This window comes from Streptomyces sp. Root1310 (assembly GCF_001426425.1).
Classification (GTDB): Bacteria; Actinomycetota; Actinomycetes; order Streptomycetales; family Streptomycetaceae; genus Streptomyces.
In genome coordinates this window covers 1-57,358 of record NZ_LMEQ01000004.1, presented here as the reverse complement: position 1 = coordinate 57,358, position 57,358 = coordinate 1, and the positions used below count along the sequence as shown (strand labels likewise).

48 protein-coding genes, 1 tRNA gene and 4 pseudogenes (1 of these 53 cut by a window edge) are annotated in these 57,358 nt (G+C 71.6%); 18 read left to right on the top strand and 35 right to left on the bottom strand.

Features of this window, described 5'->3' with window-relative positions; all coding sequences use genetic code 11:
- Nucleotides 1–494, bottom strand: partial view of an FAD-binding oxidoreductase gene (locus tag ASD48_RS12830; protein ID WP_057601691.1) — the 5' end (the start) only. Its footprint begins 652 nt before the window's first position; 494 of the gene's 1,146 nt are visible here — the first part of the coding sequence; its start codon is at nt 492–494; its stop codon lies beyond the left edge, outside the window.
- Nucleotides 495–603: 109 nt separating this feature from the next.
- Nucleotides 604–1,263 (bottom strand): GTP cyclohydrolase II, encoded by a 660-nt coding sequence (ribA, locus tag ASD48_RS12825; RefSeq protein WP_057601690.1) that lies wholly within the window; start codon nt 1,261–1,263, stop codon nt 604–606.
- A gap of 38 nt (nt 1,264–1,301) precedes the next feature.
- Here ribA and ASD48_RS41785 point away from each other — a divergent pair, with 38 nt between their 5' ends.
- Entirely contained in the window at nt 1,302–2,147 is an 846-nt protein-coding gene (locus ASD48_RS41785; RefSeq protein ID WP_348983213.1) for a creatininase family protein, read from the top strand.
- Between the two features lie 95 nt (nt 2,148–2,242).
- Here ASD48_RS41785 and ASD48_RS12815 read toward each other — a convergent pair.
- The 5 genes and pseudogenes from ASD48_RS12815 to ASD48_RS12795 form a co-directional block, all read right to left on the bottom strand.
- Nucleotides 2,243–3,304, bottom strand: a pseudogene (locus ASD48_RS12815) (lysylphosphatidylglycerol synthase transmembrane domain-containing protein); the annotation flags it as partial.
- The gene (locus tag ASD48_RS12810; protein WP_057601689.1) at nt 3,304–4,341 is read right to left on the bottom strand and encodes a hypothetical protein; all 1,038 of its coding nucleotides are present in this window, start codon (nt 4,339–4,341) and stop codon (nt 3,304–3,306) included. The pseudogene ASD48_RS12815 and the gene ASD48_RS12810, both read right to left, overlap by 1 nt.
- Nucleotides 4,338–5,534 (bottom strand): glycosyltransferase family 4 protein, encoded by a 1,197-nt coding sequence (locus ASD48_RS12805; protein ID WP_057601688.1) that lies wholly within the window; start codon nt 5,532–5,534, stop codon nt 4,338–4,340. The genes ASD48_RS12810 and ASD48_RS12805 overlap by 4 nt, the downstream gene beginning before the upstream one ends.
- Nucleotides 5,531–5,929, bottom strand: a complete 399-nt coding sequence (locus ASD48_RS12800) for a 6-carboxytetrahydropterin synthase (protein ID WP_020125703.1) — start codon at nt 5,927–5,929, stop codon at nt 5,531–5,533. The genes ASD48_RS12805 and ASD48_RS12800 overlap by 4 nt, the downstream gene beginning before the upstream one ends.
- Nucleotides 5,930–6,040: 111 nt before the next feature.
- Nucleotides 6,041–7,030: a zinc-binding alcohol dehydrogenase gene (locus tag ASD48_RS12795; protein ID WP_057601687.1), complete on the bottom strand. Its 990-nt coding sequence runs from the start codon at nt 7,028–7,030 to the stop codon at nt 6,041–6,043.
- A 108-nt stretch (nt 7,031–7,138) separates the two neighbouring features.
- Between ASD48_RS12795 and ASD48_RS12790 the strand changes: the two genes are divergently transcribed.
- On the top strand, nt 7,139–7,894 hold the full coding sequence (locus ASD48_RS12790) for a CDP-alcohol phosphatidyltransferase family protein (RefSeq protein WP_057601686.1): 756 nt from the start codon (nt 7,139–7,141) through the stop codon (nt 7,892–7,894).
- Between the two features lie 73 nt (nt 7,895–7,967).
- Here ASD48_RS12790 and ASD48_RS12785 read toward each other — a convergent pair whose 3' ends face one another.
- The 6 genes and pseudogenes from ASD48_RS12785 to ASD48_RS12760 form a co-directional block, all read right to left on the bottom strand.
- Nucleotides 7,968–8,756, bottom strand: coding sequence for a YcnI family protein (locus ASD48_RS12785; RefSeq protein ID WP_057601685.1), 789 nt, complete (start codon nt 8,754–8,756; stop codon nt 7,968–7,970).
- Between the two features lie 55 nt (nt 8,757–8,811).
- The gene (locus ASD48_RS12780) at nt 8,812–9,504 is read right to left on the bottom strand and encodes a hypothetical protein (protein WP_057601684.1); all 693 of its coding nucleotides are present in this window, start codon (nt 9,502–9,504) and stop codon (nt 8,812–8,814) included.
- 200 nt (nt 9,505–9,704) lie between these two features.
- The gene (locus ASD48_RS12775) at nt 9,705–10,934 is read right to left on the bottom strand and encodes an MFS transporter (RefSeq protein WP_057601683.1); all 1,230 of its coding nucleotides are present in this window, start codon (nt 10,932–10,934) and stop codon (nt 9,705–9,707) included.
- The gene (locus tag ASD48_RS12770) at nt 10,931–12,724 is read right to left on the bottom strand and encodes an ABC transporter permease subunit (RefSeq protein WP_057601827.1); all 1,794 of its coding nucleotides are present in this window, start codon (nt 12,722–12,724) and stop codon (nt 10,931–10,933) included. Before ASD48_RS12770 ends, ASD48_RS12775 begins: the two co-directional genes overlap by 4 nt.
- Before the next feature lie 4 nt (nt 12,725–12,728).
- A complete protein-coding gene (locus ASD48_RS12765) occupies nt 12,729–14,267 on the bottom strand; it encodes an ABC transporter substrate-binding protein (protein WP_057601682.1) in 1,539 nt (512 codons plus the stop codon).
- A gap of 136 nt (nt 14,268–14,403) precedes the next feature.
- Nucleotides 14,404–14,931 (bottom strand): annotated as a pseudogene (locus ASD48_RS12760) (GNAT family N-acetyltransferase); the annotation flags it as partial.
- 126 nt (nt 14,932–15,057) lie between these two features.
- On the opposite strand from ASD48_RS12760, the gene ASD48_RS12755 reads away from it, so the two are divergent.
- Entirely contained in the window at nt 15,058–16,011 is a 954-nt protein-coding gene (locus ASD48_RS12755; protein WP_057601681.1) for an ArsA-related P-loop ATPase, read from the top strand.
- Between the two features lie 102 nt (nt 16,012–16,113).
- Nucleotides 16,114–16,506 (top strand): SCO5389 family protein, encoded by a 393-nt coding sequence (locus tag ASD48_RS12750; RefSeq protein ID WP_057601680.1) that lies wholly within the window; start codon nt 16,114–16,116, stop codon nt 16,504–16,506.
- Between the two features lie 63 nt (nt 16,507–16,569).
- Here the strand turns inward: ASD48_RS12750 and ASD48_RS12745 are convergent, their stop codons facing one another.
- Entirely contained in the window at nt 16,570–17,412 is an 843-nt protein-coding gene (locus tag ASD48_RS12745) for an alpha/beta hydrolase (protein ID WP_057601679.1), read from the bottom strand.
- A 249-nt stretch (nt 17,413–17,661) separates the two neighbouring features.
- Here ASD48_RS12745 and ASD48_RS12740 point away from each other — a divergent pair, with 249 nt between their 5' ends.
- The gene (locus ASD48_RS12740; protein WP_057601678.1) at nt 17,662–19,176 is read left to right on the top strand and encodes a hypothetical protein; all 1,515 of its coding nucleotides are present in this window, start codon (nt 17,662–17,664) and stop codon (nt 19,174–19,176) included.
- A 57-nt stretch (nt 19,177–19,233) separates the two neighbouring features.
- Here the strand turns inward: ASD48_RS12740 and ASD48_RS41780 are convergent.
- The 5 genes and pseudogenes from ASD48_RS41780 to ASD48_RS12720 all read right to left on the bottom strand — a co-directional run.
- Nucleotides 19,234–19,428: pseudogene (locus tag ASD48_RS41780) on the bottom strand (glycoside hydrolase family 16); the annotation flags it as partial.
- 112 nt (nt 19,429–19,540) lie between these two features.
- On the bottom strand, nt 19,541–20,899 hold the full coding sequence (locus ASD48_RS12735; protein WP_057601677.1) for a GH1 family beta-glucosidase: 1,359 nt from the start codon (nt 20,897–20,899) through the stop codon (nt 19,541–19,543).
- A 29-nt stretch (nt 20,900–20,928) separates the two neighbouring features.
- On the bottom strand, nt 20,929–21,768 hold the full coding sequence (locus tag ASD48_RS12730) for a carbohydrate ABC transporter permease (protein ID WP_057601676.1): 840 nt from the start codon (nt 21,766–21,768) through the stop codon (nt 20,929–20,931).
- A 7-nt stretch (nt 21,769–21,775) separates the two neighbouring features.
- A complete protein-coding gene (locus ASD48_RS12725) occupies nt 21,776–22,762 on the bottom strand; it encodes a sugar ABC transporter permease (RefSeq protein ID WP_057601675.1) in 987 nt (328 codons plus the stop codon).
- Nucleotides 22,763–22,781: 19 nt separating this feature from the next.
- Nucleotides 22,782–24,101, bottom strand: a complete 1,320-nt coding sequence (locus tag ASD48_RS12720; RefSeq protein WP_057601674.1) for a sugar ABC transporter substrate-binding protein — start codon at nt 24,099–24,101, stop codon at nt 22,782–22,784.
- A 229-nt stretch (nt 24,102–24,330) separates the two neighbouring features.
- Between ASD48_RS12720 and ASD48_RS12715 the strand changes: the two genes are divergently transcribed.
- Nucleotides 24,331–26,127, top strand: a complete 1,797-nt coding sequence (locus ASD48_RS12715) for a hypothetical protein (RefSeq protein WP_057601673.1) — start codon at nt 24,331–24,333, stop codon at nt 26,125–26,127.
- Between the two features lie 158 nt (nt 26,128–26,285).
- On the opposite strand, the gene ASD48_RS12710 is transcribed toward ASD48_RS12715, so the two are convergent.
- Complete coding sequence (locus ASD48_RS12710) at nt 26,286–28,484, bottom strand: elongation factor G (protein ID WP_057601672.1); 2,199 nt, start codon at nt 28,482–28,484, stop codon at nt 26,286–26,288.
- A gap of 455 nt (nt 28,485–28,939) precedes the next feature.
- Nucleotides 28,940–29,644: a nucleotidyltransferase domain-containing protein gene (locus ASD48_RS12705; protein WP_057601671.1), complete on the bottom strand. Its 705-nt coding sequence runs from the start codon at nt 29,642–29,644 to the stop codon at nt 28,940–28,942.
- 458 nt (nt 29,645–30,102) lie between these two features.
- On the opposite strand from ASD48_RS12705, the gene ASD48_RS12700 reads away from it, so the two are divergent.
- The 6 genes from ASD48_RS12700 (at nt 30,103) to ASD48_RS12675 (ending at nt 35,926) form a co-directional block, all read left to right on the top strand.
- On the top strand, nt 30,103–30,897 hold the full coding sequence (locus tag ASD48_RS12700; RefSeq protein ID WP_057601670.1) for a hypothetical protein: 795 nt from the start codon (nt 30,103–30,105) through the stop codon (nt 30,895–30,897).
- A 78-nt stretch (nt 30,898–30,975) separates the two neighbouring features.
- On the top strand, nt 30,976–32,166 hold the full coding sequence (locus tag ASD48_RS12695) for an FAD-binding oxidoreductase (RefSeq protein ID WP_057601669.1): 1,191 nt from the start codon (nt 30,976–30,978) through the stop codon (nt 32,164–32,166).
- Nucleotides 32,154–32,510, top strand: a complete 357-nt coding sequence (locus ASD48_RS12690; protein ID WP_057601668.1) for a (2Fe-2S)-binding protein — start codon at nt 32,154–32,156, stop codon at nt 32,508–32,510. The genes ASD48_RS12695 and ASD48_RS12690 overlap by 13 nt, the downstream gene beginning before the upstream one ends.
- Entirely contained in the window at nt 32,507–33,913 is a 1,407-nt protein-coding gene (locus tag ASD48_RS12685) for an NAD(P)/FAD-dependent oxidoreductase (RefSeq protein WP_057601667.1), read from the top strand. Before ASD48_RS12690 ends, ASD48_RS12685 begins: the two co-directional genes overlap by 4 nt.
- A gap of 38 nt (nt 33,914–33,951) precedes the next feature.
- Nucleotides 33,952–34,884 carry a dihydrodipicolinate synthase family protein gene (locus ASD48_RS12680; protein ID WP_057601666.1) on the top strand — a complete coding sequence of 311 codons (933 nt, stop codon included), beginning with the start codon at nt 33,952–33,954 and terminating at the stop codon, nt 34,882–34,884.
- A gap of 40 nt (nt 34,885–34,924) precedes the next feature.
- On the top strand, nt 34,925–35,926 hold the full coding sequence (locus tag ASD48_RS12675; RefSeq protein ID WP_057601665.1) for a proline racemase family protein: 1,002 nt from the start codon (nt 34,925–34,927) through the stop codon (nt 35,924–35,926).
- A gap of 38 nt (nt 35,927–35,964) precedes the next feature.
- Here the strand turns inward: ASD48_RS12675 and ASD48_RS45955 are convergent, their stop codons facing one another.
- Nucleotides 35,965–36,096 (bottom strand): hypothetical protein, encoded by a 132-nt coding sequence (locus ASD48_RS45955; RefSeq protein ID WP_282438184.1) that lies wholly within the window; start codon nt 36,094–36,096, stop codon nt 35,965–35,967.
- Between the two features lie 97 nt (nt 36,097–36,193).
- Here ASD48_RS45955 and ASD48_RS12670 point away from each other — a divergent pair, with 97 nt between their 5' ends.
- Nucleotides 36,194–36,841 (top strand): GntR family transcriptional regulator, encoded by a 648-nt coding sequence (locus tag ASD48_RS12670; RefSeq protein ID WP_057601664.1) that lies wholly within the window; start codon nt 36,194–36,196, stop codon nt 36,839–36,841.
- A 186-nt stretch (nt 36,842–37,027) separates the two neighbouring features.
- Nucleotides 37,028–38,314, top strand: a complete 1,287-nt coding sequence (locus ASD48_RS12665) for an NAD(P)-binding domain-containing protein (protein WP_057601826.1) — start codon at nt 37,028–37,030, stop codon at nt 38,312–38,314.
- 336 nt (nt 38,315–38,650) lie between these two features.
- Here the strand turns inward: ASD48_RS12665 and ASD48_RS12660 are convergent, their stop codons facing one another.
- The 11 genes from ASD48_RS12660 to sucC all read right to left on the bottom strand — a co-directional run bounded on the left by ASD48_RS12660 (nt 38,651) and on the right by sucC (nt 48,897).
- Nucleotides 38,651–39,976, bottom strand: coding sequence for a tryptophan dimethylallyltransferase family protein (locus ASD48_RS12660; protein ID WP_063887441.1), 1,326 nt, complete (start codon nt 39,974–39,976; stop codon nt 38,651–38,653).
- 222 nt (nt 39,977–40,198) lie between these two features.
- Nucleotides 40,199–41,542, bottom strand: a complete 1,344-nt coding sequence (locus tag ASD48_RS12655; RefSeq protein WP_057601663.1) for a cytochrome P450 — start codon at nt 41,540–41,542, stop codon at nt 40,199–40,201.
- A gap of 8 nt (nt 41,543–41,550) precedes the next feature.
- Nucleotides 41,551–42,144 carry an ATP/GTP-binding protein gene (locus tag ASD48_RS12650; protein ID WP_057601662.1) on the bottom strand — a complete coding sequence of 198 codons (594 nt, stop codon included), beginning with the start codon at nt 42,142–42,144 and terminating at the stop codon, nt 41,551–41,553.
- The gene (locus ASD48_RS12645) at nt 42,119–42,496 is read right to left on the bottom strand and encodes a DUF742 domain-containing protein (protein WP_057601661.1); all 378 of its coding nucleotides are present in this window, start codon (nt 42,494–42,496) and stop codon (nt 42,119–42,121) included. Before ASD48_RS12645 ends, ASD48_RS12650 begins: the two co-directional genes overlap by 26 nt.
- On the bottom strand, nt 42,493–42,894 hold the full coding sequence (locus tag ASD48_RS12640; RefSeq protein ID WP_057601660.1) for a roadblock/LC7 domain-containing protein: 402 nt from the start codon (nt 42,892–42,894) through the stop codon (nt 42,493–42,495). Before ASD48_RS12640 ends, ASD48_RS12645 begins: the two co-directional genes overlap by 4 nt.
- Nucleotides 42,891–44,057 (bottom strand): ATP-binding protein, encoded by a 1,167-nt coding sequence (locus ASD48_RS12635; protein ID WP_057601659.1) that lies wholly within the window; start codon nt 44,055–44,057, stop codon nt 42,891–42,893. The genes ASD48_RS12640 and ASD48_RS12635 overlap by 4 nt, the downstream gene beginning before the upstream one ends.
- Before the next feature lie 433 nt (nt 44,058–44,490).
- Nucleotides 44,491–44,575, bottom strand: a tRNA-Leu gene (locus ASD48_RS12630).
- 148 nt (nt 44,576–44,723) lie between these two features.
- On the bottom strand, nt 44,724–45,026 hold the full coding sequence (locus ASD48_RS41775) for a MarR family winged helix-turn-helix transcriptional regulator (protein WP_242432580.1): 303 nt from the start codon (nt 45,024–45,026) through the stop codon (nt 44,724–44,726).
- 192 nt (nt 45,027–45,218) lie between these two features.
- Entirely contained in the window at nt 45,219–46,760 is a 1,542-nt protein-coding gene (locus ASD48_RS12625) for an aldehyde dehydrogenase family protein (protein ID WP_057601658.1), read from the bottom strand.
- A gap of 100 nt (nt 46,761–46,860) precedes the next feature.
- Nucleotides 46,861–47,754: a succinate--CoA ligase subunit alpha gene (gene sucD / locus ASD48_RS12620; RefSeq protein ID WP_057601657.1), complete on the bottom strand. Its 894-nt coding sequence runs from the start codon at nt 47,752–47,754 to the stop codon at nt 46,861–46,863.
- Nucleotides 47,755–47,766: 12 nt separating this feature from the next.
- Nucleotides 47,767–48,897 (bottom strand): ADP-forming succinate--CoA ligase subunit beta, encoded by a 1,131-nt coding sequence (gene sucC, locus ASD48_RS12615; protein ID WP_057601656.1) that lies wholly within the window; start codon nt 48,895–48,897, stop codon nt 47,767–47,769.
- Nucleotides 48,898–49,097: 200 nt separating this feature from the next.
- On the opposite strand from sucC, the gene ASD48_RS12610 reads away from it, so the two are divergent.
- The 4 genes from ASD48_RS12610 to ASD48_RS12595 all read left to right on the top strand — a co-directional run bounded on the left by ASD48_RS12610 (nt 49,098) and on the right by ASD48_RS12595 (nt 55,702).
- Nucleotides 49,098–50,780: a thiamine pyrophosphate-binding protein gene (locus ASD48_RS12610; RefSeq protein WP_057601655.1), complete on the top strand. Its 1,683-nt coding sequence runs from the start codon at nt 49,098–49,100 to the stop codon at nt 50,778–50,780.
- Nucleotides 50,781–50,799: 19 nt separating this feature from the next.
- On the top strand, nt 50,800–52,041 hold the full coding sequence (gene frc, locus ASD48_RS12605) for a formyl-CoA transferase (protein WP_057601654.1): 1,242 nt from the start codon (nt 50,800–50,802) through the stop codon (nt 52,039–52,041).
- A 4-nt stretch (nt 52,042–52,045) separates the two neighbouring features.
- Nucleotides 52,046–54,190, top strand: a complete 2,145-nt coding sequence (locus tag ASD48_RS12600) for an acetate--CoA ligase family protein (protein ID WP_057601825.1) — start codon at nt 52,046–52,048, stop codon at nt 54,188–54,190.
- A gap of 120 nt (nt 54,191–54,310) precedes the next feature.
- The gene (locus tag ASD48_RS12595; protein WP_057601653.1) at nt 54,311–55,702 is read left to right on the top strand and encodes an OFA family MFS transporter; all 1,392 of its coding nucleotides are present in this window, start codon (nt 54,311–54,313) and stop codon (nt 55,700–55,702) included.
- A 226-nt stretch (nt 55,703–55,928) separates the two neighbouring features.
- On the opposite strand, the gene ASD48_RS12590 is transcribed toward ASD48_RS12595, so the two are convergent.
- Nucleotides 55,929–56,975, bottom strand: coding sequence for a sugar phosphate isomerase/epimerase (locus tag ASD48_RS12590; RefSeq protein ID WP_057601652.1), 1,047 nt, complete (start codon nt 56,973–56,975; stop codon nt 55,929–55,931).
- Between the two features lie 56 nt (nt 56,976–57,031).
- A pseudogene (locus ASD48_RS12585) lies at nt 57,032–57,331 on the bottom strand (alkaline phosphatase family protein); the annotation flags it as partial.
- Nucleotides 57,332–57,358 lie beyond the last annotated feature (27 nt).

Genomic DNA, 57,358 nt, shown 5'->3' with positions numbered 1-57,358 from the left:
CCGTGCCGGCGGGCGGCGGCCGCGTACCCGTGGACGACGGCTTCCGGGGTGCAGTGTCCGTCGTCGGGCGAGAACGCGGCCGCGAGTAACCCGTCGGTGCGGATCAGCGGGGAGAGGCGCCGCGCCTCGGCCGGGTCGATCATGCGGCTGGGCACCCCGAGCGCGTTCTGCAGCCGCACGCCCGCCTCGAAGGAGGCGACCTCCTCGGGCGTGGACAACAGGAAGAGATAGCCGACGCGGTGCAGCCCGATGTCGTAGCCGGTCTCCTCCTCGAACCGCCCGAAGGTCTCCAGGCTGCGCGCCCCTAGCTGGATGTTCAGCTCGTCGGAGAACTGGGCGCGCACGCCGCCGGCGGCTTTCGAGGTCGAACCCGCGGCGAGTTCGTCGCGCTCGACCAGCAGGACGTCACGGACGCCGGCGGCGGCGAGGTGGTAGGCGATGCTCGTGCCCATCACCCCGCCGCCGATGACGACTACCGAGGCATGCGTGTTCACCCGAGCGGCTCCTTGTCACGGCGGCCCCGGCCCGTACGCCGGGACCGGGGCTGTCGTAGGCCATGGCCGCCGTGATCCCTACCCGTCGGGGCGGCGGTCCCAAGCCCGATCAGGACCAGTGCGCCACCGCGTCCAGATGGGGCAGCCGGTGGTCCAGGCGCTCCCGCTTGGTGCGCAGGTAGGTGATGTTGTTCTCGCACGGCTCGATCAGGAGCGGGACCTCCTCGGCGACCCGGATGCCGTTGTCCACCAGCGCCTCGCGCTTGCGCGGGTTGTTCGACATCAGGCGGACGGAGTCGACGCCCAGGTCGCGCAGGATGTCGGCGGCCACCTTGTAGTCGCGGGCGTCGACCGGGAAGCCGAGCGCCACGTTCGCCTCGACGGTGTCCAGGCCCTCCGCCTGCAACGCCATCGCCCGCAGCTTGCCGAGCAGCCCGATGCCCCTGCCCTCGTGCCCGCGCAGATAGACGACCACGCCCCGGCCCTCGGCGACGACCGCCCGCAGCGCGGACGCCAGCTGGTCGCCGCACTCGCAGTGCTGGGAACCGAACGCGTCGCCGGTCAGGCATTCCGAGTGCAGCCGGGTCAGTACGTTCTCGGTGCCGATCTCGCCGTAGACCAGGGCGACCTGCTCGTCACCGCGGTCGTGGTCCATGTAGCCGACCGCCTGGAATTTCCCGTACACGGTGGGCAGGGGGGCATTCACCACGCGTTCCACACCGGTGCGCTGCGGGGTCTTCGTGCCGAGTACGCCAATTTTTTCTGTCATGATCTGGTTCCTAAGCAGAGACGAAGGGCCGGGAAGAAATGAGTGGTTCGGAAATACGGTCGGCGGCGTACGGACTGGTGCCGACGGACACGTCCGAGGACGTGAGGACCCGGGGCGCCGGCGTCTCGACACAGGTGGCGGTCCTTCCCGTCGGAAGCTTCGAACAGCACGGACCGTACCTGCCGTTGGCCACCGACACACTGGTCGCCTGTGCCATCGCCCGGGAGATCGCCGGGGCGTACCCGGTGCACCTCCTCCCGCCGGTGACCATCGCCTGCTCGCACGAGCACGCGGCCTGGCCGGGAACCGTCAGCATCTCCTCCGTGACCCTTCACGCGGTGGTACGGGACATAGCGGCGTCGCTGCGCCGCTCGGGCGTCGAGGCCCTGGTGCTGGTCAACGGACACGGCGGGAACTACGTCCTGGGCAACGTCGTCCAGGAGTCCTCCGCCGCAGGTGAGCGGATGGCGCTCTTCCCGGCCCCGGAGGACTGGGAGGCGGCGCTGGAGCGGTCCGGGGTGTCGACCTCGCTGCTCACCGACATGCACGCCGGGGAGATCGAGACCTCGATCCTGTTGCACGCCCACCCCGAAATCGTCCGGCCCGGTTATGAGTCGGCCGATTTCGTCGCGGACGACCGCCGTCATCTGCTCACGCTGGGAATGTCCGCCTATACCGATTCGGGCGTCATCGGCCGTCCTTCCCTGGGGTCCGCGGAAAAGGGGAAGGAACTCCTGGCGAGCCTGGCGGATTCCTTCGGCGCGTATTTCTCCTTGCTGACCTCGGGGACTCCGACGGCTCCGGGAACCGAAACCCGTACCGCCGCGACCGGTGGGTCCGACGCCGGCGACGACTTCGGAGCGGGTGCCGCGACGTCGTCGTGAGGCGGCTCGTCGAGCCCGGGGCCCGCCTGCGCGGCGGCCCCGGCCCGCAGCCCCGCGTACCAGCGGGCGACCAGCACGACCGCCCCCGGCAGCGCCGCCACGAAGCTGAGCACGCCGTACACGACGGCGACCGCGAGGCCGGTGCTCGCGCCGAGCCCGGCGGCGCCGAACGCCCAGGCGGTGACGCCCTCGCGCGGTCCCCAGCCGCCGACGTTCAGCGGCAGGCCCATGGCGAGCAGGGCGAGGACGGCGATCGGCAGCAGTTCGAGGACGGAGGCGTCGGAGCCGGCGACCCGCGCGGCCACGACGAACATCCCGAGGTGCCCGGCCAGGACGACCGCCGACGACACGGCGACGCCCGGCCCGTTGCGCCGCGACAGCAGTCCCTCGCGGGCCTCGGCAAGTCCCGCCCTCAGCCGGCCGTCGCGGCGCGGTGCCGAGGAGTTCATCCGGACGGCGAGGAGGACGGCGAGCGCGCCCACACCGGCCAGCAGGACCAGCGGGGCGATGTGCCGTACGTCCTGCATGACCGGGGAGGGCAGGGTCAGCAGGACCGTTACGCCCGCGACGGCCAGCACGAGCTGTCCCGCGGTGCGCTCCAGGACCACCGCCCGCACGCCGCGTCCGACGTCACCGGCGCTCTGCCCGTGCCGTACCGCGCGGTGCACGTCGCCGAGGACGCCGCCGGGCAGGGCGGCGTTGAGGAACAGCGCCCGGTAGTAGTCGGCGACGGCAGGCCCGAGCGGCAGCCGGATGCGCAGCCCGCGGGCCACCAGCGCCCAGCGCCAGGCGCTGAACACCGTGGTGACCGCGCCGATCCCGAGCCCCACCAGCAGCGTCGGCACGTCGATCCGGCGCAGTCCGTCCATGAAGACCCCGGTGCCCAGCCGCCACAGCAGCACGCCGAGGATGACGACTCCGGCGACCGTCCCGAAGTGCGTGCGGACGGCCCGGTTGCCGAGCAGGGCGCGCAGCCGGGAGGGCTTCCTCGTCCGCGGCCCGGTCACGATGACACCGATGCGGGCCTCGGACACGGCGGCGCCGGTGCGGGCCACCGACGGGCTGCCCAGGGGCCGGCGCGCGGCCGCTCCGGCTCCCTGCGCCCACCCGGCCGGTGGCGCGGCCGTCACCGGGGGGCTCACCGTCTCCGCGCTCATCAGGCCGCCCCGCCCGTCGGCCGGGCCAGGGCCAGCAGGTCGCTGTGGTGGACGGTGACGTGCAGTTCACCCGCCGCGCAGGCCGCCAGCCGGGCGGCCAGGTAGGCCTCGGCGCGCTCGGCCAGGGCGGGGCGCTCCTCCACGGCCGCGCCGACCCAGCCGCGCAGCCACTGGGCGGTCAGGCCCACGTTCTCGGGGCCGAGCCGCCACGGGCTCGGGTGCACCTTGACGGTCGCGCCGTGGGCGGCGAACGCCTCGCAGGCGACGGCCACCGAGTCGGGGCCGAGGAGCCCGCCGCGCCGCTGGTGGTCGTTGAAGGCGGCGGCGATCTCGTCGTCCAGCGGGTCCGGCGCGCTCAGTTCGACGCGTCCGGCGACCGAGAGGGTCAGCAGCGCCGGGCAGCCCGCCCCCGCACAGGCGGCGGCGAGCGTCTCGACCTCCTCGCGGGTGAGGACGTCGAGCAGCGCGGACGCGGTGACCAGCGAGGCGCCGAGCAGGGCGTCCGGGGTGAGGCGGGCGACGTCGCCGCGCCGGGTCTCGACGGTGACCCGGCTGCCGTCGGCGGCCGCCCGGGGCGAGGCGACGGCCGCGAAGTGCAGGAGGTAGGGGTCACGGTCGTGCAGGATCCAGTGCTGGCCGCCGTCCAGGCGCGGGGCCAGCCAGCGGCCCATCGAGCCGGTGCCGCACCCCAGGTCGTGGATGGCGAGACCACCGCGTCCGGGCAGGTTGGCGAGCCGGATGCGCAGCGGGTCCAGCAGTTCCATCGACCGGGCGGCGGCGTCGGCGGGCTCGCGCAGCTCCAGCCACTCGGGGGCGTAGCGGGGCTGCTCGTCCGGCCCGGCGTCCCGCAGCCGCACGGTGGGCCGCTCACCGGCCGCGCTCACCGGCCCGGCGCCGGCGATCACGCCGAGCACCGCGTCGTCGGCACCGGAACCCAGGGACTCCACCACGGAACCAGCCTCCTTGCGGACCGGCTGTGCCGGAATGCCGCCCACGCGTCGTGCCATGTCGGCCGGGGTCGCCGTCGTCTTCCTCATGCAGCCCTCCGGGGCTCGCTGGGAAGCCTGCCCAGGACACCGGCCAGGCTCTGGGCGGTCGTCGCCCAGCCGTTCAGGGCCGCCCGGCGACCGCGCGCGGCGGCCTTGAGACGACGTCGTACGTCGGCCTCGCCGAACCAGCCGCGCAGCTCGACCGCGAGGGCGGCCGGGTCCTCCGGCGGGACGAGGATGCCGGGAACACCGCCGTCGGGGGCGCGGCCGACCGCCTCGGGCAGCCCGCCGACGTCCGTCGCGAGGACGGGGATGCCACGGGCGAGCGCCTCGGTGACGGCCATGCCGTACGTCTCCGCGTAGGAGGTGAGGACCATCAGGTCGGCGGAGGCGTAGGCGGCGTCGAGCTCGGCGCCGGCCTTCGGGCCCGCCAGCTCCAGCCGGTCCTGAAGGCCGTACCTGGCGATCAGGCCGCGCAGATGGGCGACGTACTCCGGGTCCTGCCCGAGTCCGCCGACGCACACGCAGCTCCACGGCAGGTCTCTCGCCGCGGCCAGCGCCTCCACCAGCCGGTGCTGGCCCTTGCGCGGGGTCACGGCGGCCACGCACAGCAGGCGCGACACGCCGTCGGTGCCGGAGGCGAGGGGGGCGATGTCGGCGCCGGGGGCGGCGGCATGCACGCGCTCGGGGGCGAGTCCGTGGTGGGAGACGAGGCGGCGCACCGCCCACTCGCTGGTCGCGACGACGGCCGGGACGGCCCGCAGCACGGCCCGCTCCTTGGCGTCGAGTTCGGCCGCCACCTCGGGTGCGAGGCCCCGCTCGTCGCCGAGCGGCAGGTGGACGAGGACGACGAGCCGCAGCCGCTCCGCCTCGGGGGCGATGATCTCCGGAACCCCGCAGGCCACCAGCCCGTCGAGGAGGACGACCGTGCCGTCGGGGAACTCCCGCAGCGTCCGCGCCAGCTCCGCGCGGGCGCCCGCCTCGGGGCGGGGCCAGGAACCGGACACCTGGTGCTTGTGCACCTGCCAGCCGAAGCCGGGCAGATCCAGGCAGAGGCGCCGGTCGTAGGCGTTGCCGCCGCTCGGGTTCGCCGCGTCGTCGACACCGCCCGGCATCACGAACTGCACGGAGCGCAGGGACATGGGGATGATCCCGCCGATCTTGGGAAGCGCGGCCTGCGCGGGCACGTACGCGAGCGGGGCCTGGGGCACGGCCGCCTTCTCCAGGGTCACGTCGGTCACAGGGCACGCTCGTAACTCGCCCAGGCGACGTGCGACTCGTGCAGGCTGACCGCGATGGCGGCGATGCCCCGGGCGCCCTCGCCGAGCGCGCCCTTGTGGATGCGCTCCGCGAGCCGGTCCGCGACGACCTTGGCCAGGAACTCGGTCGAGGTGTTGACCCCGGCGAAGTCGGGCTCGTTGTCGAGGTTGCGGTAGTTCAGCTCGCTGACCACGGCGCCGAGCTCCTGCGTGGCCAGCCCGATGTCGACGACGATGTTGTCGTCGTCCAGCTGCTCGCGGCGGAAAGTGGCGTCCACGAGGAACGTCGCTCCGTGCAGGCGCTGCGCGGGTCCGAAGACCTCGCCGCGGAAGCTGTGGGCGATCATGATGTGATCGCGGACGGTGACACTGAACAACGGACGACCCTCCAGGTGCGGCGCCTCTGCTCCCCCGGCCGTTGGCCGCCGGGGGATGCCGTGTAGTACGGCTCTTCGCTTCCCCTTGTTCAGCCCGATCTCACTCTTTTCTCAGGTCAGGCGCTCTTGTTCGTACCTGACACGGTGACACAGGGCCGGAATCTCGCCGGTCGCGAGCTTCGGCATCACCTCCGGGAGCTCCTCGAAAGCGCTGTCTCCGGTGACGAGGGCGTCGAGCGCCGGGTCGGCCAGCAGCTCCAGGGCGAGCGCCAGCCGGTCGGCGTACGTCCGGCCGGCGCGGCCGCCCGGGGAGACGGTGCCGACCTGGCTGCTGCGGATGACCAGCCGCCGGGAGTGGAAGTCCTCGCCGAGCGGCAGGGAGACCTTCCGGTCGCCGTACCAGCTCAGTTCGAGGACGGTGCCCTCGGCGGACAGCAGCTCCAGCGAACGGGTGAGGCCCTGTTCGGTGGCGCTGGCGTGCACGACGAGGTCGAGACCGCCCCGGGCGTCCTCGGGGGAGGCGAAGTCGACACCGAGGGCCTCGGCGACCTTCGCCCGTGCCGGGTCGGCGTCCACCAACTGCACGCGGACACCGGGGAAGCGGGCCAGCAGCGCGGCCACCGAGCAGCCGACCATGCCGCCGCCGACCACCGCGATCCGGTCGCCGACCAGGGGCGCCGCGTCCCACAGCGCGTTGACGGCCGTCTCGACGGTGCCGGCGAGGACGGCCCGCCGCGCGGGCACCGAGTCCGGTACGACCGTGACCGCCGCCGCCGGGACGACGTACCGCGTCTGGTGGGGATAGAGGCAGAAGACCGTGCGCCCGACGAGCGCCGCCGGTCCCTTCTCCACCACCCCGACGTTGAGGTAGCCGTACTTCACGGGTGCCGGGAAGTCGCCCTCCTGGAACGGCGCCCGCATCGCCGCGTGCTGGCTCCCGGGCACCCCGCCGCGGAAGACCAGGGTCTCCGTGCCGCGGCTGACGCCGGACCAGAGCGAGCGCACCAGCACCTCGTCCTCGGCCGGGTCGGGAAGGACCACCTCGCGGATCTCTCCTTCACCCGGAGAGCTGACCCAGAACGCACGAGCGGTGACAGACATCGGCATCCTCCTGAACGATCGGCAACCGGCCCACGTACCGAGGTGTGCACAGTCCGCGCACAGTACGCGGCACTGATCATCTTTGTCATCTGGCCGGAGGAATGTGCGGTGGCCCTGAACAACACTTACGACGCAAGGCTGGTCCAGCAGGAGACCGCTGTGGGAGCGGGCGTTCAGATCCTGTTGCTGGCTCTGCTCGGCTCGGCGATCGGCCTGGGGCCGGCGGGCTGGGTGACCGGTCTCGTCTTCGCCATCGCCACCTGGGCGGTGCTCTCCCGGGCGCTGCACCGCTCCAGCCTGCGCTCGTTCGGCCCGGCCAACCGGGTCACGCTCGGCCGGGCGACCCTGGTCGGCGGGGTGACCGCGCTGGTCGCGGACTCCTTCGAGAGCACGCCGCCGGTGACGCTGCTGGTCGGCCTGACGGCCGTGGCCCTCATCCTCGACGGCGTCGACGGCAAGGTCGCCCGCCGTACCGGCACCTCGACGGCGCTGGGCGCGCGTTTCGACATGGAGGTCGACGCGTTCCTGATCCTGGTGCTCAGCGTGTACGTCTCGATGGCGCTCGGACCGTGGGTCCTCCTGATCGGCGGCATGCGCTACGTGTTCGTCGCGGCGGCCCGTGTCGCCCCCTGGCTCAACGCCCCGCTCCCGCCGAGCACCGCCCGCAAGACGGTCGCCGCCCTCCAGGGCGTCCTGTTGCTGCTGGCGGGCGCGAACCTGCTGCCGTACGCGGCCAACTTCGCCGTCGTCCTGCTGGCGCTGGGCTCGCTGGTGTGGTCCTTCGGCCGGGACGTGCTGTGGCTGCGGCGGACCTCGCGGATCGCCGCGCAGGCTCCGGCGCCGAAGGTCCTGGAGCTCGTGTAACTCCCCTCTCCCATGGGGCGGGGCCCGGACCGGGTGCACGGTCCGGGCCCCGCCCCATGGGCCTTCCGGGTGGTTACGACCGTGCCGACCGCGTCCGTACGACGGCGAAGCCGGCCGCCGCGAGGCCCAGCACGCCGACGGCCAGCCCCGCGGCCCCCAGTCCGCGGGCGGTGGAGTCACCGGCGTCGGCCTCGGTCACCTGGACCGTGCCGCTCCCGGTGCCCTGCGCGCCGCTCGCGCCGTCCCCGCCGTCCCCGCCGTCCGCGCTCTTCGAGGCGGTGTCCGAGGTGCTGTCGCCGTCGTCCGCCGCCGCTCCTGCTGCTGCTGTCAGCTTCAGCACGGGCGCCGGGTTCTCCGGTTCGTCCGCGCCCGCCTCGGCCTCCTCGATCCAGCGGACGGTCCTGCCGTCGGAGTAGGTCTGGAGGGTCTTGAAGGCCAGTTGAGCCGCGTCGTCGGGGAGCCGGCCGAAGGCGACGTCGAAGTCCTCGTACTGGCCGGCGCCGATCTTGCCGCCGGTCCAGGTGATCTCGGAGACGGCCTCGGTGATCGTGCCGTCGTCGGTCTTGACCGGCGTCTTGAGCTTCGTGGTCGTCACTTTGGCGGTCCAGCCGTCCTGCGGATGGACCAGCACGCCGAGCACGGGGTGGTCGGTGGGCAGGAAGACCTGGACCTCGGTGGTGCTCGCGGTGTCCTCCTCGTTGGGGACCCGGAAGCTGAGGACGCCGTCCGTGGCGCCCTTGGCGTAACTCCCGGGGTGCACGGTGACGTGCGCGGAGGCGGCGCCGGCGGCGGCGAGGACCGCGGCGGCGGCGAGCACGGTGCCGAGACCGGCGCGGCGCAGGGCGGGGTGTGTCGTGGACATGAGTGGGTGATCTCCGTACAGGAAGAAGGGCGTCCGGCGCGGGGCCGGCACGGGGTCAGATCGCGTACGGGATCGGGGCGGGCGGTCCGCGGCGGCTCACCGCGTGACGCAGCAACAGCTGCCGGAGCGGCACGGGAGCCGGGGCGGCGGGGCGGACCGACGGCACGGGCGGCGGGACGGGGGTCCCCCGCCACCAGGCCGCGAGGCCCGGCAGGAGGGCGACCGCCCGGCGCAGCAGCGACCACAGGGCGGCCTCTCCGCGCCGCAGCCACCAGGAGGCGGCCAGGGCGGCGAGGACATGGACCGCCGTCGCGTGCGGGGTCATGGCCGTGACGGCGTGGGCGTGCAGGTGCATACCGTTCGCCTGCATACCGTGGGCGTGCATACCGTGGGCGTGCATACCGTGGGCGCGCATACCGTGGGCGCGCATACCGTGGGCGCGCATACCGTGCGCGGACGTCATGGGCATCGCGGGCATGGTCCGCGCGGCCGTACGGGAGCGGGCCGCGTCGAAGGCGACGTGCAGGCCGGCCTGGGTGGCCAGCATGGCCGCGCCGATCCCGGGCAGGGCACGTTCGCGGGCGCCGAGCAGCCACCCGGCGGCGAAGACGGCCAGGAATCCGGCGCCGTCCGCCCACGGCGGCGGCGTGTCACCCGTGGCGAGCCCGTGCCCGGCGGCGGCCAGCAGCACGCACACCGCGGCGAACACCGCGGCGCGCAGACTCCGGAAGGCCGGGGACGCACTCATGGTGAGGGATCCTCCCACGCTCGACCGATACGCCGACCGCCGCTCCGGCGTTCACGCTCTGCCTGTTCCTGCGCGCCCGGTTCGCACGCAGCCGCGTTCACGCGTCATGCGTTCACGGGTTCGCGGCCTCCCGAGTTCGTGCCCTCCCGAGTTCACGTGCTCCCGCGTTCACGTGCTCCCCCGTACAGGCACTCCCGGGTTCACGTCCGCCGGGGAAGGAGCGCGACGGCCGCGGCCGGTACGGCGGCCAGGAGGAGCCAGGGGACGGCCGGGGGCAGCCCCGCGTCCAGGAGGCCGCCGGTCGCCGCGCTGCCGAGCAGCACGATCAGACCGGAGACCGAGGACAGTGCCCCGGTGTACAGGCCGAGCCGGCCCTCCTCGGCGAGGTCGGGCACCCAGGCGCGGGCGGCGGGCACGACGAGCATCTGACCGAGCGTGAGCAGCAGGACGAAGCAGGCCGCGGGCAGCAGCCCGGCCGTCCCGGTCCGTCCGGCGGGCCGGGCGACGGCCACCACGGCGAATCCCGCGGCGATCAGCACGAGCCCGGCCGCCATCGAGCGGCGCAGGTCGATCCGCTGCACCGCCCACCGGGTGACCGGCAACTGGGCGGTCACGACCAGCAGCGACGACAGTGCGAACAGCCAGGCGAGCGGCGCCTGCGAGGCGGCCGCCCGCTCCACCTCGGCGGGCAGGGCGAGATAGAGCTGGTTGTAGGCGAGGAGATAGGTGCCGTACGCGCAGCACAGGGCCAGGAAGCGCCGGTTGCGGAGCAGCGGGCCGACGCCGCCGCGCACCCGCACCCGGGTGCGGCCGGGGATGTGCCGCGGCAGCAGCCGGGCGTGACCGGCCAGGACGAGGACGAAGACGCCGGCTCCGGCCAGGCACACCGCGCGGAAGTCGACGGCGAGGAGCAGCGCGCCGAGCAGCGGCCCGACGAACGCCCCGGCCTGCCCGGCGACCGTGAACAGCGCGAGCACCCGGGTCCGCGGCCCGCCGCCCGACTCCTCGTGCACGACGGCCTGCCGGGCCACCTCGGATTCGACGGCGGGTGAGAACAGCGCCGCCGCGAACCCGATCAGCAGCACCGCCCCGACGACCGTCCAGGTCTGCTCGGCATGTCCGAGCCAGCCGAACCCGGCGATGCGCAGCACGCATCCGGCGAGGACGACGGGCCGGACGCCGTACCGGTCGGCGAGAGCGCCGCCGATCACGAACAGCCCCTGCTGGCTGAAGGTCCGCAGTCCCAGCACGAACCCGACGAGCCAGCCCGCCATGCCGATCGCGTCGCCGAGATGCCCGGCGAGGAAGGGCAGGACGGCGAAGAAGGCTACGTTGAAGGCGAGTTGAGTGAGGATCAGCAGGCGCAGGAGAGGGGAGAGCGGGGCCGCCCCCTTCGCAACGCGGCGCGGGGAAAGCCGGGTCGCCGTCATCCGGCTCCCACCAACTCCGGTCGCGCGGGCGGCTGTTCCTCGGCGAGCGGGTCCGCCGTTCGAGGTCGCCGCGGCCTCGGGCGCCGCAGTCCGCCGGCCGCGGTCACCGCCAGGGCGCCGAGGAGCGCGAGGACGGTCGCGGGGGCGAGGACGGCCCAGGGGGCACGTTCGGCGTACGGCTGGTTCTCGGCGAGGAGCAGGCCCCACTCGGGGGACGGCGGCTGGGCGCCGAGGCCGAGGAAGCCCAGGGAGGCCAGGGCGAGGGCGATGCCGGGCAGCCGGAGGAGGGCATGGCGGACCACGGGCGGGAGGACGGCGGGCAGGAGCTCGCTCCTCAGCAGATACCCGGGCCCGGCGCCGAGCGCGCGGGTGGCTGTCAGGTGGAGCGTGGCCCGTTCCTGGCGCAGCAGCGCGGAGGTGTGCGCGGCGAGCGGCGCCCAGGCCACGACGGCCACGGCGAGAACGGGCGTGGCGGACCCGCTGCCCCAGACCGCGGCGACGAGGAGCGCCGCGAGCACCGGGGGTACGGCGTTCACGGTGTCGACGAGCGGCCCGGACAACCGGGGCAGCAGCCCGAACAGCACTCCGGCCGCCAGCGCGACCGCGCTGATGGCGAGGGCGAGGAGCAGGGTGTCGAGGGCGCCGTGCGCGACCCGGGCGAGGACGTCGCGGCCGAGCGCGTCGGTGCCGAACGGGTGAGCGGTGGACGGGGGCCGGAGCCGGGCCGCGGTGTCGAGGGCGAGCGGATCGCGGGGCAGGCCGAGGGAGATGACGACGGACAGCAGAAGACCGTATGCGATCGGCAGGATCCTGTGGACCGGCGGCGATGGCCGGTGGAGTGTATGCAATGCGCCGTCGCGCAGCGCGGGGCCGATGAGCAGCCGGGCGACGAGCCGGGCGCCGACGGTGGTGACGGCAGCGAGGGCGACGAGGACGAGGGTCCCGGCCTGGAGGACGGGCAGATCCTGCGCGATCGCGGCCTGCAGGGTGGTCCGGCCGAGCCCCGGGATGTCGAAGATCTGCTCCACGGCGACGGATCCGCCGGTCAGCCCCACGACGAACAGCCCGAGATTGGGCAGCAGTGCGGGCACACAGCGGCGCAGCGCCTTGCGGGCGATGCTCCGACCGGGCAGTCCGCGCGCGGCGGCGGCCACCGCCCAGGGCTCGGCGAAGGCGGCGGGCAACTGGTCGTCGAGGAGGCGCCCGAGCACCGCACCGGCGGGCAGCCCCAGGGCGAGCGCGGGCAGCACCGTCCACTGCGGGCCGTACCAGCCGAGAGCGGGCAGCCATCCCCACTGCACACCGACGACGGTGGCGAGCACGGAAGCGGTCAGGAACTCGGGCAGCGCGGCGAGCACGGCGGAACCGGAGCCGCCGCCGGGCCGGCCCTCCAGTCGCCGCCGGGCACCGAGGTACAGGGTGCGGGCGCACACTCCGGCGGCGGTGACCAGGGCGACCGTCAACGCCACCGCCATCAGCAGCAGCGACGCGCCGAGGGCATCGAGGACACCGGGCAGGACATCGGCGCCGGAGATCCACGACCGTCCGGCGTCCCCGCGCGGCAACCCGGCCAGCCACTGCCCGAGGAGACGCAACGGCCCGTCCTCCAAGCCGAGTTGGGCTCGGACGTCGGCGAGCACCGCGGGTGTGGCGTCACGGTCGGCGGACCGCGCCTTCACCACCGTCAGCGCCGGGTCGGTGTGCGACAGCCAGGGCAGCAGCCCGATGCCGCACACCAGCAGCGCGGCCAGCACGGCACGCCACAGCAGCGTGCCCAGCCTGCTCCTCATGCCGTCAGCGCCGGGTCCCGGCACCTACGAGCGTGCGCTCGTAGGGATCGAGAAGCACCCCGCCGACCTCGGCGCCGACGCCGGTGATGACGCGCTGGTGGACCAGCGGGACGACGGCGTCGGTGGCCAGGATCGCGGCCTCGGCGGCCAGGGCGGCGTCCTGCCGCTCACCGGTGTCGGCCACCGTCTGGGCGGCGGCGACCGCCCGGTCGACGCCCCGGTCGCACAGCAGGGCGAGGTTGTAGCCGCCGTCGCAGGTGAAGTCACTGGCCAGCAGGGAGACGGGGTCGCCGGTGTCGAGGAGACTGTTGCGGGCGCCGAGGAAGGCGTCGAACTTCCCCGCGAGCGCGTCGCTCTCCAGCCTCGAGTACTCACGCACCTCCAGCTTCACCTGGAAGCCGGCCTTCTCCAGCTGCTGCTTCAACACCTGTGCGGCTTCCGGAAGTTCGGGCCGGTTGTCGTAGGTGGCGAGGGTGAGCCGGGCACCGCCGGGACTACCGGCCGCCACCCGCCCGGCGGGCGGGACGCGCTTGCCCGCGGCCCAGGTGACGGCGGGGCCGTAGATGCCGGCGCCGGCATCGGCGTGGCCCTCGTAGACGCCTTCGGCGAGGGCGGAGGTGTCGACGGCCGCACGCGCGGCGGCCCGCAGGGCCGGGTCCTTGAAGACGCCCGACCTCGCGTTGAGGAGCAGGCTGGTGGTGCGGGTCGTGGCGGTCTCGCGGCGGGTGTCCGCGTCGAGGGTTGCGGCCTGGGCGACGGGTATCGCCTCGGCGAGGTCGACCTGAGCGGTGCGCAGGGCGTTGGCGCGGGCGGTGCCGTCGGCGATGAAGCGCACCTCGACGCCGGAGGCCTGGGCCCGGCCGCCCCAGTAGTCGTCGAAGCGGTCGAGACGGGCGGCGGTGGCGCCGGTGACCTCGGCGAGTTCGAAGGGCCCGGTGCCGGTGCCGACCGGATCGACGGCGCCCTTCTTCCCGTAGGCCTTCGGAGCGAGGACGGCGAGGCCGGGACTCGACAGGCGCAGGGGCAGGACGGGGTCGGGGGCGGCGGTGGTGACGCGTACGCCGGTGCCGCCCTCCGCCTTCGCCGTGAGGGTGACGCCGGAGAGCGCGGCCGGGACCGGCCGGGCCTCGGTGGCGTGCGTGAGGGAGGCGGCGACGGCGGCGGGCGTGACCTGCGTACCGTCCTGGAAGGCGGCCTCGCGCAGGGTGAACAGCCAGTTGCGGTCGTCCTCACGGCGCCAGGACGCGGCGAGTGCGGGGGCGGCGGCGCCGTTGGCGTCGAGGGCGGTCAGCCCCTCGGTGACCCCCAGACGGCTGAGGATCGTCGCGTCGGCGCCGTGGGGGGAGAGGTTCTCGGCGGGCGGGAAGGCGAGCGCGACGCGCAGCCGGGAGCCGTGGTCGGCGCCGGAGGCCGCAGCGGCGTCGTCACCGGAGGAGGCGAAGCAGCCGGCGAGCAGCGGCGTGAGGAAGACCGCGGCGAGCAGTCGGGGAGGACGGGGACCGCGGGAGAGGCGGGGACGAACGGGACGGCGGGGCGAGCGCATGGAGTTACCGGCCTGTGGGACGAGGGCGGGAGGAGGAAGAGGCAGCGGGGGCGGGCGACGCGGGGGCCGGGGCGGCGGGGTCCGACGGGGCGAAGGGGGAGGGAGAGACGGGGAGGTGGACGGCGAGAGGGACATCGAGAGGGACATCGAAGTGCACGACGCCCTGACCGCCGGTCACTCCTTCCCGCTCGTCGTGCACGACGGTGCCGAGCGACCGCCAGAACCCCTCGGCTCCCTCCACGGCCGGGTCCGTGTGCAGATAGACGGCTTCATAGCCGCCGTCCGCGGCCGCGAAGGCGAGGAGTTCGGCGACCAGCCTCCGGGCGAGGCCGCGTCGGCGGTGCTCCCGGCGGACGTAGACACGGCGCAGTTGCGCGGTCGTGCCGCAGGGGTAGCGGTCGGCGACATGGCGTGGGTTCGGCGGGTGCGCGGGACCCCGGGAGTCCAGGGCCGCCGTGGCGACGACCCCGCCGCCCCCACCGTCGAGCGCGACCAGCAGGGTGTGGCGGGCCGGGACGAGGTAGGCGGCCACGGGATCGATGATGTCGCCGTGCCAGCGGGGCACGTAACCGGTACCGAAATCGCGGTAGACGGTGTCGAGCATGACGGCTCGGGCGCCGTCGAGATCCTCGGGGCCCGCGGGCCTGATGCAGTAGTCATGCACTTGCGAATCATATGCATTAAGCGGAGCAAGTTGATCACTTGACCGTCCCTCCCGGATTTGACAGAGATCACGGAGCGCCCCTAAATCTAGTCACATGACTTTCATTTTCAACAAGGGGGTGCTGTGATGCGCGTCGCGTTCGTGGGGAAGGGCGGCAGCGGCAAGACGACCCTGTCGGCCCTGTTCGCCCGGCAGTTGGCGCGATCCGGCGCACCGGTGCTGGCCGTGGACGGCGACATCAACCAGCATCTGTCCCAGGCCCTGGACCCCGCGGCGGACACGGCGCCCTTCGAGGCACCGCCCCTGGCCGCGCATCTGGGCGACATCAAGGACCTGCTGCGCGGCACCAACACGCGGATCACCTCCCGCGAGGCGATGGTCAAGACCACCCCGCCGGGCCGGGGCTCCCGGCTGCTGCGCCTGCTGGGCGACGACGCACTGCACACACGGCACGTCCAGCGGGTCGGTGGCGTACCGCTGATGGTGACGGGCGAGTTCGACGAGAGCGACCTGGGGGTGGCCTGCTACCACTCCAAACTGGGCGCGGTGGAGCTCTATCTGAGCCACCTGGTCGACGGACCGGGCGAGTACCTGGTGATGGACATGACGGCCGGCGCCGACGCCTTCGCCTCCGGCCTGTTCACCCGGTTCGACATGACCTTCCTGGTGGCCGAACCCACCCGCAAGGGCGTCTCCGTCTACCGCCAGTACCGCGACCACGCCCGTGAGTTCGGCATCCCCCTCGCCGTGGTCGGCAACAAGGTGACCGGCGAGGACGACCTGCTCTTCCTCAAGGAGGAGGTGGGCGACGACCTCCTGACCCACCTCGTCGCCTCCCCCTGGGTCCGCTCGGCCGAACGGGGTCACCCACAGGGCGAGTTGGAGGGCGTCAACCGCCACGCCATCGACCTCCTGCGCGAGACGGTCGACGCCCGCGAGAAGAACTGGCCGACCCTGCACCGCCACGCCGTGGAGTTCCACCTCCGCAACGCCCGCGCCTGGGCGGACGCCGCGACCGGTCAGGACCTGGCCGCCCAGGTGGACCCCGAGTTCGTCCCGGGCCCGGCATCACTTCACTGACCTGCCCCGAGAAGACACCGCGCACGTCGAGGCGGACGTGGCCCCTCTCCCCTCTCCCCTCTCCCCTCCCCGCTCTCCCCTCTCCACAAGAACAGGACACCCATGTCTCTCGACGTCTCCCCGAAGCTCCTCTCCCAGGCCGAAGCCGGTGACATCCGCGAGGAGGACTTCGTGGACACCGTCCGCACGTCCCTCCCCTACGCCTACGACCTCATCGCCTCACTCGCCGCCGAACTGCACTCCGACACGGTCGAGTTCACCGACAACCAGACACCTCCCGCGTCCGAGCAGGAACGCGGCCAGCTCCTGCGCGCCCTCGCCAGCGACGCCATCCGCGGCAGCCTGGAACGCCACTTCGGCGTGACCCTGGCCTTCCAGAACTGCCACCGGGTGGCGGCCTTCCGCCCGGCGGCCCGGGACGGGGCGACGTACGCCCGGTTCACCTCGACGCGGGCGCAGGTGCTGAACCAGTCGGCGGAGCTGCGGGACTGCTGACCCACGCCGGCCGATTCCTCCACCCGACGGGCCGACCCACCGCCCAGCGACCGGGTCGGCCCGTCAGCGGTCCGTGAACTCCTGCACGAGCGAGACGAACCGAACGGCGTCGTCCCGCCAGGGAAAGTGCCCCGCTCCGGGCTGGACGGCGAGTTCCGCTTTCGGGAACAGTTCCGCGAACTCCCTCATCACGCGTGGCGGAGCCGCCAGGTCCGTCTCCCCCGCCAGGAGCAGGACCGGCGACGGGAAGGCGGCCAGCGCCTCGCGGGTGGCGGCCGGGGAGAAGGCGCCCTCGGCCGTGTACTCGGCCGCCGCCTCGTGGTTCTTCGCCCGCTCACCCGCCTCGTCGAAGGCGCGGGCGGCCTCGTCCCAGCGGGCGTGCCAGAAGGGGGCGACGGCGTTCCAGGAGTCGGCCGTGGCCCGCCCGGCGGTAACCGCTTCCAGGGCCGCGTACGCAGGGGCGAACCACGGCTCGTCCCGGCGCAGGCGGGCCGTGGCGAGGCGGTCCTCCGCGGTGATCTCGAGGTCGACGGCGTAGACGCTCGGGGTGATCAGCAGAAGACGGGCGACGCGGTCGGGGTGACGGGCGGCGTAGAGCAACGCGAGGTTGGCTCCGCCGGAATGGGCGAGCAGGTCCAAACGATCGAGGCCGAGGTGCTCACGCAGCGCCTCGACGTCGTCGACCTGACGATCGCAGCGGTACGACGACGTGTCCCGCGGAACCGCCGACTCCCCGGTGCCCCGCGGGTCCAGCCCGATCAGTCGGTGGCGGGACGTGAGCCCGCCCAGGTCGCCCAGGTACCCGGCGGACTGCATGGGCCCGCCGGGCAGACAGACCAGGGGCGGCCCGTCGCCCGCCTCGTGGTGGGCGAGGAGGGTTCCGTCGGGGGCGGTGAAGGTGACCATGCGCGAAGCGTTTCAGGGCAGTGGGCGCGGAACAAGCGGATTCGACGGCTCGGAGCCGAGGCCCGCCCCTCGCACACGTGCACGCATTTCCTTCACGGTTTCATGCAACCTTTCCCACATCCGGAGAGTCCGCGTCTACATGTACGCGCACGTTCCGAACCGGCGGGCCCCCTGCGGGCCGGCTCGCCCCGCCCGCACAGTCCGCCGCAGGCCACAGCCCCGACGCCCCGTCCTCCGAGTGAGTTCCCGTTGATCGACAGCACGACCTCCCACCACTCCCACCGGGGCGGGCACGCCACCGCCGCGCCCGCCCCCGCCGATGTCCGCGCGGACCGCCGTCGCCTGATCGAAGCCATCCGCGCCCTCCGCCGCCTCCTCGACAAGCGCCGCCCCTTCGAGCTCACCGACCGCCGCCGGCTGAACCACGAGGCGAGGAAGCGAAGCCGCGCGGAAGCCACCCACGGCAAGTCGCTGCACCGCATCGCCGAGAGGCAGACCCGCCAGGAGCGGTCCCTCGCGCGCCGGCTGAACGGCCTCGACGGCAGACGTGACCATCAGGAAAGACAGGCCCTCGCCGTCCTGCGCCGAGAGTCCGTCGAGCGCACGCTCCGCGGCAGCCGTCTCACCGCGAGCGACGTGAACGGCATCGGCAGCGGCCTCGTTCGCGCCCTCGCGGCCCAAGGCATCACCACGGCCGCGGACTTCACCCGCGTCAGCTGGGGCAGGGCTCCCAACGGCAAGGGCGGCGAGGTCCTCTACATCCACCGCGCCCAGGGCCGCAAGGTGCACATCAACGGCATCGGCGAGCACCGGGGCCGACCCCTGATGGAGTGGCGCCGAGCCGCTCTCGCCCGCGCCGAGGCCCGCGCCCCGCGCGAGCTCCCGCCGGACGAACGTCACCGCATCGCCGAGATCATCGAGGCCGAACGCACCCGCCTGCAAGGGGAACTGGCCCAGGCGCCCGGCACGGCGGAGGCCGCCCGCGCGGAGGCCGTACAGCTGCACACCGAGGTCCTCGGACGTCTCACCGCCGCCGAACGCGAGGCCGCGCGACGCGCCGCCGAACGGCGAGCCGAGTTCGACACGATGGCTGAGCAGTTGCTCACCCTGCAGGCCGAACTGACCGCCCACATGGACCGGCACGGCGACGCCGGCCGCCGCATCCGCCGCGCCCAGACGCGTGCGCTGCGCCCCCTCCCGGAGAACGCGCCCGTCCCCGCCGCGCCGATCCCCGCCGTGATCCCGGCCCCGCGCACGCCCCTCACCCTCACCAAGACGGAGTCGGGGGCGGGGACCAAGGGCCAGGCGCAGGCGCGCACGAGGGCCGAGGCCCCGCCGCCGGTCGCGACGCCGACGCCCTCCCCCGGCACCCGGGCAAGCCTCGGCTGGCTGCTGCCGATCCTCTACTTCGGCTTCACGACGCTCGTCGGCGTGGGTGAACTGGGTGACAACACTGCCCCCTTGGGGCTGATGATCTGCTCCAGGCTCTTCGCCTTCGCGGCCACCGCGGAACTGCTGCGCCTGTGGGTCCCCCGCAGGAGCTGGCGGACGCCGAGCCCGATGCCCTCCGGGACGGGCCCGCAAGCCTTCGGGGTGTTTCTCGCCCTGACCGCCGCCGGCATGTTCGCCGACGAGAAATCCGACGTGTTCCTGATCGCCTGCGTCACGTCCGTCCTCGCTGCCGCACTGCTCGTGACGGGTGCCCGTCTGCGGTGGAAGGAGCGAGAGGGCGCAGCAGGCGGGACGACCACTCCCTTCGGCTGATCCGTCCCGCCCTCTCCTGCGACTTCCGCCGCTCCCGTCGTCCGGTGCAGACCGCGGCTACCCCTTCTGCTCCACCCGCACCCAGTCCACCTCCGCCTGCACTCCCCCGCCCGCGATCCGGTCCACGCTCGACTGCGGCAGGCCCCAGTACGGGGTCGTGACCTGGTTCCAGCCGGCGGGGTACGCGCCGCCGAGGGCGAGGTCGAGGATCACGTACTGGCTGTGGCCGTAGACCCACTGGCCGCGGGTGGACGAAGCGGGTGGCAGGAGGGGCTTCAGGGAATGCCGTGCTCATGACATTCCCGGATCCGGGGCACGGTGGACGCGCGCGCTCCCCCACCCGCGCCCGCCGTGCCCCGCGCCCTCAGGCGGCCCTCACCACCCCTTCCCGGTGGCTGCGGATGATCTCCGCGTAGTGGCGCCCGGTGCCCTTGATCGTGCGGGCCTGGGTGCGGTAGTCGACGTGGACGAGACCGAAGCGCTTGTCGTAGCCGTACGCCCACTCGAAGTTGTCCAGCAGGGACCAGGCGAAGTAGCCGGCCAGCGGGGCGCCCTTGCGGGCGGCGGAGGCGCAGGCGGCGAGGTGACCCGTCAGGTAGGCCTGGCGTTCGGGGTCGTCGACGGTGCCGTCCGGGCGGACGATGTCCGGGTACGAGGAACCGTTTTCCGTGACGTACAGCCGTCGCGCTCCGTACTCGTCGGTCAGACGGAGCAGCAGTGTCTCGATGCCGCTCGGGTCGACCTCCCAGTCCATGCCGGTGCGCGGGACGCCGTCTCGGCGGACGGAACGGGCGTGCGGCGCCGGCCCGTCGGGGTCGTCGCTCACCGTGGCCGGGAAGTAGTAGTTCAGGCCCAGCCAGTCCAGCGGCGCGGCGATGGTCGCCAGGTCGCCGGGCTTCTCCGGGAGTTCGACGCCGTACACCTCGCGCATGTCGGCCGGGAAGCCGCGGCCGTGTACCGGGTCGAGCCACCAGCGGTTGGTGTGGCCGTCCATGCGGCGGGCGGCGGCGACGTCCTCGGGCCGGTCGGTGGCGGGGTGGACGGTGGAGAGGTTGTTGACGATCCCGATCTCGGCGTGCGGGACCGCCGCCCGGATGGCCTGGACGGCGAGTCCGTGGCCGAGGAGCAGGTGGTAGGAGGCGCGGACCGCCGCCGTCAGGTCCGTGAGGCCGGGGGCCATCTTGCCTTCGAGGTGGCCGATCCAGGCCGAGCACAGGGGTTCGTTCAGGGTGGCCCAGTGGGTGACGCGGTCGCCCAGCCGCTCGGCGACCACCGACGCGTACGCGGCGAAGTGCTCCGCGGTCTCCCGCTCGGGCCAGCCGCCGCGGTCCTGGAGAGCCTGCGGAAGGTCCCAGTGGTAGAGGGTGACGGACGGGGTGATGCCCGCCTCCAGCAGGCCGTCGATCAGCTTGTCGTAGAACGCGAGGCCCCTGGGGTTCGCCGGACCGTCGCCGCCCGGCACCACCCGGGGCCATGCGATCGACAACCGGTAGGCGTTGGTGCCGAGTTGCCGCATCAGGCCGATGTCGTCGCGCCAGCGGTGGTAGTGGTCGCAGGCGACGTCGCCGTGGTCGTCGCCCGCGATCTTTCCGGGAGTGTGCGAGAAGGTGTCCCAGATCGACGGCGAACGGCCGTCCTCCGCCACGGCTCCCTCGATCTGGTACGCCGAGGTGGCGGTTCCCCACAGGAAGTCCTGGGGCAGGGCGGCAAAGTCGATGGTCACTGAAGTCCTCTCGGAATCGGGGTGGTTGCTCACTTCACGGCTCCGGCCGTCAGCCCGGCGACGAGATAGCGCTGAAGCAGCAGGAAGCCGGCCACCACCGGCACGCTGACCACCAGCGAGGCGGCCATGATCTGGTTCCAGTACACGTCGTTGAGGGTGGAGTAGCCCTGGAGTCCGACGGCGAGCGTGCGGGTGGTGTCGTTGGTCATGACGGAGGCGAACAGCACCTCGCCCCAGGCGGTCATGAAGGCGTAGACGGCGACCGCCACGATGCCGGGGATCGCGGCCGGCACGACGATCCGGAAGAGCGCGCCGAGCGGACCGCAGCCGTCCACGAGCGCCGCCTCGTCGAGATCGCGCGGCACCGAGTCGAAGTAGCCGATCAGCATCCAGATGGAGAAGGGGAGGGAGAAGGTCAGATACGTCAGGATCAGGCCGCCGCGCGAGCCGAACAGCGCGATACCGGTGGCGTTGCCGATGTTGACGTAGAGCAGGAACAGCGGGAGGAGGAAGAGGATCCCGGGAAACATCTGCGTCGACAGCACGGTGACCGTGAACACGCGTTTCCCGCGGAAGTCGTAACGGCTCACCGCGTAGGCGCTGAACACGGCGATCACCACGGAGCAGACCGTGGCCGCGCCCGCCACGACCAGTGAGTTCACGAAGTACCTGGCCAGCGGGACCGTCGACCAGATGTCGATGTACGGGCGGATCGTCAGGCCACTGGGCAGCCAGCGGAACTTCCCCGTGACGTCCGCGAGGGGCTTCAGGGAGCTGGAGACCATCACGTAGACCGGCAGCAGCACGAAGCCGGTGAGCACGGTGAGGAAGATCCGCCGGGACCAGAGGAACGACCTCGGTGGTGCCATGGGGGAACTAGCGCGCATGTGAGGCCCTCCGTCCGCGCGAGGTGACGGCCAGGTAGACGCCCGTCACGGCCAGCAGGAAGAGCAGCAGCAGGACGGACATCGCCGACCCTGTGCCGAAGTTCCAGGTCACGAAGGAGGCTTGGTAGATGTGGACCGAGATGAGATCCGCGGCCTCCGGGGCGGCCCTGCCGAACAGGACGAACGGCGTGTTGAAGTCGTTGAACGTCCAGAGGAACAGGACGAGCAGCAGGACCTGGTTGACCGGGCCCAGGGACGGAAGGGTGATCCGGCGGATCTGCTGCCACCGGCCCGCGCCGTCCAGCGCGGCCGCCTCGTACAGCTCGCCGGGGATGTTCTGCAGGCCGGCCATCACGATGAGGAAGGCGAACGGCCAGCCCTTCCACACCGACACGGTGAGCAACGCGTAGAAACTGTTGTCGCCGATCAGCCAGAAGGAGGGCTTGTCGGTGAGGTGCAGCTGGTCGTGCAGGACATGGTTCACCAGGCCGTTGTCGTGCTGGAACATGAAGACCCAGGTGATCACGGCCGCGTAGACCGGCAGGGCGTACGGCACCAGGAAGAGCGCCCTCAGCAGCCCCCGGCCGCGGAAGGTGTCCTGCATGAAGATCGCCGCCGCGGTGCCGATGAGCCAGCACAGCCCCACCGAGAGCAAGGTGAAGCCGACGGTGACGAGGAAGGAGTGCAGCAGCGCCTCGCCGACCGGGGCGTCGAAGTCCACCGACACCCGGTAGTTGTCGAGGCCGGACCAGGGAGCCGTGCCCCAGTCCCGGATGTAGAACTGGGTGAGCTCCTTGAAGCTCATCACGATGCCGATCACCATCGGCACGAGATGCACGAGGAGTTCGAGGACGAGAGCGGGCAGGAGCAGCAGGTAGGGCAGTCCGATGCGGCGGATCCTGCCGGGACGCGGGCGCGGGGCCCGACCGGTGCCAGGGGCCGCGCGAGGCTTTTCGACCTCGGCCGTGGTGGTCATCTGGCTCACTTCGTCCGGCTCACTTCGTCGGCATCTGCTGCTGGGCCTTGGCGAGCTTGGCCTTCACCGACTCGGTGGTCACCGGGCGGCCGGCCGCCGCGTCGGCGAACAGTTCCTTGACGGCCGTACCGATCACGGTCTCGAACTGGGACTCGTCCGCGACCTGCGGCAGCGCGGCGGCGCTCTTGGCGAGGGTGTCCTTCAGGACCGCGTTCGCGGGAGAGTTGAAGCCGGGGTCCGACTGGGCGGAGGCGACGGGCGGGATGGTGCTGTAGGCCTTGTTGAGGATCTTCTGCTCCTCGTCGCCGGTCATGAACTTCACGAACTCGGTGGCGCCGTCGAGGTTGTCGGTGTTCTTGAAGACCGCCAGGTTGATGCCCGCGACCATCGAGTTGACCTGGGCGCCGGTGCCGGGGGTGCCGGACTGCACGGGCACCGGGGCGATGCCGTACTTGTCCTCGCTCATGCCCTGGGACTTGAGGTTGGCGGACGCGCTCTGCCACAGCAGCATCGCCGTCTTCCCCTTGGCGAAGTCGCTCACGGACTGGTTCTGCGCGTACTCGGCGTTGCCCTGCGGGATGGCCTTGTCCTTCGCCATCAGGTCGACGTACTGCTTGACCGCCGAGACTGCGCCGTCCGACGTGAAGTCGGGCTTCCCGTCGGCGGTGAAGAAGTCGGCGCCGTGCTGCTTGGCGAAGACGAAGACATGGTGGACGTTTTCCGAGACGTTCGCGCCCTCGGCGCCCAGGACCTGCTTGCCCTTCGCCTGGATCTTCTTGCCGTCGGCGACCAACTCGGCCCAGGTGGCGGGCGGTTGCGCTATACCCGCGTCGGCGAAGATCTGCTTGTTGTAGTACAGGGCGTAGGCCATCGAGTACAGCGGCACCGCGGCCGGGTCCTTGCCCTGCGCTCCGGTCGAGCCGAGCGCGGATTCGACGAAGCGGTTTCTGCCGCCGATCTTCGCGAGGTTCGCCTCGTTCCAGGGCAGCAGTGCGCCGGTCGCCTGGAGCGAGGCCGACCAGGTGTTTCCGATGTTGAGGACGTCGGGGCCCTGGCCGGACGTGGTCGCCGTGAGGATCCGGTTGAGCAGGTCGGACCAGGGGACGACCTCCAGCTTCACCTTGATCCCGGTCTGCTTCTCGAACTTGTCGAGTTCCGGCTGGAGGACCTTCTTGTCCACCTCGATGCTCGCGCCCTGGTTCGAGGCCCAGTACGTGAGCGTCTTCGGCGCGTCGTTGGACCCCTCGCCGTCCGTCGAGGTACCGCCGCCACAGGCCGTGGCCGCGAGGGCGAGTGACATGACGACGGCGCCTGTGGCCGCGGCTCGGATGGTGCGCATGGGTCGGCTCCCGGTGTCATCAGGACTTAATTTAGGACGTGAGTTAAACCTCGGAAAGGGGCCGCGTCAAGTGTTCCGGCACAGTCCGGGGAACTCCTGTCCCACCACTTGACGCACACGTTCGGGTAGTTGAAGCATTCAGCGCTGAGAGAGCGCTCTCAACCCAGCGACCGTTCACTTCCTTAAATCAGCCGTTCACCGCAGCGGCCTGGACCGAGGAGAGCCGCCCATGCCCCACCCGCCGTCGTCGCAGACGCCCGCCGTGCGCCGCAGAACAGTCCTCGCCGCAGCCGCCACGGCCGCCGCGGCCCCCGCCCTCGCCGGGATCGCCACCGCGCCGGCCTCCGCCGCCCCGCGCGGAAGACGTGTGCGCGCCCTTCCGGGCGGGGGCGACCTCGGCCCGAACGTCCTCGTCTTCGACCCGTCGACCCCGGACATCCAGGCCCGGCTGGACGCGGTGTTCCGGCAGCAGGAGTCGGCCCAGTTCGGCACCGGACGCTACGCGTTGCTGTTCCGGCCCGGCACCTACCACGGCCTCAACGCCCAACTCGGCTTCTACACCTCGATCGCCGGGCTCGGCCTCTCCCCCGACGACACGACCATCAACGGGGACGTGACCGTCGACGCGGGCTGGTTCGGCGGCAACGCCACGCAGAACTTCTGGCGTTCGGCGGAGAACCTGGCGCTCGTCCCGGTCAGCGGCACCAACCGGTGGGCCGTCGCGCAGGCCGCCCCCTTCCGCCGGATGCACATCCGCGGCGGCCTCAACCTCGCCCCGTCCGGCTACGGTTGGGCCAGCGGCGGCTACATCGCCGACAGCCGCGTCGAAGGCGAGATCGGCCCGTACTCGCAGCAGCAGTGGTACACCCGGGACAGCGCGATCGGCAGCTGGCTCAACGGCGTCTGGAACATGGTGTTCTCGGGGGTCGAGGGCGCCCCCGCCCAGAGCTTCCCCTCCCCGCCGTACACCACGCTCGACACGACCCCGGTCTCGCGTGAGAAGCCGTTCCTGTACGTCGACGGCGGCGGCGCCTTCCGCGTCTTCCTGCCCGCCAAACGCACCGACGCGCGCGGCGTCAGCTGGGGCAACGGCACACCGCGCGGCAGCTCGCTGCCCCTGTCGCGGTTCTACGTCGCCAAGCCGGGCGTCACCGCCGCCACGCTCAACCAGGCGCTCGCGCAGGGCCTGAACCTGCTGCTGACGCCGGGGATCTACCACCTCGACCGGCCGATCCAGGTGAACCGCGCCGGCACCGTCGTGCTGGGCCTGGGTTACGCCACCCTGATCCCGGACAACGGCGTCAGCGCGCTGAAGGTGGCCGACGTCGACGGGGTCCGGCTGGCGGGCTTCCTCGTGGACGCCGGTCCGGTCAACTCCCGTGTCCTGCTGGAGGTCGGCCCGTCCGGCGCGTCGCGCGACCACTCCGCCAACCCCACCACCGTCCAGGACGTGTTCGTCCGGATCGGCGGGGCGGGTGCCGGCCGTGCCACCACCAGCATGGTGATCAACAACCGTCACACGATCGTCGACCACACCTGGGTCTGGCGCGCCGACCACGGCGAGGGCGTCGGCTGGGAGACCAACCGGGCCGACTACGGCGTCGTCGTCAACGGCCACGACGTGCTGGCCACAGGCCTGTTCGTGGAACACTTCAACAAGTACGACGTGCAGTGGAACGGCCAGCGCGGCCGCACGATCTTCTTCCAGAACGAGAAGGCCTACGACGCGCCGAACCAGGCGGCGATCCAGAACGGCTCGGTGAAGGGTTACGCCGCCTACAAGGTGGGCGCCCACGTCACCGCGCACGAGGGCTGGGGTCTGGGCAGCTACTGCTACTACAACGTCGACCCGACGATCGTCCAGCATCACGGCTTCGCCGCCCCGAACGTACCGGGCGTGAAGTTCCACGACCTGCTGGTGGTCTCCCTGGGCGGACAGGGCCAGTACGAGCACGTCATCAACGACCTCGGGGCGCCGACCTCCGGTACCTCGACGGTGCCGTCGACCGTGGTGTCGTATCCCTGACCTGCCCGTACGGCGTAGACGGTCCTGAGCGGAGACGGCCCGCGCCGCACGCACCTCGGGGACGACGGGCGCCTTCGGTCCGTGCCACGAACGTCAGGTGTCCGTGGCACGGACCGACAGGGCGGCCTGGGCCCACGACCTCGCGGGAGGGCCCGGGCCTACCGCGTCGTGGCCACCGCCGGCGCCGGGGCGTATCCCGTCGGCCGGGCCGAGAAGGTGCCCCGGCCCTGGGTCCGGCTGCGCAGCCGCGTCGCGTAGCCGAACAGTTCGGCCAGCGGCACGGTGGCGGTGACCACCGCCGAACCGCCGCGCACCGCCGAGTCGCCGACCCGGCCGCGCCGTGCCGCCAGGTCGCCGAGGACCCCGCCGACGGCGTCCTCGGGAACGGTCACCGTGACCTCGACGACCGGTTCCAGCACGACCATCGCACAGCCGCGCAGGGCTTCCCGCAGCCCGAGCCGGCCGGCCGTGCGGAAGGCCATCTCGGAGGAGTCCTTCACATGGGTCGCCCCGTCGGTCAGGGTGACCCGCAGCCCGGTGACCGGATGCCCGCCCACGGGCCCCTCGGCGAGGGCGTCACGGCAGCCGGCCTCGACCGCGCGGACGTACTCCTGCGGCACCCGCCCACCGACGACGGTCGACCGGAACGTGAAACCGGTTTCGGCAACACCTCCCGCCGTCTCCGCGTCGAGGGGCTCGACGTCGAGCACGATGTGTGCGAACTGCCCTGCCCCACCGTCCTGTTTGACGTGCCGGAAGACCAGGCCGGACACCCCACGGGCGACCGTCTCGCGGTACGACACCCTCGGACGGCCCACGTTGACCTCCAGACCGAGGCTGCGCCGGATCTTCTCCACCGCCACCTCCAGGTGCAGTTCCCCCATGCCCGACAGCAGCGTCTGACCGGTCTCCGGGTCGGTCCGCACGACCAGCGAGGGATCCTCCTCGGCCAGCCGGGCGAGCGCCGAGACCAGCCGGTCGGCGTCGGTGCTCGCACGTGCCTCGACCGCCACGGAGACGACCGGGTCGGCGACCCCCGGCGGTTCGAGGACAAGGGGCGCCCCCGGCGCGCTCAGCGTCGAACCCGCACGGGCCGACTTCAGCCCGATCACGGCCACGATGTCCCCGGCGACCGCGCGTTCCAGCTGTGCGTGCCGGTCGGCCTGCACCCGCAGGATCCGGCCGATCCGCTCGATGCGCCGCGCGCCGGACTCCCACACCGCGTCTCCTTTCTCGATCGTGCCCGAGTACACCCGCAGATAGGTGAGCCGGCCCGTGGGGGTCGCGGCGACCTTGAACGCGAGCGCCGCGAAGGGTGCGGCGGGGTCGGCGGGTCGTTGTTCGCCTACGGCATCCTGCATACGATCGGCACGCTCGCGCCGACGGTCGGCTGCTTCGTGCATACCGTGGACAGTGCTGTGCATACCGTCGGCGGCGTCACGCACACCGTCCTTGGTATTTCGCATACCGGCGGCGCCACCAGGCATACCGCATACCGGCGGCACGTCCGACGGCGACGGCAGATAGGCGACGACGGCGTCGAGCAGCGGTTCGATCCCGCGGTTGCGGTAGGCCGAGCCGCACAGCACGACCACCGCGTCGCCCGTCCGGGTCAGCTCGCGCAGGGCACCGGAGAGGGTCTCGGCGGAGAGGGTCTCCCGGTCGCAGAACTCCTCCAGCGCGCCCGGGTGCCGCTCCGCCACGGCTTCCTCCAGCAGCCGGCGCCGGCGCAGCGCCTCCTCCCGGAGGTCCTCCGGCACGGCGTCCTCGACCGCCGTCCCGCCACCGTCGCCCCAGGTCAGGGCTCGCATGCGCAGGAGGTCGACGACGCCGGTGAAGCCGTCCTCCGTGCCTATCGGCAGTTGCACGACCAGCGGGACCGGATGGAGCCGGTCCCGGATCGACGCCACCGCGGCATCGAGGTCGGCGCCCACCCTGTCGAGCTTGTTGACGAACGCGATCCTCGGTACGCCGTGCCGGTCGGCCTGCCGCCACACGGACTCGCTCTGCGGTTCCACGCCCGCGACGGCGTCGAACACCGCCACCGCCCCGTCGAGCACCCGCAGGGATCGCTCCACCTCGTCGGCGAAGTCGACGTGCCCGGGGGTGTCGATCAGGTTGATGCGGTGACCGTCCCAGTCGCAGCTGACGGCCGCGGCGAAGATGGTGATGCCGCGGTCGCGCTCCTGGGGATCGAAGTCGGTGACGGTCGTGCCGTCATGGACCTCGCCGCGCTTGTGCGTGGTCCCGGTGGCATACAGGATCCGCTCCGTGACGGTGGTCTTGCCGGCGTCGACGTGGGCGAGGATGCCCAGGTTGCGCACAGCGGAGAGGTGACGGTCGAGGTGGTTGCGCACGGCCCTTGGCCTTTCGGGGTGATTCCGAGAACGGGCAGCGCGATTTTCCGGACGTACGTCGGGACACGTGAGGACGTGCTGATGCGCGCGTACGCTGATGTGCCGTCAGATACGGCACATCAGCAGCGCGTTGTCGAACTCAGACGTTCGTCAGGACATCCGGTGCCGGCCGCGCAGCGAGCACCGGACGGACGAAGACACGAGGATCACCTCGTAGCGGGAGCGGGGAGCGACGACAGCGGTGTGGTCACGCATGGCCGGGCTCCCCTCGTTCGTCTCGGTACCGCGCCGCCCGTGTCGTGGGCCGCGCTCGGTTCTGGGGAGTGTAGGGCTGAACGGGTGCGCGCCGCACGTGATTTATCACCCCCGTCCCGCTGTCGCGCCGCCCCGGCTCCACCTCCACCTCCGCCTCCGTCTCCGTCTCCGTCTGCGGGCATGAGGAGCGCGTCAGCCGGTCACCCGGGCAGGTCCCGCGTCGCCGTGTAGTACTGCCTCCGCACCCGTCGCAGCCACGCGTCGGCGGCCGTCTCGTCGGGCTGTTCGGGCAGCACGCTGCGGGTCTCGTCGAACGCCTCCTCGTAGTCGCGCAGCAGCGGCAGCGCGGCTTCCGGATCGGCCGCGACCTGCTCACCGAACGCGTGGTAGCTCTCGGGATCGTCGACTCGGACCGTCAACCGGCCGGTGGCATACAGCTCGTAGCCCTGGGTGCACAGGCGCTTGAGGTGACGGGCGTGCTTGGCGGTCCGTTTGCGGGTCTCCGCGGTGAGGGTGCCTTCGCTGCGGTTCCGCAGTCTCCGGAACTGCTGGGCGGCGTACCCGAGATAGGCGTCCCGGACCCGGCGGGCGCCGAGCAACGTCACACGCAGGTCGATGAGTTCGTCACCGATGGGGGTGCGCACCTCGTACAACTCGTCGGGCAGCCAGACGAGTTCCATCACGGTCGGGTTGCCGCCGAGGGCGAGTCGGCACCATTTCGCGGCCTCGTGCAGGGTGCGGTCGGGCGCCGTGCTGACGTGCGACTCCTTCGGCTGGTGCAGGCCGTGCAGCTCCTCGGTGGGGGCGGCGAACATGCCGAGGCGGTCGATGTCGGAGCCTTCGCGGGCGAGCCCGTAGGCGGTCGAGCCGACGATTCCGGACAGCAGGAGGTTGGTGACGGTCACAGGAGCCCCCGGTCGTTCCCTGGTGATGATCGCCTGTCCCCGTGGCCGGGCGGCAGAACCGCCATGATGCCCCGGCTGCGGCCGGGCCCACCTCGTATTTTCCGGCCGGACGGCCCGCTCCGCCCGTGTCCGGGTGGGTGACCCGTCCCGTCGGTCGCTTCACCCGTACGGATCAGTGCGCTGGTCGAGCGGCCCGGCCGGTGGTGCCGTGTAGGGGCAGAGGCAGCACCACAAGAGCCCACAGGGTGCCCGAGAAGCGCCCAGGTCGACGAGAGGAATCCCTTGGGGAACCCGCCCGGGGCGCGCCCACGCGGGGACCGGCCCCGCCCCGCCCCGTCCCCGATCCGCAGGAGGTATTCGTGACCAGCCCTCGCCTGTCGTCCCGCCCGTCCACCCCACCCCGTCCCGCCGGGCCGCCCGGTCCGGCCGGGCCGACGCGTCCCGGTCGTCCGGTCCGTGTGCTGGCCGTCGCCCTGGCCGTCGGAACGCTGCTGGCCACGGCGGCCTGCTCCGACGACGGGGACGACAGCGCGTCGACCGACTCGAGCACCGCGACCTCGTCCGCCGGCAAGCAGACCGCCACCGCGTCCCCCACGATCACACCGCTCACCTCGGCCGGCGCGCAGACGGCGCTGATCACCGAGGGAGACCTCGAGGACAACTGGACGCAGGTGAAGACCGCTGCCGGCTGGCGGAACCGGATGCTCATCGGCACGGTCGACGCCGCGCAGTTCCTCACCGGCAAGACGCAGGCGGCCGACTGCCAGCGCCTGCTCGACGGGCTCTACGACGAAGACCTCCTGGGAGCCCCGCCCGGCCCGTCGGCGCTCACGGGATTCACCGAGGGAAACTCCCGGCTGCTCTACCAGGTGGCCGCCTACCGACCGGCGAGCCTGGACCAGTCGTTCGACTGGCTCAAGACCCTGCCGACCGCGTGCGACCAGTTCAACGCGGTCGCCTCCGACGGCTCCACCCGCACCGTGCAGGTCGTCGAGGCCTCCCTGCCCGACTCCGGCGACGCCCGGCAGGGTCTGACCGTGACGGTGGCGGGCCCCTCCGGCGGCACTCCGGTCACCCTCACCATGGATGTCGCCGTCGTCCGGGTCGGGGACGACGCGATCACGGTCACCAACGGCGGTTCCGACGGAGCGGACCACGACAGCACCGAGGACGCCGTCAGTCATGGCACCACACGGCTCAAGGACGTTCAGGAAGGCCGTTCACCGGCGTCGGAGCCCAGCGAGTTCGACTGAACCCGGCGGTTCGGCCGAGCGCGTCCTCGCCGCTCCGGCCTTCTTCCCCGCCTCTGCACCATGTGACATATTACTGCGGTGACCAAGCGACCGAGTGGTGACGTCGTGGTCGTCGGCGCCGGCATGGTGGGTGCCGCCTGCGCGCTGTACGCGGCCCGTGCCGGACTGGACGTGGTCCTGGTCGACCGGGGTCCGGTGGCCGGCGGCACGACCGGCGCGGGCGAGGGCAATCTCCTCGTGTCCGACAAGGAGCCCGGACCCGAGCTCCAACTGGCCCTGTTGTCGACCCGGTTGTGGGGCGAGCTGGCGCAGGAGCTGGGCGCGGCCGTCGAGTACGAGCCCAAGGGCGGTCTCGTCGTGGCCTCCACGCCCGCGTCCCTCACGGCCCTGGTGGAGCTGGCGGCCGGTCAGCGTGCTGCCGGGGTGTCGGCGGTTGAGGTACAGCCGGACCAACTCCACGAGCTGGAGCCGTACTTGGCGCGGGGTCTCGCGGGCGGTGTGCTCTACCCGCAGGACGCCCAGGTGATGCCCACCCTGGCCGCGGCCCACCTCGTACGGGCCTCGGGCGCACGTCTGGAGACGGGTCGCACGGTGACACGGGTACTGCGCGACACCGCCGGTGCCGTACGGGGCGTACGGACCGACCGGGGCGACATCCTGGCGCCGGCCGTGGTGAACGCGGCCGGGACCTGGGGGGCCGAGATCGCCGCGCTGGCCGGGGTCCGGCTGCCCGTACTCCCCCGCCGCGGCTTCGTCCTGGTCACCGAGCCGCTGCCGCGCCGGGTACGGCACAAGGTGTACGCCGCCGACTATGTGGCCGACGTGGCGAGCGACTCCGCCGCCCTGCAGACCTCACCGGTCGTCGAGGGGACCGCCTCCGGGCCCGTGCTCATCGGCGCGAGCCGTGAACGGGTCGGTTTCGACCGGTCCTTCTCGCTGCCGGTCCTCCGCGCCCTGGCGGCGGGCGCGACACGCCTGTTCCCGTTCCTGGAACAGGTACGGGCGATGCGCACCTACCTCGGCTTCCGCCCCTACCTGCCCGACCATCTGCCCGCCGTCGGGCCCGACCCCCGTGTGCCCGGGCTCTTCCACGCCTGCGGGCACGAGGGGGCGGGCATCGGGCTCGCCACCGGCACCGGCCACCTCATCGCGCAGACGCTCACCGGACGACGGCCTGAGCTGGACCTGACACCGATGCGCCCCGACCGCTTCGACCGTCCCGACCGCCTTGACCGCTTCGCCGAGGAGGCCGCGCCATGGATCCCCTGAAGCTGACCCGCGCCCGTCCCGGCGCCCCGTTCACTCTGACCTTCGACGGCCGGGAGATCGAGGCGCTGCCCGGTCAGACGATCGCCGCCGCTCTGTGGGCGTCCGGCGTAACGGCCTGGCGGACCACCAGGGGCGAGGGACGCGCGCGCGGGGTTTTCTGCGGGATCGGCGTGTGCTTCGACTGTCTGGTGACCGTCGACGGCCACCCCGGCCGACGGGCCTGCCTGGTGGCGGCGGTGCCGGGCGCGGACATCCGCACGCAGGCGGGGACGGGCCACGAGGAAGCCGGAAACGACGCAGCGGGTCACGAAGGGCCGGAGCACGAGGGGGCGGGGCCACGATGACCGCACATCGCCCGGTACTGGCGGTGATCGGCGCGGGCCCGGCCGGTCTCGCCGCCGCCCTGGCAGCCGCGGCCCGCGGCGTGCGCGTGATCCTGATCGACTCCGCCGCCGAGGCGGGCGGACAGTTCTACCGGCAGCCCGCCCGGGGCCTCGGCGCGCGACGCCCACAGACCCTGCATCACCAGTGGCGCACCTGGGAGCGACTGCGCGCCGGGCTCGACGCCCAGCTCGCCGCCGACCGCGTCACGCACCTGAGTGACCGTCATGTGTGGTGCGTGGAGGGACAGTCGAGTGGGTTCACCGTGCACGCGCTGATCGGTCCGGAGCAGGAGGAGTCCGTAGCGGTCCGTGCCGACGGGGTGCTGCTGGCGACCGGCGGATACGAGAAGGTCCTTCCGTTCCCCGGCTGGACACTGCCCGGCGTGGTCACCGCGGGCGGCGCCCAGGCGCTGCTGAAGGGCGGGCTCGTACTGCCCGGCCGTACCGCGGTCGTGGCCGGCACGGGGCCCCTGCTGCTTCCCGTCGCCACCGGTCTCGCGGCTGCGGGCGCTCAGGTCGTCGCCCTGCTGGAGTCGGCCGGACCCAGGGATTTCACACGTCGGGCGCGGACCTGGGCCGGTGCTCCCGCGAAGCTGGCGGAGGGAGCCGGGTACGCGGCCCGACTCCTGCGTCATCGCGTGGTGGTGATGGTCCGTCATGCGGTGCTGGAGGCGCACGGGACCGAACGGCTCGAGTCCGTCACCGTCGCCGCGCTGGACCCGGAAGGCCGGCCGGCGCCCGGCACGGAACGACGAGTCGTCTGCGACACCCTCGCGGTGGGCCACGGTCTGCTGCCGCACACCGACCTCGCGGAAGGGCTCGGCTGTCGGCTCGACGGAATGGGTGTGAGCGTCGACGACGAACAGCGCACCGACGTCCCCGGCGTCTGGGCCGCCGGCGAGACCACGGGGATCGGCGGCTCGACGCTGTCGCTCGCCGAGGGGCACATCGCCGGACGGTCGGCGGCGGCCAGGCTGACGGACACGGCCCCCGACCCGCGGGAGTGGGCCCCCGCCGCGCGGGCCCGCACCAGGCTGCGGTCGTTCTTCGCGGCACTGGACGCCGCCTACGCCGCCCGGCCCGATCTGTGGACGGACCGGGTCACGGACGAGACGGTCGTGTGCCGCTGCGAGGAGGTCACCGCCGGCGCCGTCCGCGAGGCCGTCGGCACGCTCGGCGCGGGCGACCTGCGCACCGTGAAACTGCTGACCCGGGCCGGCATGGGCTGGTGCCAGGGCCGCGTGTGCGAGCCCGGAGTGGCCGGCGTCGCCGGCTGCGCGCTCACTCCGGCACGACGATGGCTGGCCCGCCCCGTGCCCCTGGGCGTGCTGGCTTCTCCGGCCGATCCCCCGACACCTCAGTGATATGTCACACGGCACATTCGGAAGGGATGACTCACCGTATGCCCGACTCGACCGCCCCCGCCTCTCCCCCCGCTCCCGCCGCCTCCCCTCACCGCCCCTGGCGTGGCGTCCTCGTCGCCACCGCGCTCCCGCTCCGCGACGACCTCTCCGTCGACTACGACCGGTACGCCGAGCACTGCGCCTGGCTCGTGGCGAACGGCTGTGACGGCGTCGTGCCCAACGGCTCCCTGGGCGAGTACCAGGTGCTCACGCCCGAGGAACGCGCCACGGTGGTGGAAACCGCGGTGGCCGCGATCGGCGGGGAGCGGGTGATGCCCGGCGTCGCCGCCTACGGCTCGGCGGAGGCCCGCCGTTGGACCGAGCAGGCGGCCGAGGCGGGCTGCTCGGCGGTGATGCTGCTCCCGCCCAACGCCTACCGCGCCGACGAGCGTGCCGTCGTGGCCCACTACGCGGAGGTCGCCGCGGCGGGCCTGCCGGTCGTGGCGTACAACAACCCGATCGACACCAAGGTCGACCTCGTCCCCGAGTTGCTGGCGCGGCTGCACGGCGAGGGTCACGTGCAAGGCGTCAAGGAGTTCTCGGGCGACGTCCGCCGCGCCTACCGGATCGCCGAACTCGCTCCGGACCTGGACCTGTTGATCGGCGCCGACGATGTACTGCTGGAACTGGCCGTGGCGGGCGCCAGGGGCTGGGTGGCCGGTTACCCGAACGCACTGCCGAAGTCCTCGGTGGAGCTGTACCGGGCGGCCGTCGCCGGTGACCTCACCACCGCGCTCCCCCTCTACCGTCGGCTCCACCCGCTGCTGCGCTGGGACTCGCGGGTGGAGTTCGTCCAGGCGATCAAACTCTCGATGGACGTGGTGGGGCGCCACGGCGGGGGCTGCCGCCCACCACGGGTCCCGCTGCCGCCGGAGCACGAAGCGGCCGTCCGCGCGGCGACCGAGAAGGCCGTCGCGGCCGGTCTGGCGTGATGACCGAGCCGTTCAACCTCGAAAGAGACAAGGGGACTTCGTGCGCAGCAAGCTCGTCCTGCACGCCGTCGACTCGCACACCGAGGGCATGCCCACCCGGGTGATCACCGGGGGGATCGGCACCGTCCCCGGCGCGACGATGAACGAGCGGCGGCTCTATTTCCGCGAACACCGCGACGACGTGAAACAGTTGCTGATGAACGAGCCGCGTGGGCACTCCGCCATGAGCGGTGCGATCCTCCAGCCGTCCACCCGGCCGGACTGCGACTGGGGAGTCCTTTACATCGAGGTCTCGGGCTATCTGCCGATGTGCGGGCACGGCACGATCGGGGTGGCGACGGTGCTCGTCGAGACGGGCATGGTCGAGGTCGTCGAACCGGTCACCACCATCCGCCTGGACACCCCGGCCGGGCCCGTCGTCGCCGAGGTGACGGTCGAGCACGGCGCGGCCACGTCCGTGACCTTGCGGAACGTCCCCTCCTTCAGCGTCGCGCTGGACCGCGGCGCGACGCTGCCCGACGGCCGTACCGTGACGTACGACCTGGCGTACGGCGGCAACTTCTACGCGATCCTGCCGCTGGAGGAGTTCGGGCTGCCCTTCGAGCGGGCGCGCAAGGACGACATCCTGCGCGCCGGCCTGTCCCTCATGGAGGTGATCAACTCCGAGCAGGAGCCGGTGCACCCCGAAGACCCCTCCATCCGCGGCTGTCACCACGTCCACGTGTACGCGCCCGGTGCGACCGCCCGTCATTCCCGGCACGCGATGGCCATCCACCCCGGCTGGTTCGACCGCTCGCCCTGCGGCACGGGGACGAGCGCCCGCATGGCACAGCTGCACGCCCGGGGCGAACTGCCGTTGCACACCGAATTCGTCAACGAGTCGTTCATCGGCACCCGTTTCACGGGCCGGCTCCTCGGCACGACGGAAGTAGCCGGCCGCCCGGCGGTGCTGCCCAGTTTCACCGGCCGTGCCTGGATCACGGGGACGGCCCAGTACCTTCTGGACCCGACGGACCCGTTCCCGGCGGGCTTCGTGCTCTGACACCGCAGGCAGCGGTGAGACATGACATGGCACAGTGCTCAGGTCGAGAGTGACATGGCACAGTCCGCACCGAGGAGACCCACCATGGCCGCCACCCGGCGCACCAGCAGCCAGACACCCACCGCGTCCGCCCCACCGGGCGAACCCGGCGCACCCGTCACACCCGTCACCCAAGCACCACCATCCGCACCGGCACCGGCCCCCGCTTCGGCGACCGCCTCCACATCCACATCCGCATCCGCATCGGCATCCGCGCCCACCCTCCCCGTGCTCGGCGGTCGGCGGAGCAGCTACCGCGAGCGGGTCGCCGATGCCCTGCGGGCGGCGCTGATCGCGGGTGAACTGCTGCCCGGCGAGGTGTACTCGGCGCCGGCCCTGGCCGCCCGGTTCGGCGTCTCGGCGACACCCGTGCGCGAGGCGATGCTCGACCTGGCGAAGGAAGGCCTGGTCGATGCCGTCCCGAACAAGGGGTTCCGGGTCACCGAGGTCTCCGACCGGCAGTTGGACGAGTACACCCACGTCCGCGCGCTCATCGAGATCCCCACGGTGGTGGCGCTGGCGACGACCGCCGACCCGGTGTCCCTCGAGGCGCTGCGGCCGGCCGCCCGGGAGATCGTCACCGCGGCGGTGGCGGGCGACCTCATCGCCTACGTCGAGGCCGACACCCGGTTCCACCTGGGCCTGCTCGCCCTGGCCGGCAATGCCCATCTCGTCGAGGTCGTCCGCGAACTGCGCGGCCGGGCGCGCCTGTACGGCCTGACCGCCCTCTCCGCCTCGGGCCGTCTGCTCGCCTCCGCCGAAGAGCACCTGGAGTTGCTGGACGCCCTGCTGTCCCGCGACGAACGGGCCGTGCGCGCGGTCATGACGCGCCATCTGGGGCATGTGCGGGGGCTGTGGGCCTCCGCTCGCGAGTAGCGACTCGCCCCGGAGTGGGCGGCTCGCCCCACGACGTCCCCTCTACCCGTCCCCCCTCCTCGCGCCACCTCGGCCCCGGGATCCCGCCTGTGATCCTTGTCGCTGGCGTGCGGCGCGTGGAGGGAGTGCCGAACGGGCATTCACTTGCCCGTGCGAAAGGATGGTGTCGATTCCGTGGGGGAACGTGTGAGCCTGTGTCTGATCGGTGCGGGTCTGTCCGGGTTGGCCGCGGCACACGCCCTCAAGTCCGAGGGTCTCGACTTCGTCTGCCTCGAGCAGGCGTCCGACGTCGGCGGGCTCTGGCGGCAGCCCGGGGCCGGTGAACGCGGTCCCGGCTATCTGTCGCTTCACCTCAACACCAACAAGCAGCTGACCGGTTACGCGGACCATCCCATGCCGGCCGGATATCCCGTCTACCCGCGGCACAGCCAACTCGCCGCCTACCTGCGCTCGTTCGCCGAGTGGGCCGGCCTGCTGGACCACATCGAGCTGGAGACGACCGTCGAGTCGGTGCGCCGGGCGGCCGACGGTTCCTGGACGGTCGTCAGCCGGGACTCCCAAGGCGTGTGCACCACACGGGACTTCAGCCACGTGATCGTCGCGTCGGGGCACAACACCGAGCCGGTCCTGCCCGCCGCCCCGCCGGGGTCCGAGACCTTCAAAGGAACGATTCTCCACGCATTGGACTACCGCGACGGCAGCGACTACACGGGACAGCGGGTCGTCGTCGTGGGACTCGGGGCCTCGGCGGTGGACATCGCCGCCGACCTCTCCCGGTACGCCGCGCAGACCGTGCTCTCCGTGCGCCGAGGCCTGCACATCCTGCCCAAGCAGCTCTTCGGCATGCCCTTGGACGACGTCGCCGAGGCCCCGTGGTGGACGGACATGTCCCTGGCGGAGCAGCGCCGGTTCATCGAGCAGGCCCTGCTCGTCGCCCGCGGCAAGCTCTCGGACTACGGCCTGCCCGAGCCGGACCACCCGGTGTTCGCCTCCGCCGTGACCATCTCCGACGAGATCCTCACCCGCATACGTCACGGCGGGGTCGTTCCCAAGCCGGCGATCGACTTCGTCGACGACGGCCGGGTGGTCTTCACCGACGGCACGTCCGTGCCCGCCGACGCGATCGTCTACTGCACCGGGTACCGGATGGCCCATCCCTTCCTGCCGCCGGACTGCCCGGTCGGTCCACAGGGTTCGGTCGAGCTGTACAAGCGGGTGGTCGCGCCCGACCATCCCGGCCTGCACTTCATCGGTCTGGTACGCCCGCACGGCTCCGTCACCCGGCTCGTCGAGGCCCAGGCACGCTGGGTCGCCCGGATCGTCGCCGGCAAGGCGGTCCTGCCGGAGCGGGACGTCATGCGCAAGGAGATCAGCACATATCTGGGGGGCGTCGCCGGCCAGTACGGCCAGACGCAGGGCGCGTCGATCCAGGTCAATGTGGCGCCCTACCTGGAGGAACTGCGCGACGAGTGACGGACCGTCGGTGAAGGCGGGAGGCGGGCATCGGATTCGATGCCCCGCGTCGGGAGGCCGCCCGGGCGGTCTGGGCGGCTCACGTGTGCACTTCTCGTGGGACGAGGGGAGCGGTTCGACAGCGTCGGCGCACGGCTCCCCCCGAGGTGCTGTTCCGCGGTGCTGTTGTACCGCAGGTTGTGCTGGTGCCGCTGTTCCACGCGGGCCGGTGGCTACGGGAACTGTTCCACAGGAGCTGTTCTACAGGAGGTGTACTGCAGGAGGTGTACTGCAGGGAGCTGCACCACGGGTCCTCGGCACACCGTGGACGGCACCGATCCGCGGGTTCCGCGGCACCTACCGTCCGGTCACGCCCGCGGCGGGCAGAGAGGCGGTGGACGGGACAGGGGGCGAGACAGGACGAGAGACAGGGGCCGGGGCGACGGACAGCGGCACGGCCGGGAGCGCGGCCGTCGGCGGCCGGACCTCGTACGCCTCCGAGGAGAGATAGGTCATGACCCGGGGCGGACGTCCCCGCTGATGTGCCAGGCCCAGGTAGGCGACCAGTCCCACACCGTCCTCCGGCCGCCGCGAGGTGACGGCCGCCGAGCCGCGCAGCACCGGTGCCGGGTCGATCCCGTAGTGGCCGAGCAGCGCCGTCGCCCGGTCCAGGGACTCACCGTCGTGCCGCGCGTGGTCCCGCACCGGGACATAGAGGGTGAATCCGCTCGGCAGGCCGGTCCCCGTGTCGGTGAAGGCATGGCAGGTCTGGACGGGCCGGCGAACGGGCCGCGGTTCCCCTCCTCCCCCGGCCCCCTCCCCGGCTCCGGCGCCCGCTCCGCCTCCGCCTCCGAAGCCGACGGCGTCGGCATCGGTGCCGGGCCCGGCCACGATGCGGAAGAACTCCTCGATCTCCGTACGGCCGGGTCCGCCGTCCATGCGGGACAGCGTGTACGCCCGCGCGGCCGACAGGTCGTGGTGGGCGAGGTAGACCTTGACCCGTGGCTCCGCCCAGTCACCCAGGTCCAGGGCGAAGAACAGGTGGCGGTCGCCTTCGGGCAGTGCGTCGAACGCCTCCCGGTGCCCGAGTCGTCTCAGCGCCTTCCTTACGGTCTTGGCGGCGCGCTTCTCCCCGGATGCCGCGGGGTTCAGATAGGCCTTGACCTTGGGGACTCCACCGGGACGCAGCTCCAGCGCGCACCACAGCGCCAGGGGCCCTTCGGGCGAGGACGGGAAGAACAGGTCGGCGAGATCGTCGAGCGGGTCGGTGGTGAATCCCCACCGCCGCCCCATCTCGCGCAGCACCCGCAGGCCGGTGCGGCCGTTCTCGATCAGGTCGCCGGCACCGGCTCCCGGCTCCAGCAGTACGCGCAGCGTCGGCGCCGCGCCCTGTTCGCAGGAGAGGGAGAACTCCACCGGGGTGTGGTCGTCGGAGAGGAAGCTGCGGCTGGGCGGCGGCAGGTCCAGGGGCCGTTGCGCGACGGCACCCAGGGCCTCGACGAGTGTTCGCGCGTAGATTCTGGAGTCGGCTCCGGACAACCCCGCGATCTCACCCAGCCTCAGCAGCTGACGTGCCGCGTGAGCGCCGAGCGTCTCCGGTTCCTGAGCGACCGGAGCGACCGGAGCGACCGGAGTGCCCGCAGTGCCCGTGGTGCCCGGAGCTTCGGGACCGAGGGCAGTCATCGGGCCTCTCCTCGGGGGAGGAGGGGCGCAAGAAGATACCCGCCTTGCGGGGCGGGTATCAGGGGGTGCACAAGGGGCGGATGTTGTATGAAAACGGCGTCGGTGGATATGTGGTCCACGACACCTCCTCTGGTGTGTGAGCAACATGGAATGCCGCGTTCCTCACTACCCCTGAGGTTGAATCGTCATGCGATGGTGAAGAGTTGACGGGTGTTGCGTGAATCACCTCGTCAGCCAGTTGAGGAACTGGCTCCACACACCCCCGCGTTCACCCCTGCCACCCGTCGCGGCCGGCTCCTGGCGCAGAGGCGCTTCCTTGCGCGTCGGGGCGGGCCTGTGCGCGATCTGCACCGGGGTGAACTTGGCGGGCAGCACGGTGAGACCCCGGTTGAAGGGACCCGGCCGCCAGGTCAGGCTCTCCGACGGTACGGCGAGTTCGACGTCCGGAAGCTTGTTGAGCAGGTTCTCGATGGCCGTCACGGTGATCTGCCGGGCCGGCTCCTTGGACGGGCAGGCGTGCGGGCCCGCGCTCCACGCCAGGTGGGCGCGGTTGCTGCCCGCCTTGCGGGCCGCCGTCAGTGCCGGGCCGGTGTTGGCCGCGGCGAAGCTGACCAGGAGCAGGTCGCCGGCGTGCAGCTTCTGGCCCGCGAACTCCATGTCGGCCGCCGGGTAGTGCGGCGCGAGGTTCTGCATGGGCGGGTTCTCCCACAGCGTGTCGTCGATCGCCTCGTCGATCAGACCGCCCTGGTCGGCGTACGCGTCGTGGGTGAGCAGCCGGTGCAGGGTGTTGCCGATGAGGTTGCGCAGGGGCTCGTTGCCGGCCACCAGCAGGAGCGCGATCTGGTGGACCAGCTCCTCGTCGGTGAGCCTGGCCTGGTGCTCCATCAGCCAGGAGGGCACGTCGTCGCCCGGCTTGGCACGCTTGAGCGCCACCAGTTCGCCGATGGCGCCGAACATGACCCCGACCGCCTGCTCGGCGTTCACACCGTCGAACATGCCGGTGATGCCGAACACGACGCGGTCACCGATGTCGGCGGTGCAGCCGAACAGCTCGTTGAACACGAAGAGCGGCAACTGCTTGGCGTAGTCGCCGAGCAGGTCGGCCGAGCCGCGCGAACCGAACTGCGAGATCAGGTAGTTGGAGACCTGCTCCGTGGTCCGGCTGAGCTTGCGCGTGTCGACGCGCGCCATGCTGTCCGTGATCGCCTGGCGGAGCCTCAGGTGCTCGGCGCCGTCACTGAACATGGCGTTGGGCCGGTAGGACAGCAGGGGCGCGACCGGGCTGTCCGGGGGGACCCGTCCTTCGTTGAGGTCACGCCAGCGGCGCGCGTCCTTGCGGAACGCGCCTGAGTCCTGCAGCAGTTGGAGTGCGACGGCGTAGTCCGTGATGAGGGTCGCCTCGACACCCGGAGCGAGTTCGACCGGCGCGGTCGGCCCGAAGTGGCGCAGGTAGCTGTAGTAGGCCTGCGGGTCGGCGGCGAACTCCAGCCCGTGCAGGGGCACTCTGCCGCCGGCCTGATGCGCCGGGCACCCGGGCGGGGGCACGGGTGCGGTGGGTTGGTCCATGTCTGCTCCTAGTGTGCGCGGTCCTGGAGGTGGCGGACGAGGGTGATCAGCGCGTCGGCCGACGACCGCTCGTCCCGCGCGTCGCAGGTGACGACGGGGGTGTCGTCGAGGAGGTCCAGTGCGTCGCGCAGAGCCGTCTCGTCCCGCAGTGGGGCGCCGTCGAAGTGGTTGACGGCGATGGCGTAGTCGAGTCCGTACTGCTCGATCAGGTCGATCACGGCGAACGAGTCCGCGAGCCGCTCGGGATCCACGAGCACCAGCGCGCCGAGGGCGCCGCGTGCCATGTCCTCCCACATCTGCACGAAACGCTGCTGGCCCGGCGTTCCGAACAGATACAGCACGACACGGTCGCTGATGGTCAGACGACCGAAGTCCATGGCGACCGTGGTGGTGGTCTTGCCCTGGACTCCCTTGAGGTCGTCGACCGACTCGGCTGCCCGCGTCATCGTCTCCTCGGTGGTCAGCGGCTGGATCTCGGAGATCGCTCCGATGAACGTGGTCTTGCCGACCGCGAAGTGACCCACGACGAGGATCTTCACCGCCGTCTGCGTCGCCCCGTCACGGACGTAGGCCTGCTCATCCAAACTTGGCCCTGAGACCATTCAGCACCTCCTCCAGGATGTCCCGGTCGGCGAGCGGAGCCCGCTGTACCGGCGGGCGCGTGATGAGGTAGCCGCCTTCGGTGAGGGCGGCGAGGAGGATCTTCACCACGCCCAGGGGTAGTTGGGTGTGCCCGGCGATCTCGGCGACCGACAGGTAGCCGGCCGAGCACAGGTCCAACAGGTTCTGTTCCTCGGGGGACAGCCGGGTCGGCCGCTGCTCGTGATCGGCGGCCGCCGTGACCAGGGTGATGAGGGAGAGCTGCCCCTCGTCGGGCAGCCCACGTCCCTTGGTGATGACGTACGGACGCACTAACTCCGGCGTCTGCGGCTCCAGTTCGTCGAAGCCCTTCATGACCGCACGCCGAGGTTCTCGCGCGGCGGTGTCGTCAGCGCCTTGCCGAGCTGGCCGACGAGTTGCTGCATCCGGAAGGTGATGTCCGCCATGTCGACGTCCGGCGAGGCGGAGACGCCGAGGTAGGCCCCCTCACCGGCGGAGATCAGGAAGACCCAGCCCCCGTCGAACTCGACCAGCGTCTGCCGCCACCCCATCTGCGGGTCCTCGCAGAAGAACGCCAGCGAGCGGCTGAGCGACTGCACCCCGCTCATCGCGGCGGCCACCCGGTCCGCGTCGTCCTTGTCGAAGTCCTGCGTCCGTGCCATCAGCAGGCCGTCCGCGGAGATGAGGACTGCGTGCAGGGCCCCGGGTATCTCCAAGGCGCTGTCAAGCATCCATGACAGATCGTCGTTCACGAGACCTCATGCCCTTCGCTGCCAGCACCACGGGTGCTGCTCGACTTTTCCGCGGGACTCGCAGGCGTGGCCCGGCCCGACTGGGTTCCCCGCTGGAAGGCACCCATGATCGCCGCCGTCTCGGCGCCCGAACGGGCGGGAGTGGACGCGGACGCGCTGCCGGGCACGATGGCCATGGGCCGCTTGCGACGCCGCTTCGGCAGGCCGTCGGCGGTGGTGCTGGTGGAGAGCCCGCCTTCGGGACCGCTGCGGGCCGTGGCGGCGACGGTGGGAACGACCGGAGCCGGCTCCTTCTGCTCGGGCGCGTTGGTGAGCAGGTCGTGCGGCAGGAGCAGGACCGCCCGGACGCCTCCGTAGGGGGAGGTGGAGTCCACCGACACCTCGAAGCCGAAGCGCTCGCTGAGCACACCGATCACCGCGAAACCGAACTGCGGCGGGTTGCCGAGTGCGGAAACACCGGAGACCCGCTCGCTCGACAGGAGTTTGTCGGCACGGGCGCGCTCTTCGTCGTTCATACCGACACCCGCATCGTCGACGACGATACAAATACCCTTGGGCACGGTACGAATGTTGATTTCGACGACGGTGTCCGGGCTGGAATAGCTCGTCGCGTTGTCGAGCAGTTCGGCGAGGGCCAGGGCGACCGGTTCGACCGCACGGCTCGTGATGCCGAAGTCGACCTGCGAGAGGATTTCCACCCGCCGGTAGTGGCGAACCCTGCCCTGCGCGCTGCGTACCACGTCGTACACGGAGGCGACATCACGTGCGCGCCCCAGCCAGCCGTCGCAGAGAACCGCGATGGACTGGGCTCGACGGCCGAACTGCGAGTTCGTGTGGTCGATCTCCAGAAGGTCCTGGAGGATAACCGACTCGCCGTATTTGTTCTGCAGCCGGGAAACAATCAACTGCTGTTCCGCGGCAAGGCCCTGAAGGGTCCGCATCGCGGACTTGAGGACCGTTTTCGTAGCCTCTTCGGCTTGTTCCTGAGCTGCCTCGACGGATTGCGCGTACTCGTTTTCCAACGCGGAGTAGTGAGACCTGAGCCCCGCGATCTCCTGCCTCAAGACACGCGCCGCCCTGCGCTGGCGAACGATGAGGGCGACGGCGGCGAGTACGGCCACGAGGAGAGCCCAGAGTACCGGGTTCTGTATGTAATGCGTCATAAGACTCTCTTCAGGCGACTGACGGCCAGTTGCTGAATTCCCGTCAACGCGGGTGGACCGGCGGACCGCCCGCAATGACGGGTGACCGCCCGGACTGTCCCCGTAGTCGGAGATGTCGTCTTGCACCCATCCGCCCGCTCTACAAGCGAGCGTGATCGTATCACCACAAGATGGAGTCACAGACCGTCAATAGGCGTACGGAGGTGAACATTGACGGATCGTCAGCGGGACCTGCGAGCAACGGCGGAGTGACCGGGAAGCGTCCCCGTCGAGCGAGCGGACACACAGCCCGACAGGACAACCGATAAACGGGCTTCCGCGACATTCCGGAGGCAAGGGATACGGAAACAACAAAACCCGCACCCGGCGATACGCCGAATGCGGGTAATTGACCGTTCACCGAACGGAAGCCGTTCGATACGGAGAGTGAGAGTGTCCGAGGGGGGACTTGAACCCCCACGCCCGATAAAGGGCACTAGCACCTCAAGCTAGCGCGTCTGCCATTCCGCCACCCGGACCAGGTGTTGCCGCTGCGTGAGTTCTCCCCGCGGCGACAGGCACAACAATACCAAGGTTTCGGAGTGGGTCTCACCTGCATATCCGCTGGCCGCACGGGTGACGGGACGGCCGTACGGGCACCTCACACCGGGTGACCGGGCGGTCACCTCACCGTCGGCTCCTCGACGACGAGCCTCCGCGGCGCCCGCAGCAGCGCGGCCGCCGCCTGCTCGACCAGCGGGGCGGGGAACCGGCGCTCCGCGGCCCGGCGCGCCCCTCGCCCCGCTCCGGGCAGACCAGGCCGGCGGCCGTGAGCCGGACGGTGTTCCGGCGGCGGTCTCGAGGGCTGCGCCGCCGTTCCACCAGACCGTGGTCCTCCAGACCGTCGACGAGCGCCGCCACGGTGGTGCGATCGACGCCGAGCCGCCCGGCCGCCCCGGCCAGCGACAACGTTCCTTCTTCGGCGAGCACGACCAGGACGGCGACTGAGTTCGACCGGGTTGGGCCGGGCCACCGTCGGTGCCGAAGCCTGGCGGCCGAAGCCTGCCGGCCGGACCGCCGGCCGAGGAGCCGTCGCAGCCTCGTCCGGCCGTCCGGCCGTCCGGCCGTCTGTCGTCCGGCCGTCTGGTCGTCCGGCCGTCTGGTCGTCCGGCCGCCGTGTGGTCAGGGCATCAGCTGGTAGTCCGGGAAGTTCCCGGGCAGCCTCTCCCCCGTCGGCCCCTGTGTCACCGCGCGCACCAGCAGCTCCCCGCCGACGAAGGCGCCTCGCCAGGACGCGCCGAACCCGCCGAAGAGCTCGTCGCGGTCGCCCCGGGAGCGGGCCGTGCCGTGCCCGACCTTGAACGCGCGGATCTGCGGAGCCAGCCGTTCGTAGGTGCTCCGGTCGTCCGTGGACAGGGTGGCGACGAGTGCGCCGTTGGACGCGTTCATGGCGGCCAGCAGCTCCGCCTCCGTGTCGACCAGGACGATGGTGTCGACCGGGCCGAACGGCTCCGCGTGGTGCAGCGGAGAGGACGGCGGTGGCCCGAGGAGCGTGACGGGCTGGACGTAGGCCGAGGTGTCCTGGCCGGGCAGGAAGCGGGCGTCGGCCGGCCGGCCGCGGTGCAGCGGGACCGCGCCCCGGTCGATGGCCTCGGCGATCTGGTCGTGCAGTTCCTTGGCCTTGGCCGCGTTGATCACCGGTCCGAAGTCCAGCCGGGGATACGGATCGTCGCGCTTCTCCACGGCCAGCGGGTGCCCGAGGGTCAGCGTGCGCACCGCCGGGAGGTAGGCCGCCAGGAACTCGTCGAACAGGGTTCGCTGGACGACGAAGCGCGGATACGCCGTGCACCGTTGTTTGCCGTAGTCGAAGAGCTTGGGCACGACCGCGGAGAGGGCGTCCCAGTCCGAGTAGTTCCAGATGCCCCAGGTGTTGAGTCCTTCCTGTTCGAGTACGTGTCGCTTGCCGAGGTCGGCGACGGCCGTGGCCACCGCGGCACCGGTGTCGCGGCCGCCGACGAAGGAGACACAGCCGATCTCGGGCGCCCGGACCAGCGCCCGGGACAGCTCGCCGCCGCTGCCGCTGACGAGGGTGACCGGGACGCCCTCGCGTGCGGCGAGCGCACAGGCCAGCGTCAGACAGGCGACACCGCCGTCGGTCGGCGTCTTGGCGATGACCGCGTTGCCCGCCAGCGCCTGGACCAGCATGGCGTGGACGAGCACGCTCATCGGGTAGTTCCAGCTCGCGATGTTGGACACCGGGCCGTCCAGCGGGGCCCGCCCGTCCAGCATGGGTTCGATGCCGTCGACGTACCACCGCACGCCGTCGACGGCCCGGTCGACATCGGCCCGCGCGAGCCGCCACGGTTTGCCTATCTCCCAGACCAGGAGCAGGGCGAGGAGTTCGCGGTGTTCGGCGAGGGCGTCGAGGGTGGCCGCGATGCGGGCGCGCCGCTCCTCCAGCGGGACGTGCCGCCAGGCGCGGTGCTGATCCAGACCGGCGCGGACGGCTTGCCGGGCGGTGTCCCCGTCCAGTCGCGGCGGACCCGCGATGGGGGTGCCGTCGACCGGGCTGGTGGCCGGCAGCGTCCGGCCGTCGGCCTGCCAGGACGCGTTCCAGAGGTTGAGGACACGGTCCTCGCGGAAGGCCTCGGGGGCGACGGCCAGGCACCGCCGCCAGGCGTCGGGCCAGGACGTGCCGGATCTGAGGGTGAGGGTGGTCGGCATGGGGCTGCTCCGCTCTCGGTGCACGGTCGGGGGCGGTTGTGCGTGGCCACGGAGCACGCACACAGGGCGCACGGCTCCGGGGGATGACGGCCGGCACGCTTCAGCGGCGTCGGGCGCCTTCGTCCAGGACGGTGAGGGCGAGACGGGCGGTCTCGCTCGGTGTGGCGCCCACCCGTACCCCCGCCGCTTCCAGTGCCGCCTTCTTCGCCTGCGCGGTCCCCGAGGAGCCGGAGACGATCGCGCCCGCGTGTCCCATGGTCCTGCCCTCGGGCGCGGTGAAGCCGGCGATGTAGCCGACGACGGGTTTCGTGACGTGCGCGCGGATGTGGGCGGCCGCTCGCTCCTCCGCGTCGCCGCCGATCTCGCCGATGAGGACGACGAGTTCGGTGTCGGGGTCTTCCTCGAAGGCGGTCAGGCAGTCGATGTGGCTGGTGCCGACCACCGGGTCGCCGCCGATGCCGACGCAGGTCGAGAAGCCGATGTCCCGCAGTTCGTACATGAGCTGGTAGGTGAGCGTGCCGGACTTGGAGACCAGGCCGATGCGGCCCGGCTTGGTGATGTCGGCCGGGATGATGCCCGCGCCGCACTGGCCGGGGGTGATCAGGCCGGGGCAGTTGGGGCCGATGACGCGCGTTCCGCGGGCGGCGGCATGGGTGGTGAAGGCGACGGAGTCGTGGACCGGGACGCCCTCGGTGATGACGACGGTGAGGCCGATCCCCGCGTCGGCCGCCTCGATGACGGCGGCCTTGGTGAAGGCGGGCGGCACGAAGACGACGGTGACATCGGCGCCGGTCGACTGCACACCGTCGACGACCGACCCGAAGACGGGCACCGCACGGTCGTCGAAGTCGACGGCCCGGCCCGCCTTGCGCGGGTTGACACCGCCGACGATGTTGGTGCCGGCCGCGAGCATGCGCCGGGTGTGCTTCATGCCCTCGGCACCGGTCATGCCCTGGACGAGGACCCTGCTCTCCTTGGTGAGGTAGATGGCCATGGCGTCGTCTCCTCAGACTGCGGTGGCGAGTTCGGCGGCCCGGCGGGCGGCGCCGTCCATGGTGGTGGCCTGCTGGACGAGCGGATGCCGGTGGGCGTCGAGGATGGCCCGCCCCCGGGCCGCGTTGTTCCCGTCGAGCCGGACGACGAGCGGCTTGGTCAGCCGTACCGTGTCCAGAGCGCGCACGATGCCTTCGGCGACCGCGTCGCACGCGGTGATACCGCCGAAGACGTTGACGAAGACCGACTTGACGGCGGGGTCGGAGAGGACGACCGACAGCCCGTCCGCCATGATCTCGGCGGACGCGCCGCCGCCGATGTCGAGGAAGTCGGCCGGGCGGGCCCCGCAGCCGGCGACGACGTCGAGGGTCGACATGACGAGTCCGGCGCCGTTGCCGATGATGCCGACCTCGCCGTCCAGTTTCACGTAGTTGAGGCCCTTGGCAGCGGCCGCCGCCTCCAGCGGGTCACCGTGCGCGGTGGCCTCCGCGCCCCAACGTGACTGCCGGAAGAACGCGTTGTCGTCCAGGGTGACCTTGCCGTCGAGGGCGAGGATCTGCCCCTGCCGGGTGCGGACGAGCGGGTTGACCTCGACGAGGAGGGCATCCTCCCGGATCAGCACCTGCCACAGCCGCACGAGGACGTCCGCGGTCTGCGCGGGCAGTCCGGCCGCGGCGGCGATCTCGCCGGCCTGCGCCGACGTGACGCCCTCCGCCGGATCGACAGGGATGCGGGCGACCGCCGCGGGCCGGGTGGCGGCGACCTCCTCGATCTCCGTGCCCCCCTCGGCGGAGGCGATCGCGAGGAAACGGCCGGCCACGCGGTCCAGCACGTAGGCCACGTAGAACTCCGCCTCGACGTCGACGGGTTGGGCCACCATCACCGAACCGACCGTGTGTCCCTTGATGTCCATGCCCAGGATCTGTCGTGCCGTCAGTTCGGCCGCGGCCGGGTCGGCGGCGATCCTGACGCCGCCCGCCTTGCCTCGGCCACCTGTCTTGACCTGGGCTTTCACCACTGCTCGTCCACCGAGCCGACTAGCGATCGCGCGCGCCTCCTTGGGCGAGTCGGTGACCTCGGCCCGGGGGACCAGGATGCCGTGGTCCGCGAAGAGTTCCCTTGCCTGGTGTTCGTACAGGTCCATCTCGGATCCCGTCTGTGAAGTCGAATCCGAAGTCCACCGCCCCGCCTTCGCGAGGCCGGACTCCGATGACCGAAAGTGCCGCACGCCCCCTGGACACCACCCACCGGATGCGGGATAACAAGCTTCATACAGTATTCGTCGACTGTATGCAATGTACCGGGAGAGCCTTCCACCCCCCTACGAAGGGACGGGACTTCGCCATGCCCGACGACACCCAGGACGTGATCTCCGGTGGTCATCTCGTTGCCAAGGCACTCAAGGCCGAGGGGGTCGACCGCATCTACACCCTGTGCGGCGGCCACATCATCGACATCTACGACGGCTGCGTCGACGAGGGCATAGAAGTCGTCGACGTACGCCACGAACAGGTCGCGGCCCACGCCGCCGACGGCTATGCGCGCATCACCGGCAAGCCCGGCTGCGCGGTCGTCACGGCCGGCCCCGGTACCACCGACGCCGTCACCGGTGTCGCCAACGCGTTCCGCGCGGAGTCCCCGATGCTCCTGATCGGCGGCCAGGGAGCGCTCACCCAGCACAAGATGGGCTCCCTCCAGGACCTGCCGCACGTCGACATGATGACGCCGATCACCAAGTTCGCGGCAGCGGTGCCGGACACGGCGCGCGCGGCGGACATGGTGTCGATGGCGTTCCGCGAGTGCTACCACGGCGCGCCCGGACCCGCCTTCCTGGAGATCCCGCGCGATGTCCTCGACGCCAAGGTGCCGGTGGCGAAGGCCCGCGTGCCGCGGCCGGGCGCCTATCGCGCCTCGACCCGCTCGGCCGGCGACCCCGAGGCGGTCGAGAAGCTCGCCGACCTGCTCGTGCACGCCGAGAAGCCCGCGATCCTGCTGGGCAGCCAGGTGTGGACGACCCGGGGCACCGAAGCCGCCATCGATCTGGTGCGCACCCTGAACATCCCCGCCTACATGAACGGCGCCGGCCGCGGCACCCTGCCCCCCGGCGACCCGCACCACTTCCAGCTCTCCCGCCGCTACGCCTTCTCGGGCGCCGACGTCATCGTGATCGTCGGAACGCCCTTCGACTTCCGGATGGGGTACGGCAAGCGGCTGTCGCCGGACGCGACGGTCGTCCAGATCGACCTCGACTACCGCACCGTCGGCAAGAACCGCGACATCGACCTCGGGATCGTCGGCGACGCCGCACTGGTCCTGAAGTCGGTGGCCGAGGCCGCTTCCGGGCGCCTCAACGGAGGGGCGTCCAAGCGCAAGGAGTGGCTCGACGAGCTGCGCGCGGCCGAGCAGAGCGCCATCGAGAAGCGGCTGCCGCACCTGCGGTCGGACGCCTCGCCCATCCACCCCTACCGCCTCGTCGGCGAGATCAACGACTTCCTCACCGAGGACTCGATCTACATCGGCGACGGCGGCGACATCGTCACCTTCTCCGGTCAGGTCGTGCAGCCCAAGTCGCCGGGCCACTGGATGGACCCGGGGCCGCTGGGCACCCTCGGCGTCGGCGTGCCGTTCGTGCTGGCGGCCAAGCAGGCACGGCCCGACAAGGAGGTCGTCGCCCTGTTCGGCGACGGCGCGTTCTCGCTCACCGGCTGGGACTTCGAGACCCTCGTGCGCTACGACCTCCCCTTCGTCGGCATCGTCGGCAACAACTCCTCCATGAACCAGATCCGTTACGGCCAGGCCGCCAAGTACGGCCTGGAGCGCGAGCGGGTCGGCAACACCCTCGGCGACGTCCACTACGACCAGTTCGCCCGGATGCTCGGCGGTTACGGCGAGGAGGTGCGCGACCCCGCCGACATCGGCCCCGCCCTGCGGCGCGCCCGGGAGTCCGGGAAGCCCTCGCTGATCAACGTCTGGGTGGATCCCGACGCGTACGCCCCCGGAACGATGAACCAGACGATGTACAAGTGAGGTGTCCCCGATGACAGGGATGACAGGAACGGCGACCAAGGCTCTCGAAGGCATCCGCGTCCTCGACATGACGCACGTCCAGTCGGGCCCGTCCGCGACCCAGCTGCTCGCCTGGCTCGGCGCGGACGTCGTCAAGCTGGAGGCGCCCTCCGGTGACATCACGCGCAAGCAGTTGCGCGACCTCCCGGACGTCGACTCCCTCTACTTCACGATGCTCAACTGCAACAAGCGGAGCATCACCCTCAACACCAAGACCGAACGCGGCAAGGAGATCCTCACCGAGCTGATCCGCCGCTCCGACGTCATGGTCGAGAACTTCGGGCCCGGCGCGGTCGACCGCATGGGGTTCACCTGGGACCGCATCCAGGAGATCAATCCGCGGATCGTCTACGCCTCCATCAAGGGGTTCGGGGACGGCCCGTACACCAACTTCAAGGCGTACGAGGTCGTCGCGCAGGCCATGGGCGGGTCGATGTCGACCACCGGTTTCGAGGACGGGCCACCGCTGGCGACGGGGGCCCAGATCGGGGACTCGGGGACGGGTGTGCACGCCGTGGCCGGGATCCTCGCGGCGCTGTACCAGCGGGAGAACACCGGGCGCGGGCAGCGGGTCAACGTGGCCATGCAGCACGCCGTACTCAACCTGTGCCGGGTGAAACTGCGGGACCAGCAACGCCTGGCACACGGACCGCTCGCCGAATATCCCAACGACGACTTCGGCGACGAGGTTCCCCGCTCCGGCAACGCGTCCGGCGGCGGCCAGCCCGGCTGGGCGGTCAAGTGCGCGCCGGGCGGCCCCAACGACTACGTCTACGTCATCGTGCAGCCCGTCGGCTGGCAGCCGCTCAGTGAGCTGATCGGCCGGCCCGAGCTGGCCGACGACCCCGAGTGGGCGACGCCCGAGGCCCGGCTGCCCAAGCTCGGCAAGATGTTCCAGCTGATCGAGGAATGGTCCTCGACGCTGCCCAAGTGGGAGGTGCTGGAGAGGCTCAACGGCCACAACATCCCGTGCGGGCCGATCCTGTCCACCAAGGAGATCATCGAGGACGAGTCGCTGGTCGCCAACGAGATGGTGGTCCGTGTCGCGCACCCGCGGCGTGGCGAGTTCGTGACCGTGGGCAGCCCCCTGAAGCTCTCCGACTCCCCCGTCGAGGTGACCGGCTCACCGCTGCTCGGCCAGCACAACGAGGAGGTCTACGTCGGCGAACTCGGCCTCGGGGACGAGGAGCTGCGCCTGCTCAAGTCGAACGGGGTGATCTGACGTGATGGCCGAGGACCGGATGCTCAGGGTGCGTGCGCTGCTCGACGCGGTGCGGTCCGAAGGCCGGACCGCGCTGACCGCGCCCGAGGGCAAGGTGATCGCCGACGCGTACGGGATCGCCGTACCCGGCGAGGAGCTGGCGAGGGACGTCGAGGAGGCCGTCGCGTACGCGGCGCGCTTCGGGGGTCCCGTCGTGATGAAGATCGTCTCGCCGGACATCCTGCACAAGACCGACGCCGGCGGAGTGATCGTGGGGGTGGAGGGCGCCTCGGACGTACGGGCGGCGTTCCACCGGATCGTCGAGAACGCGCGCGGGTACGACGCCGGGGCCAGGGTCGAGGGCGTACAGATCCAGGAACTGCTGCCGCCCGGACAGGAGGTCATCGTCGGGGCGGTCACGGATCCGACGTTCGGCAAGGTCGTGGCGTTCGGGCTCGGCGGGGTGCTCGTCGAGGTGCTCAAGGACGTCACCTTCCGGCTGGCTCCGGTGGACGCCGACGAGGCGCTGTCCATGCTGGACTCGATCCGGGCGGCGGAGATCCTGCGCGGCGTGCGCGGGCAGGCCGGGGTGGACCGGTGGGCCGTGGCCGAGCAGATCCGCCGGGTGTCCCGGCTGGTCGCGGACTTCCCGGAGATCGCCGAGGTGGATCTCAACCCGGTGATCGCCACGGCAGAGGGCGCGGTCGCCGCGGACATCCGCGTGATCCTGTCCGACACGCCGGTCACGGCGCGCCGACGCCACACGCGCGCGGAGATCCTCACGTCGATGCGCCGTCTGATGGAGCCGCGCTCCGTCGCCGTGATCGGTGCCTCCAACGAGCAGGGCAAGATCGGCAACTCGGTGATGCGCAACCTCGTCGACGGCGGTTTCGCCGGGGACATCCATCCGGTGAATCCCCGGGCCGATGACATCTTGGGCCGCAAGGCGTACAAGAGTGTCACCGACGTTCCCGGAGAGGTGGATGTGGCGGTCTTCGCGATACCCGCCAAGTTCGTGGCCTCGGCCCTGGAGGAGGTGGGACGCAAGGGGATCCCCAACGCGGTGCTGATCCCCTCGGGCTTCGCGGAGACCGGCGAACACGCCCTCCAGGAGGAGATCGTGGCCATCGGCGAGCGCTACGGCGTCCGGCTGCTCGGGCCGAACATCTACGGCTACTACTCGACCTGGCAGGACCTGTGCGCCACGTTCTGCACGCCGTACGACGTCAAGGGCGGGGTCGCGCTGACCTCGCAGTCCGGTGGCATCGGGATGGCCGTCCTGGGCTTCGCGCGCACCACGAAGACGGGCGTGTCGGCCATCGTCGGACTCGGCAACAAGTCGGACCTCGACGAGGACGACCTGCTGACCTGGTTCGGCGAGGACCCGCACACCGACTGCATCGCGATGCACCTGGAGGACCTCAAGGACGGCCGTGCCTTCGTCGAGGCCGCGCGGGCGACCGTGCCGAGGAAGCCGATCGTCGTCCTCAAGGCGGGCCGTACGGCGGCGGGCGCGAGGGCGGCCGGCTCGCACACCGGGGCACTCGCGGGCGACGACGCCGTCTACGACGACATCCTCCGCCAGGCGGGCGTCATCAGGGCGCCGGGGCTGAACGACATGCTGGAGTACGCGCGCGGGTTGCCGGTGCTGCCCACCCCCAAGGGCGACAACGTCGTGATCATCACGGGCGCGGGCGGCAGCGGAGTGCTGCTGTCGGACGCCGTGACCGACAACGGCCTCACCCTGATGGAGATCCCGCCGGACCTGGACACGGCGTTCCGCGCGTTCATCCCGCCCTTCGGGGCGGCGGGCAACCCGGTCGACATCACCGGGGGCGAGCCGCCGTCGACGTACGAGGCGACCATCCGGCTGGGGCTGGAGGATCCGCGTGTCCACGCGCTGGTGCTCGGCTACTGGCACACGATCGTCACTCCCCCGATGGTCTTCGCGGAGCTCACCGCGCGCGTGGTGGGCGAGTTCCGCGAACGCGGCGTGGAGAAGCCCGTCGTGGCGTCGCTCGCGGGTGACGTCGAGGTCGAGGAGGCCTGCCAGTACCTCTACGAACGAGGCGTCGTGGCCTACCCGTACACGACCGAGCGGCCGGTGGCGGTGCTCGGCGCCAAGTACCGGTGGGCGCGTGCGGCGGGACTGTTGGGGGGCGGTTCATGACGTGACCCAGGCGCAGGGCCGGCCGACGGTGCGCGTCGGCCGGCCCGGGTCCCGAGCGCACACGAAAGGCATTGGACAGGGGGCGCTGGCCAGAACTTTCGACGCAAGGGGTGCTGAGCGATGACAACCACCGACTACTCCCCGTCCCTCCCCTACCGGGAGGTGACGGACCGCAACGGCCGTGTGTACCGGATCGGCGAGAGCGACCGGGACATCATGGGGCGACCACGCTGGACCATGGTGCTCTTTCCCTGGATGGGCATGCTGGGCATCAGCTCCTCGGAGTACGCGTTCACGTCGGCCGAGGACACACTGCACGATGCCCACCTGTGGAGCAGTGGGCACATCTTCTGGCTGATGGGCGTCTGGGTGTTCTTCCAGGCGGCCGTGGCCTTCCCGGCCGGGCAGCTGCGGGAGAGCGGCAGGCTGCCCGCGCGGTACGCGATGATGCTCGGCGCGCTGGGCACGGTCCTCGGCTATCTGTCCCTCGCGTACGCGCCGCACGTCGCCGTCGCCTATCTCGGCTTCGGCATGTGCAGCGGCATCGGCGCCGGTCTCGTCTACGCGACCTGCGTGAACATGGTCGGCAAGTGGTACCCGGAGCGCAAGGGCGGCAAGACCGGCATGGTCAACGGCGGTTTCGCCTACGGCTCGGTGCCCTTCGTGTTCCTGTTCACGTCATACATGGACCTGAGCAACTACAAGGGCGTGCTGGTGATGGTGGGCCTCACCTGCTGCACCGTCGTGGCGTTCGCGGGGTGGTTCTTCAAGGATCCGCCGAAGAACTGGTGGCCCGCGCACGTCGACCCGCTCAGGCTCACCGACGACCCGAAGATCCGCCGGGCACTGCAGAAGAACCCGCCGGCGGTGAAGCAGTACACGCCCAAGGAGGCGGCGCGTACCCCCGTCCTGTGGATGATGTGGTTCTGTCTGCTGTGCACGGCCGGGATCAACATCTTCGGCATCGCCTTCCAGGTGCCGTTCGGCAAGGACATGGGCTTCGCCGGAGGGATCGTGGCCACGGCCATGTCCCTGAAGGCGATCGTCAACGGCACCGGGCGCGGCATCATCGGCTGGATCTCCGACCGGTACGGACGCCGTCACACCCTGATCATCGTCTGCCTGGTGCTCGGTACCGCACAGTTCGGTGTGCTGGTCTCCGGCCAGATGGGCAGCATGCCGTTCTTCCTGTTCTGCTCCATGGTCTCCGGCTTCGGGGGCGGCGCGATCTTCCCGCTGTTCGCCGCGATGACGGCCGACTACTTCGGTGAGAACAACAACGCCAGCAACTACGGCATGGTCTACAGCTCCAAGCTCATCTCGGGCCTCGTGGGCTCCGGAGTCGGCTCGATCGTGGTCGGCGCGTGGGACTACGAGGGCGCGTTCGTCCTGGCGGGCGGCATCGGGCTCGCCTCCGCGGTACTGGCGCTCTTCCTGAAGGCCCCGGGCAGGCCGACGGCCGCTCGTCGCATCGTCCCCAACCCGCATCCGCTCGGCGAGGAGTCGGCCTGACACGACGGCGGATCCCCTCGCGCCCGACAGCTCTTCGTGACCGTCGTCCCGGGACTCGCGCGCTTCGGCGTGATCCGGCGGGTGATGTCAGGGGCGAGTGGCCCCGGCTGCCCGGCCCCGGCCCGCGGGCTGACGACGCACGCGCGCGTGGAGGCCCACCCCGTCATCTGCCGGGGTGGGCCTCCACGCGCGCGTGCGCCCGGTCAGCGCAGGCGGTGCCGGGTGCTCAGCACTTCTCGCGCAACGAGTGCAGGTGTGCGCTCGACTTCCGCGCGAAGGCGAACGACTCGACCGGGTTGTCGTGCTCGGCCTGCCAGTGGTGGGCCGACCGCTCACCGCGCAGCCGGGTCACGGCGGAGATGAACCGCTGGTAGTCGATGTCGCCGTCCCCGACGTCGGTCATCCGGTATCCGAACTCGTTCGAGGGGTCGCTGACGCCGTCCTTGACGTGGAAGAGCGGATAGCGATGCGGCTGCCTCAGTACGTAGTCCAGCGGCTCGAAGGGCGCCGCGCTGCCGTCGGGCCGCTTCGAGAAACGGAACTGGCCCGCGTACGCCCAGAAGATGTCCATCTCCAGGAACACCAGGTCGGGGTCGGTCTCGGCGAGCAGTACGTCGTACAGCCGGACCTTGGGGTTGTCGGTCGCGAAGCCGAATTCGTCGGAGTGGTTGTGCTGGTAGAACTTCATGCCGCGGGCCCGCGCCGCCGCTCCGTACGTGTTGAACTCCTCGGCCGCCCGCTTCCACGCGTCGACGGTGGAGCCGTAGCGGAAGGGTCCGGAGGCGGTGCCGATGTGCCTGAGGCCGAGGGCCTGGGCGTCGTCCAGGACCTTGGTGAGGTTCTGGGCGAAGGTGTAGGCGTTCGGGTCGGCGGCGTAGTAGCCGACGTGGCTGCCGATCGGCGTCAGTCCGTGGTCGCGCGCCAGCCGCTTGAGCTGGGCAAGGGTGAGGGGGCCCGCGGAGCCCTGGGTGTAGCCGGCGAACTCGACCTCGTCGTACCCGTACTTCTCCAACTCGGCGAAGACGGGGGCGAAGCCCAGCGTCGAGACCTTGTCCCGCAGGCTGTAGAGCTGGATGCCGAGCCGGCCGGGGGGCAGGACGGGACGGCCGCGGCCGGTGGTGGAGGCGTCGATGCCGGTGGCGGGTGCCGCGCCGGCGGGTGAGGCGGCGGCTCCCAGCAGTGCGGCCGCGGTGGCTCCCGCGGCGACGCCGAGCATGCCTCGTCTGGTCAGGCGGTGGGTGAGTTCGGGGTCGATGTCGGAGATGCGGCTCATGTCTGGAACTCCTCGGGATCGGAGGGCGTTGTCAGTGGCGAGTGCTTCACTTGTGATCAGTCGGCAACCAGTCGGCGCAGACCGGCCAGTTGGAGCAGCAGTGCTTTCACGTCGGTGGCCGCTACGCGGTCGCCGAGCGAACGGGGGGTGGAGCAGATGAGGAGCGGACCGTCGTCGTCGCTCGCGGGAAGGCGGCCGTGACTGCCGCGGACAGGTGACGGATCGAGGGGCACCACCGCCATGCGGTAGCGCAGGCCGAGCTTCTTGCGGGCGAGCGCACCCGCCGCCTTGACCTTCACGTAGGGATCCAGGGGATCCATGAACAGCTCTGCGGGGTCGTAGCCGGGTTTGCGGTGTGACGCCTCGCCTCAAGGTCGCCGCCT

Coding starts and splice junctions, on each gene's coding strand:
- ribA (WP_057601690.1), bottom strand. CDS start 1,263: ATGACAGAAAAAATTGGCGTACTCGGCACGAAGACCCCGCAGCGCACC.
- ASD48_RS41785 (WP_348983213.1), top strand. CDS start 1,302: ATGAGTGGTTCGGAAATACGGTCGGCGGCGTACGGACTGGTGCCGACG.
- ASD48_RS12810 (WP_057601689.1), bottom strand. CDS start 4,341: ATGAGGAAGACGACGGCGACCCCGGCCGACATGGCACGACGCGTGGGC.
- ASD48_RS12795 (WP_057601687.1), bottom strand. CDS start 7,030: ATGTCTGTCACCGCTCGTGCGTTCTGGGTCAGCTCTCCGGGTGAAGGA.
- ASD48_RS12785 (WP_057601685.1), bottom strand. CDS start 8,756: ATGTCCACGACACACCCCGCCCTGCGCCGCGCCGGTCTCGGCACCGTG.
- ASD48_RS12780 (WP_057601684.1), bottom strand. CDS start 9,504: ATGAGTGCGTCCCCGGCCTTCCGGAGTCTGCGCGCCGCGGTGTTCGCC.
- ASD48_RS12775 (WP_057601683.1), bottom strand. CDS start 10,934: ATGACGGCGACCCGGCTTTCCCCGCGCCGCGTTGCGAAGGGGGCGGCC.
- ASD48_RS12770 (WP_057601827.1), bottom strand. CDS start 12,724: ATGAGGAGCAGGCTGGGCACGCTGCTGTGGCGTGCCGTGCTGGCCGCG.
- ASD48_RS12765 (WP_057601682.1), bottom strand. CDS start 14,267: ATGCGCTCGCCCCGCCGTCCCGTTCGTCCCCGCCTCTCCCGCGGTCCC.
- ASD48_RS12755 (WP_057601681.1), top strand. CDS start 15,058: ATGCGCGTCGCGTTCGTGGGGAAGGGCGGCAGCGGCAAGACGACCCTG.
- ASD48_RS12750 (WP_057601680.1), top strand. CDS start 16,114: ATGTCTCTCGACGTCTCCCCGAAGCTCCTCTCCCAGGCCGAAGCCGGT.
- ASD48_RS12745 (WP_057601679.1), bottom strand. CDS start 17,412: ATGGTCACCTTCACCGCCCCCGACGGAACCCTCCTCGCCCACCACGAG.
- ASD48_RS12730 (WP_057601676.1), bottom strand. CDS start 21,768: ATGGCACCACCGAGGTCGTTCCTCTGGTCCCGGCGGATCTTCCTCACC.
- ASD48_RS12725 (WP_057601675.1), bottom strand. CDS start 22,762: ATGACCACCACGGCCGAGGTCGAAAAGCCTCGCGCGGCCCCTGGCACC.
- ASD48_RS12720 (WP_057601674.1), bottom strand. CDS start 24,101: ATGCGCACCATCCGAGCCGCGGCCACAGGCGCCGTCGTCATGTCACTC.
- ASD48_RS12715 (WP_057601673.1), top strand. CDS start 24,331: ATGCCCCACCCGCCGTCGTCGCAGACGCCCGCCGTGCGCCGCAGAACA.
- ASD48_RS12690 (WP_057601668.1), top strand. CDS start 32,154: ATGGATCCCCTGAAGCTGACCCGCGCCCGTCCCGGCGCCCCGTTCACT.
- ASD48_RS12685 (WP_057601667.1), top strand. CDS start 32,507: ATGACCGCACATCGCCCGGTACTGGCGGTGATCGGCGCGGGCCCGGCC.
- ASD48_RS12680 (WP_057601666.1), top strand. CDS start 33,952: ATGCCCGACTCGACCGCCCCCGCCTCTCCCCCCGCTCCCGCCGCCTCC.
- ASD48_RS12660 (WP_063887441.1), bottom strand. CDS start 39,976: ATGACTGCCCTCGGTCCCGAAGCTCCGGGCACCACGGGCACTGCGGGC.
- ASD48_RS12655 (WP_057601663.1), bottom strand. CDS start 41,542: ATGGACCAACCCACCGCACCCGTGCCCCCGCCCGGGTGCCCGGCGCAT.
- ASD48_RS12650 (WP_057601662.1), bottom strand. CDS start 42,144: ATGGTCTCAGGGCCAAGTTTGGATGAGCAGGCCTACGTCCGTGACGGG.
- ASD48_RS12645 (WP_057601661.1), bottom strand. CDS start 42,496: ATGAAGGGCTTCGACGAACTGGAGCCGCAGACGCCGGAGTTAGTGCGT.
- ASD48_RS12635 (WP_057601659.1), bottom strand. CDS start 44,057: ATGACGCATTACATACAGAACCCGGTACTCTGGGCTCTCCTCGTGGCC.
- ASD48_RS12625 (WP_057601658.1), bottom strand. CDS start 46,760: ATGCCGACCACCCTCACCCTCAGATCCGGCACGTCCTGGCCCGACGCC.
- sucD (WP_057601657.1), bottom strand. CDS start 47,754: ATGGCCATCTACCTCACCAAGGAGAGCAGGGTCCTCGTCCAGGGCATG.
- sucC (WP_057601656.1), bottom strand. CDS start 48,897: ATGGACCTGTACGAACACCAGGCAAGGGAACTCTTCGCGGACCACGGC.
- ASD48_RS12610 (WP_057601655.1), top strand. CDS start 49,098: ATGCCCGACGACACCCAGGACGTGATCTCCGGTGGTCATCTCGTTGCC.
- frc (WP_057601654.1), top strand. CDS start 50,800: ATGACAGGAACGGCGACCAAGGCTCTCGAAGGCATCCGCGTCCTCGAC.
- ASD48_RS12600 (WP_057601825.1), top strand. CDS start 52,046: ATGGCCGAGGACCGGATGCTCAGGGTGCGTGCGCTGCTCGACGCGGTG.
- ASD48_RS12595 (WP_057601653.1), top strand. CDS start 54,311: ATGACAACCACCGACTACTCCCCGTCCCTCCCCTACCGGGAGGTGACG.
- ASD48_RS12590 (WP_057601652.1), bottom strand. CDS start 56,975: ATGAGCCGCATCTCCGACATCGACCCCGAACTCACCCACCGCCTGACC.